At 60.0% G+C, this 57,671-nt stretch carries 48 protein-coding genes, 2 tRNA genes, 1 pseudogene and 1 riboswitch (2 of these 52 cut by a window edge); of the genes and pseudogenes, 34 read left to right on the top strand and 17 right to left on the bottom strand.

Going from position 1 to position 57,671, the window contains the following annotated elements:
* From AB4N84_RS07890 to AB4N84_RS07875, 4 genes are all read right to left on the bottom strand, one after another.
* A protein-coding gene (locus AB4N84_RS07890) for a metal ABC transporter ATPase (RefSeq protein WP_074751760.1) crosses the window boundary here: on the bottom strand, window positions 1-485 show its 5' end (the start). Its footprint begins 487 nt before the window's first position; 485 of the gene's 972 nt are visible here — the first part of the coding sequence; it begins with the start codon at window positions 483-485; its stop codon lies beyond the left edge, outside the window.
* A gap of 36 nt (window positions 486-521) precedes the next feature.
* Entirely contained in the window at window positions 522-1,331 is an 810-nt protein-coding gene (locus tag AB4N84_RS07885) for an aldo/keto reductase (protein ID WP_074751762.1), read from the bottom strand.
* Complete coding sequence (locus AB4N84_RS07880; protein ID WP_460045862.1) at window positions 1,328-2,503, bottom strand: NAD(P)/FAD-dependent oxidoreductase; 1,176 nt, start codon at window positions 2,501-2,503, stop codon at window positions 1,328-1,330. Before AB4N84_RS07880 ends, AB4N84_RS07885 begins: the two co-directional genes overlap by 4 nt.
* Window positions 2,504-2,568: 65 nt before the next feature.
* Window positions 2,569-2,901, bottom strand: coding sequence for a DMT family transporter (locus AB4N84_RS07875; RefSeq protein ID WP_460045860.1), 333 nt, complete (start codon window positions 2,899-2,901; stop codon window positions 2,569-2,571).
* 92 nt (window positions 2,902-2,993) lie between these two features.
* Here AB4N84_RS07875 and AB4N84_RS07870 point away from each other — a divergent pair, with 92 nt between their 5' ends.
* Together AB4N84_RS07870 and waaA are read left to right on the top strand one after the other, a co-directional pair.
* Window positions 2,994-3,878 carry a LysR family transcriptional regulator gene (locus AB4N84_RS07870; protein WP_167362040.1) on the top strand — a complete coding sequence of 295 codons (885 nt, stop codon included), beginning with the start codon at window positions 2,994-2,996 and terminating at the stop codon, window positions 3,876-3,878.
* 14 nt (window positions 3,879-3,892) lie between these two features.
* Entirely contained in the window at window positions 3,893-5,170 is a 1,278-nt protein-coding gene (gene waaA / locus AB4N84_RS07865; RefSeq protein WP_460045859.1) for a lipid IV(A) 3-deoxy-D-manno-octulosonic acid transferase, read from the top strand.
* Between the two features lie 147 nt (window positions 5,171-5,317).
* On the opposite strand, the gene AB4N84_RS07860 is transcribed toward waaA, so the two are convergent.
* Window positions 5,318-6,757 carry a TolC family outer membrane protein gene (locus tag AB4N84_RS07860; RefSeq protein ID WP_460045858.1) on the bottom strand — a complete coding sequence of 480 codons (1,440 nt, stop codon included), beginning with the start codon at window positions 6,755-6,757 and terminating at the stop codon, window positions 5,318-5,320.
* A gap of 166 nt (window positions 6,758-6,923) precedes the next feature.
* A riboswitch (TPP riboswitch) is annotated at window positions 6,924-7,028 on the top strand.
* A 170-nt stretch (window positions 7,029-7,198) separates the two neighbouring features.
* Here AB4N84_RS07860 and thiC point away from each other — a divergent pair.
* Window positions 7,199-9,100 (top strand): phosphomethylpyrimidine synthase ThiC, encoded by a 1,902-nt coding sequence (thiC, locus tag AB4N84_RS07855; protein ID WP_460045857.1) that lies wholly within the window; start codon window positions 7,199-7,201, stop codon window positions 9,098-9,100.
* Between the two features lie 167 nt (window positions 9,101-9,267).
* Window positions 9,268-10,557, top strand: coding sequence for a putative hydroxymethylpyrimidine transporter CytX (cytX, locus tag AB4N84_RS07850; protein ID WP_460045856.1), 1,290 nt, complete (start codon window positions 9,268-9,270; stop codon window positions 10,555-10,557).
* Here cytX and AB4N84_RS07845 read toward each other — a convergent pair.
* Window positions 10,526-11,272, bottom strand: a complete 747-nt coding sequence (locus AB4N84_RS07845; RefSeq protein WP_074751777.1) for an RsiV family protein — start codon at window positions 11,270-11,272, stop codon at window positions 10,526-10,528. The two genes, cytX and AB4N84_RS07845, sit on opposite strands and share 32 nt — an antisense overlap.
* A 220-nt stretch (window positions 11,273-11,492) precedes the next feature.
* Here AB4N84_RS07845 and AB4N84_RS07840 point away from each other — a divergent pair, with 220 nt between their 5' ends.
* The 10 genes from AB4N84_RS07840 (at window position 11,493) to AB4N84_RS07795 (ending at window position 21,756) form a co-directional block, all read left to right on the top strand.
* Window positions 11,493-12,110 carry an NUDIX domain-containing protein gene (locus AB4N84_RS07840; RefSeq protein ID WP_074751779.1) on the top strand — a complete coding sequence of 206 codons (618 nt, stop codon included), beginning with the start codon at window positions 11,493-11,495 and terminating at the stop codon, window positions 12,108-12,110.
* Window positions 12,101-12,553 carry a DUF1249 domain-containing protein gene (locus AB4N84_RS07835; protein ID WP_074751781.1) on the top strand — a complete coding sequence of 151 codons (453 nt, stop codon included), beginning with the start codon at window positions 12,101-12,103 and terminating at the stop codon, window positions 12,551-12,553. The genes AB4N84_RS07840 and AB4N84_RS07835 overlap by 10 nt, the downstream gene beginning before the upstream one ends.
* A gap of 548 nt (window positions 12,554-13,101) precedes the next feature.
* A complete protein-coding gene (locus AB4N84_RS07830; RefSeq protein WP_074751783.1) occupies window positions 13,102-13,488 on the top strand; it encodes a hypothetical protein in 387 nt (128 codons plus the stop codon).
* Window positions 13,489-13,568: 80 nt separating this feature from the next.
* Window positions 13,569-14,378 carry a 3',5'-cyclic-AMP phosphodiesterase gene (gene cpdA, locus AB4N84_RS07825; protein WP_460045855.1) on the top strand — a complete coding sequence of 270 codons (810 nt, stop codon included), beginning with the start codon at window positions 13,569-13,571 and terminating at the stop codon, window positions 14,376-14,378.
* 164 nt (window positions 14,379-14,542) lie between these two features.
* Window positions 14,543-15,109, top strand: coding sequence for a YqiA/YcfP family alpha/beta fold hydrolase (locus AB4N84_RS07820; RefSeq protein ID WP_074752168.1), 567 nt, complete (start codon window positions 14,543-14,545; stop codon window positions 15,107-15,109).
* Window positions 15,110-15,198: 89 nt separating this feature from the next.
* Window positions 15,199-17,103 carry a DNA topoisomerase IV subunit B gene (parE, locus tag AB4N84_RS07815; protein WP_074751787.1) on the top strand — a complete coding sequence of 635 codons (1,905 nt, stop codon included), beginning with the start codon at window positions 15,199-15,201 and terminating at the stop codon, window positions 17,101-17,103.
* A complete protein-coding gene (locus AB4N84_RS07810; RefSeq protein ID WP_460045854.1) occupies window positions 17,103-18,080 on the top strand; it encodes an esterase-like activity of phytase family protein in 978 nt (325 codons plus the stop codon). The genes parE and AB4N84_RS07810 overlap by 1 nt, the downstream gene beginning before the upstream one ends.
* Window positions 18,081-18,115: 35 nt before the next feature.
* Window positions 18,116-18,598, top strand: coding sequence for a retropepsin-like aspartic protease family protein (locus tag AB4N84_RS07805; protein WP_460046959.1), 483 nt, complete (start codon window positions 18,116-18,118; stop codon window positions 18,596-18,598).
* Between the two features lie 10 nt (window positions 18,599-18,608).
* The gene (parC, locus tag AB4N84_RS07800; protein ID WP_074751793.1) at window positions 18,609-20,867 is read left to right on the top strand and encodes a DNA topoisomerase IV subunit A; all 2,259 of its coding nucleotides are present in this window, start codon (window positions 18,609-18,611) and stop codon (window positions 20,865-20,867) included.
* A 181-nt stretch (window positions 20,868-21,048) separates the two neighbouring features.
* On the top strand, window positions 21,049-21,756 hold the full coding sequence (locus AB4N84_RS07795) for a PqiC family protein (protein ID WP_074751795.1): 708 nt from the start codon (window positions 21,049-21,051) through the stop codon (window positions 21,754-21,756).
* 131 nt (window positions 21,757-21,887) lie between these two features.
* On the opposite strand, the gene AB4N84_RS07790 is transcribed toward AB4N84_RS07795, so the two are convergent.
* Window positions 21,888-23,417: a histidine kinase gene (locus AB4N84_RS07790; RefSeq protein WP_460045853.1), complete on the bottom strand. Its 1,530-nt coding sequence runs from the start codon at window positions 23,415-23,417 to the stop codon at window positions 21,888-21,890.
* A gap of 131 nt (window positions 23,418-23,548) precedes the next feature.
* Between AB4N84_RS07790 and serB the strand changes: the two genes are divergently transcribed.
* Window positions 23,549-24,766 (top strand): phosphoserine phosphatase SerB, encoded by a 1,218-nt coding sequence (gene serB / locus AB4N84_RS07785; RefSeq protein ID WP_460045852.1) that lies wholly within the window; start codon window positions 23,549-23,551, stop codon window positions 24,764-24,766.
* Between the two features lie 134 nt (window positions 24,767-24,900).
* Here serB and AB4N84_RS07780 read toward each other — a convergent pair whose 3' ends face one another.
* The 4 genes from AB4N84_RS07780 to AB4N84_RS07765 form a co-directional block, all read right to left on the bottom strand.
* The gene (locus AB4N84_RS07780) at window positions 24,901-26,685 is read right to left on the bottom strand and encodes a molecular chaperone (protein ID WP_460045851.1); all 1,785 of its coding nucleotides are present in this window, start codon (window positions 26,683-26,685) and stop codon (window positions 24,901-24,903) included.
* Window positions 26,686-26,966: 281 nt separating this feature from the next.
* Window positions 26,967-27,836, bottom strand: coding sequence for an archaetidylserine decarboxylase (gene asd, locus AB4N84_RS07775; RefSeq protein WP_167362045.1), 870 nt, complete (start codon window positions 27,834-27,836; stop codon window positions 26,967-26,969).
* Window positions 27,837-27,900: 64 nt separating this feature from the next.
* Window positions 27,901-28,716, bottom strand: coding sequence for a thiosulfate sulfurtransferase (rhdA, locus tag AB4N84_RS07770; protein ID WP_460045850.1), 816 nt, complete (start codon window positions 28,714-28,716; stop codon window positions 27,901-27,903).
* A 45-nt stretch (window positions 28,717-28,761) separates the two neighbouring features.
* Window positions 28,762-30,297, bottom strand: a complete 1,536-nt coding sequence (locus AB4N84_RS07765) for an HDOD domain-containing protein (protein ID WP_074751809.1) — start codon at window positions 30,295-30,297, stop codon at window positions 28,762-28,764.
* Window positions 30,298-30,508: 211 nt separating this feature from the next.
* On the opposite strand from AB4N84_RS07765, the gene motA reads away from it, so the two are divergent.
* Both motA and motB read left to right on the top strand, forming a co-directional pair.
* Window positions 30,509-31,360 carry a flagellar motor stator protein MotA gene (gene motA / locus AB4N84_RS07760; RefSeq protein ID WP_062379054.1) on the top strand — a complete coding sequence of 284 codons (852 nt, stop codon included), beginning with the start codon at window positions 30,509-30,511 and terminating at the stop codon, window positions 31,358-31,360.
* A gap of 3 nt (window positions 31,361-31,363) precedes the next feature.
* Window positions 31,364-32,401, top strand: a complete 1,038-nt coding sequence (motB, locus tag AB4N84_RS07755; protein ID WP_460045849.1) for a flagellar motor protein MotB — start codon at window positions 31,364-31,366, stop codon at window positions 32,399-32,401.
* A 772-nt stretch (window positions 32,402-33,173) separates the two neighbouring features.
* Here the strand turns inward: motB and AB4N84_RS07750 are convergent.
* The 3 genes from AB4N84_RS07750 to rsgA all read right to left on the bottom strand — a co-directional run bounded on the left by AB4N84_RS07750 (window position 33,174) and on the right by rsgA (window position 36,203).
* Window positions 33,174-34,022, bottom strand: coding sequence for a hypothetical protein (locus tag AB4N84_RS07750; protein ID WP_460045847.1), 849 nt, complete (start codon window positions 34,020-34,022; stop codon window positions 33,174-33,176).
* 3 nt (window positions 34,023-34,025) lie between these two features.
* Window positions 34,026-34,529 (bottom strand): PAAR domain-containing protein, encoded by a 504-nt coding sequence (locus AB4N84_RS07745; RefSeq protein ID WP_460045845.1) that lies wholly within the window; start codon window positions 34,527-34,529, stop codon window positions 34,026-34,028.
* Between the two features lie 642 nt (window positions 34,530-35,171).
* Window positions 35,172-36,203, bottom strand: a complete 1,032-nt coding sequence (gene rsgA / locus AB4N84_RS07740) for a small ribosomal subunit biogenesis GTPase RsgA (RefSeq protein ID WP_460045844.1) — start codon at window positions 36,201-36,203, stop codon at window positions 35,172-35,174.
* A 104-nt stretch (window positions 36,204-36,307) separates the two neighbouring features.
* On the opposite strand from rsgA, the gene orn reads away from it, so the two are divergent.
* Entirely contained in the window at window positions 36,308-36,844 is a 537-nt protein-coding gene (gene orn / locus AB4N84_RS07735; protein ID WP_074751815.1) for an oligoribonuclease, read from the top strand.
* Between the two features lie 92 nt (window positions 36,845-36,936).
* Complete coding sequence (locus AB4N84_RS07730; protein ID WP_074751817.1) at window positions 36,937-37,548, top strand: trimeric intracellular cation channel family protein; 612 nt, start codon at window positions 36,937-36,939, stop codon at window positions 37,546-37,548.
* Between the two features lie 32 nt (window positions 37,549-37,580).
* On the opposite strand, the gene queG is transcribed toward AB4N84_RS07730, so the two are convergent.
* Window positions 37,581-38,651, bottom strand: coding sequence for a tRNA epoxyqueuosine(34) reductase QueG (gene queG, locus AB4N84_RS07725; RefSeq protein WP_460046958.1), 1,071 nt, complete (start codon window positions 38,649-38,651; stop codon window positions 37,581-37,583).
* A 105-nt stretch (window positions 38,652-38,756) separates the two neighbouring features.
* Here queG and AB4N84_RS07720 point away from each other — a divergent pair, with 105 nt between their 5' ends.
* The 13 genes and pseudogenes from AB4N84_RS07720 to AB4N84_RS07660 all read left to right on the top strand — a co-directional run bounded on the left by AB4N84_RS07720 (window position 38,757) and on the right by AB4N84_RS07660 (window position 53,833).
* Window positions 38,757-40,253, top strand: a complete 1,497-nt coding sequence (locus AB4N84_RS07720; protein WP_460045842.1) for an NAD(P)H-hydrate dehydratase — start codon at window positions 38,757-38,759, stop codon at window positions 40,251-40,253.
* Window positions 40,241-40,711: a tRNA (adenosine(37)-N6)-threonylcarbamoyltransferase complex ATPase subunit type 1 TsaE gene (gene tsaE, locus AB4N84_RS07715; protein WP_074751824.1), complete on the top strand. Its 471-nt coding sequence runs from the start codon at window positions 40,241-40,243 to the stop codon at window positions 40,709-40,711. The genes AB4N84_RS07720 and tsaE overlap by 13 nt, the downstream gene beginning before the upstream one ends.
* A 2-nt stretch (window positions 40,712-40,713) precedes the next feature.
* On the top strand, window positions 40,714-42,153 hold the full coding sequence (locus tag AB4N84_RS07710; protein WP_460045841.1) for an N-acetylmuramoyl-L-alanine amidase: 1,440 nt from the start codon (window positions 40,714-40,716) through the stop codon (window positions 42,151-42,153).
* On the top strand, window positions 42,150-44,135 hold the full coding sequence (gene mutL, locus AB4N84_RS07705; protein WP_460045840.1) for a DNA mismatch repair endonuclease MutL: 1,986 nt from the start codon (window positions 42,150-42,152) through the stop codon (window positions 44,133-44,135). Before AB4N84_RS07710 ends, mutL begins: the two co-directional genes overlap by 4 nt.
* Window positions 44,135-45,106, top strand: a complete 972-nt coding sequence (gene miaA, locus AB4N84_RS07700; protein WP_460045838.1) for a tRNA (adenosine(37)-N6)-dimethylallyltransferase MiaA — start codon at window positions 44,135-44,137, stop codon at window positions 45,104-45,106. Before mutL ends, miaA begins: the two co-directional genes overlap by 1 nt.
* Window positions 45,107-45,196: 90 nt before the next feature.
* Entirely contained in the window at window positions 45,197-45,457 is a 261-nt protein-coding gene (gene hfq, locus AB4N84_RS07695; RefSeq protein WP_062379035.1) for an RNA chaperone Hfq, read from the top strand.
* Window positions 45,458-45,469: 12 nt separating this feature from the next.
* Window positions 45,470-46,771, top strand: a complete 1,302-nt coding sequence (hflX, locus tag AB4N84_RS07690; protein WP_074751831.1) for a ribosome rescue GTPase HflX — start codon at window positions 45,470-45,472, stop codon at window positions 46,769-46,771.
* 96 nt (window positions 46,772-46,867) lie between these two features.
* Window positions 46,868-48,046 carry an FtsH protease activity modulator HflK gene (gene hflK / locus AB4N84_RS07685; protein ID WP_460045837.1) on the top strand — a complete coding sequence of 393 codons (1,179 nt, stop codon included), beginning with the start codon at window positions 46,868-46,870 and terminating at the stop codon, window positions 48,044-48,046.
* The gene (gene hflC / locus AB4N84_RS07680; protein ID WP_346828856.1) at window positions 48,046-48,915 is read left to right on the top strand and encodes a protease modulator HflC; all 870 of its coding nucleotides are present in this window, start codon (window positions 48,046-48,048) and stop codon (window positions 48,913-48,915) included. The genes hflK and hflC overlap by 1 nt, the downstream gene beginning before the upstream one ends.
* A 298-nt stretch (window positions 48,916-49,213) precedes the next feature.
* A complete protein-coding gene (locus AB4N84_RS07675) occupies window positions 49,214-50,401 on the top strand; it encodes an ATP phosphoribosyltransferase regulatory subunit (protein ID WP_074751837.1) in 1,188 nt (395 codons plus the stop codon).
* A gap of 54 nt (window positions 50,402-50,455) precedes the next feature.
* Entirely contained in the window at window positions 50,456-51,748 is a 1,293-nt protein-coding gene (locus AB4N84_RS07670; protein ID WP_460045835.1) for an adenylosuccinate synthase, read from the top strand.
* A gap of 123 nt (window positions 51,749-51,871) precedes the next feature.
* Window positions 51,872-52,927 (top strand): annotated as a pseudogene (locus AB4N84_RS07665) (methyl-accepting chemotaxis protein); the annotation flags it as partial.
* Between the two features lie 21 nt (window positions 52,928-52,948).
* A complete protein-coding gene (locus tag AB4N84_RS07660; RefSeq protein WP_460046957.1) occupies window positions 52,949-53,833 on the top strand; it encodes a methyl-accepting chemotaxis protein in 885 nt (294 codons plus the stop codon).
* A gap of 186 nt (window positions 53,834-54,019) precedes the next feature.
* On the opposite strand, the gene AB4N84_RS07655 is transcribed toward AB4N84_RS07660, so the two are convergent.
* Both AB4N84_RS07655 and AB4N84_RS07650 read right to left on the bottom strand, forming a co-directional pair.
* Window positions 54,020-54,106: transfer RNA gene (locus AB4N84_RS07655), tRNA-Leu, on the bottom strand.
* Between the two features lie 209 nt (window positions 54,107-54,315).
* Window positions 54,316-54,402: transfer RNA gene (locus AB4N84_RS07650), tRNA-Leu, on the bottom strand.
* A 226-nt stretch (window positions 54,403-54,628) separates the two neighbouring features.
* On the opposite strand from AB4N84_RS07650, the gene rnr reads away from it, so the two are divergent.
* Together rnr and rlmB are read left to right on the top strand one after the other, a co-directional pair.
* Window positions 54,629-57,262, top strand: coding sequence for a ribonuclease R (rnr, locus tag AB4N84_RS07645; RefSeq protein WP_460045834.1), 2,634 nt, complete (start codon window positions 54,629-54,631; stop codon window positions 57,260-57,262).
* Window positions 57,259-57,671: the 5' portion of a 23S rRNA (guanosine(2251)-2'-O)-methyltransferase RlmB gene (rlmB, locus tag AB4N84_RS07640; protein ID WP_460045832.1), read on the top strand. The gene runs 346 nt beyond the window's last position; the window shows 413 of its 759 coding nt (coding positions 1-413); it begins with the start codon at window positions 57,259-57,261; the stop codon falls past the right edge of the window. Before rnr ends, rlmB begins: the two co-directional genes overlap by 4 nt.

Here is a 57,671-nt window from a genome sequence, read left to right as displayed (position 1 = left end):
CCCGACAGCGGGCTCAAACGAAAGGGCATGGCTTCGCGATAATGAAGCGCTGCGGCATACGGCGCAGGCAGCCATGTATCGTTGAAACGCCCGCCGAGCCAGCCTTGCGGTGTTTCGATCAGGCATTCCTCGGCCACCTCCTGAATGGCCGTGTGCAGCGGCAGGTTCAGTTCATGCGCCGGGACGTACCCGGAGATCAATTTCAACACGACGTCGCCACGGTCCTGGCGACGCTGACGCACCAACACCCAGTAATCGCGATTCTGCCAGTTGAGGGTCAGCCGTACCGACACTCCGAGGTTGGCCAGTTCGGTGGAAAAACGCTCGCTGTTCTCCACCTCGATCTTGCGCCGACGCAGCAGGGTCTGGGAGAAATTCAGCGGCATCCCGACGCTCTGGTAGCTCAGGCTCTCGGGAGTGGCTTCGACGAATAACGGCAGGGTTTTGAAGTTGCTGGGGTTTTTCCGAATCAGGGTTCTCGGCATATCGGCTCCTTCTTGCGTTGGGGTCGGCCGCCCGGATCAGGCTCGACGGCGAATCACTTCAGCGGCAGTTGCCACGTTATGGGCCAGATGCAGTGGATTGATGGTCCCGACGATAGCACCGGTGACGCCAGGATGCTCAAACAGCAGCTCGAAACTGGCCTGCACTGGATCGACACCGGGACTGAGGCAAACGTGCCCGCTGGCCAACGCTTTTTTGATCAAAATCCCTTTATGGTGTGCAGCAGCGTAGTCGAGGACCGGTTTTTCGGCGTGTTCATTGAGGTTGTAGGTGACCATTGCGCAATCGCCGTCCTGCAACGCCAGCAGACCGCCCTCGACGGTTTTGCCTGAAAAACCGAAGCCACGAATTTTGCCTTCGCGTTTCAAGTCCGCCAGCGTTAGATAGACATCGCATTGATTCAGGACATGCAGGTCGTTGCCGTCGGAATGCACCAGCACCAGATCGATGAAGTCAGTCTCCAGGCGCTTGAGGCTGCGTTCCACCGAGAGGCGCGTGTGGGCGGCGGTGAAGTCGTGGCGCGACTGCCCCGCTTCGAACTCCTCGCCGACTTTGCTGACAATGACCCAGTCCTGACGCTGGCCGCGCAACAGCGGACCGAGGCGCTCTTCGCTGCGGCCGTAGGCGGGCGCGGTGTCGATCAGGTTGATGCCCAGATCCCGCGCCAGCTTGAGCAGCATCTGCGCTTCATGGTCGTCCGGGATCGTGAAGCCGTTGGGGTATTTGACGCCCTGATCGCGACCCAGCTTGACCGTCCCCAGCCCGATGGGGGAGACGTTGATGCCGAGGCTGCCCAACGGTCGATGCAGATCGTGCAAAGTTTTCATGGCAGCAGGACATCCCACACAGGTTTGGCGAGCGGCGGTCTTGGCAGATCCTTGTAAGGCGGTTGCGGGATCGGATGAATGTCGTCCCGCGACAGCGAGGCCAGCACACGATCAGCAAAGTCGGGCGCCAGCGCCAGCTTGGTCGGCCATCCCACCATCAGCCGACCCTGAGCATCCAGAAACGCATTGTCCGGGCGCACCAGGCCGGTTTGTTGAGGCTCGGCACGGTCCACGCGCAGCGTGGCGAACTGCGCCTGGCTGAGGTCGACCCAAGGCAGCAGATGGGCGAGTTCTTTTCTGGCCGCGGCGATTTGTTCGGCTGGATTTCGGGCAACGCCTTCCGCTTCGGAAATATCGCCGCCCAGGTACCAGACCCACTCGCCATTGGCCGCCGGGTGCGTGGTCACCGTGATCCTCGGCTTCGGGCCACCGCCCAGGCAGTGCGCGTACAGCGGTTTGAGCGTCGGGCCTTTGACCATGACCATGTGCAGCGGACGACGCTGCATGGCGGGATGATTAATGTTCAGCGCTTTGAGCAGGTCGGCGGTGCCTTCCCCTGCGCTCAGCACCACACGCTGCGCATGAATGTCGCGACCGTCGACGCGCAGGCCGACCAGTTCACCTTCGTGCAGCAGCGGCTCGATCTTTTCGCCAGCCAGCAAGCTGTCTCCGGCCAGTTCTGCAAGTCGTTCGATCAGGCTCGGGACATCGATCACCAGCTCCGCAAGGCGATAGACCTTGCCCTTGAAACGTGGGTCCTGAAGGGCGGGAGGCAAGTCGGTGCCTTTGACCTGATCGACACGGCCACGCACCGCCTTGCTGGCGAAGAAGCTGGTGAGGTTGCCGGCGATGGTGCCTGGCGACCAGAGATAGTGGGCTTCGGAAAGCAGTCGTACACCCGATAGGTTCAACTCACCCTTGCCGGACAAGGCTTCACGCCAGCGACGCGGCATGTCGGCGATGGCTTCGGAAGCGCCCGACAATGCCCCATGCAGTGCATATTTGGCGCCGCCGTGAATGATCCCCTGGGATTTGACCGTCTGCCCGCCGCCGAGGCTGGCGCTTTCCACCACGACGGTCGAGAAACCCTGACGACGCAGGCGGGCATTGAGCCAGAGACCGGCTACGCCTGCGCCGACAATCAGAACGTCAGTGGAAATGGCGGATGGCATGAGCACCTCAAATGGCGAAACGAATCGCGCCATTATAGGGGAAGCCGCTTTTCAATGACCTCCCTTTAATGGCCTGCTGTTTTTGAGAACAGCTGAATGACCACAACTCCCGCCACGATCAGCCCCATGCCGGCGATGGCGGGCAGGTCGAGTTTCTGGCCATAAATGAACAGTGCAGCGATGCTCACCATGACGATGCCCATGCCGGCCCAGACCGCGTAGGCCACGCCCACCGGAATGCTGCGCACCACTAGCGTGAGCATCCAGAACGCCACTGCGTAGCCGAGGATCACCAGCAGCAGCGGCAGCGGCGTGCTCAGACCTTTGACGGCTTTCATGGAAACGGTGGCGATGACTTCGGCGCAGATGGCGATGGCGAGCAGGTAGTAGGCGGACATGATGAAACTCCTCTTCAATGCTGCGGATTCTAGCGATTGCCCAGATGGGGTAAAGTCATTACCCATCTCTCTGGAAGATAGGTTGCGTGGCCATGCAATGGAACCTCGAACAGATCAGGCTATTTGTCAGTGTCGCCGATCAGCGCTCGTTTTCAGCGGTGGCGCGGGACTCCCGGCGTGCGCAATCCGCCGTGAGCAATGCGATTGCCCTGCTCGAGACCGACCTCGGGGTGAGCCTGTTCGATCGCAGCAGCGGGCGTCAGCCGCGTCTGACGGAAGCGGGCGGTGCGTTGCTCGAAGAGGCGCGAGAGCTGTTGCGCCAGTGCGAGCGCCTCGACGGCCGGGCGCTGGCGTTGATGCGCGGGCAGGAGGCGCGGCTGCGGCTCGCACACGACGAGGCCATGCCTTACCAGCCTGTACTCGACAGTCTGGAGGCTCTCGATGAGCGCTTCCCCAGTGTCGAAGTGCAACTGGCCAGCGGCGCTCAGGGTGATGTTGCGCGCAAGCTGCTGGAGCGGCGTGCCGACCTTGGTCTGCTTTTTCATCACGAACAGATGCCTGAAGCCCTCGAACGGCGGGTGCTGGGCAGTGTGGAGATGGTGACTGTTTGCGCAGTCGATCATCCGCTGGCCAGCGAACCGCTGATTACCCGTCAGCAACTGGCGCGGCATCGGCAATTGCTTATCGCACCGCAGCAAAGTGGTTATCCCGGCGGCGAACAGTTGAGCCCGCAGGTGTGGCGGGCCGACAGCTTCTACGTCATGGCCGAGCTGTTGATGCGAGGTCTGGGCTGGGCCTGGCTGCCTCGGCACGTGGTGCAATACCCGACCTACCAGAACCAGATGATCGAGTTGAGCAGCGAGTGGACGCCCCCGGCGCTGGTGGTTGAAATGGTCTGGCGCCGTGACGAACCATTGGGGCCGGCAGCACGTTGGTTGGCCGAGTGTTTCACTCATCATTTGAAGGCCATTGGCTGATAAACTCCGCGCCCATGAATAGAACCCTCTATACCGTCCTGTTTCACCTTGGCCTGCCTCTGATTGCACTGCGTCTGTGGCTTCGCGCTCGTAAGGCGCCTGCTTACGCGCAACGTATCGGTGAGCGTTTTGCCCGTGGACTGCCGCCGATGCAGCGTGGCGGCATCTGGGTTCACGCGGTTTCGGTGGGGGAGAGCATCGCCGCCGCGCCGATGATTCGGGCCTTGCTGGCACGCTATCCACAGCTGCCGATCACCATCACTTGCATGACGCCCACCGGTTCGGAGCGCATCCAGTCGATGTTCGCCAACGAGCCGCGCGTTCAGCACTGCTATCTGCCGTATGACTTTCCGTGGGCAGCCGGGCGTTTTCTCGATCACATCCAGCCCAAAATCGGAGTGATCATGGAAACGGAGCTGTGGCCCAATCACATTCATCAGTGTGCGAAACGTGGCATCGCGACGGTTCTTGCGAATGCGCGACTGTCAGAGCGTTCCGCACGGGGTTACGGACGCTTCGCCGGGCTCACCCGACCGATGCTGGCTGAAATGAGCCTGATCGCGGTGCAAACCGAAACCGAAGCACAGCGTTTTCGTGACTTGGGCGCCCGCCCGGCGTGCGTGACCGTGACGGGTTCGATCAAGTTTGACCTCACCATTGACCCGCAATTGCTGGCGCGCGCAGCGCAGCAACGCGAAGCGTGGCAGACCGCGCAACGTCCGGTGTGGATTGCTGCGAGCACTCACGCGGGCGAAGACGAGGTCGTGTTGTCTGCTCACCGCGAGCTGTTGACCAGCCATCCTGATGCGCTGTTGATTCTGGTGCCGCGTCATCCCGAACGCTTCGACAGCGTGTTCGAATTGAGCCGGCAGCAAGGATTCAACAGCGTTCGCCGTTCGAGGGCGGAACCCGTGGTCAGCGAAACGTCCGTCCTGGTCGGCGACACCATGGGTGAGCTGCTGTACCTCTACGCTCTGGCCGATATCGCGTTCGTCGGCGGCAGCCTGGTGCCCAACGGCGGGCACAACCTGCTGGAGCCGGCCGCGCTGGACAAGCCGGTGCTGAGCGGCCCGCACCTGTTTAACTTTCTGGAAATCGCCGCGATGCTGCGCAGTGCCGGGGCGTTGGAAGAGGTCAGTGATTCGGCAGGATTGGCGGCTGCGGTGCAGCGGCTTATCGAGCAGCCAGAGCAAGCGCAGGCCATGGCTGATGCTGGGCTGGCGGTCATGAAGGCCAATCAGGGCGCGTTGCAGAAGTTGCTGGACGGGATTGGTCGGTTGATTGATGCCTGACCCGGTCGTCCGAATGTAGGAATAACCTGTGGGAGCGAATTTATTCGCGATGCGGTTGTACAGCCAATAGACATCTATCGCCTGTACGGCCCCCTCGCGAATGAATTCGCTCCCACAGGGCGCTGCGTGTTTTCCAGCAGTATCGTCTTACCGCTCAGTCGGCCGCTCGAAATTCTTCGCCGCTTCCTTCGCCAAGTCCGGCGGCAAGAAATCTTTGTCCGGGTTGTAGTCGGGTTTGAGGTAACGCGAAAGGTCCTGCAGATCCCCAGGACTCAACGTCCCGGCGGCTTGCTTCAAGCGCAGGTTGTCGAGGATGTAGTCGTACCGGGTGTTGTTGTAATCACGCACCGACGCATACAGCTGGCGCTGAGCATCCAGTACATCGACGATGTTGCGAGTCCCCACCTGGTAACCGATTTCCGTGGCTTCCAGCGCACTCTGGTTCGAGATGATCGACTGTTTGCGCGCCTGGACCTGTTCGACGTCGGTGTTCACCGCGCGATGCAGGTTTCGCGTGTTTTCCACCACCTGGCGACGCAGGCCTTCGCGCTGTTGCTCGGTCTGGCCCAGGCGGGCGTAGGCTTCGCGCACTTGCGAGCTGGTCAGGCCGCCGCTGTAGATCGGAATGTTCACCTGCAAGCCAATGGTGCGTTGCTCGACGCTGCCGTGGAAACTCTGCCCGGTGTAGTTCGGGTTGGTGAAGCCCAACGGGTCGTTGTCGCCTTTTTCGTATTGAGCCACCGCATCGACCGTGGGCGCATGCCCGGCCTTGCGCTGGCGCAGGGTTTCTTCGGCGGCGCTGACGGCGTAATTGCTGGCCAGCAGATTCAGGTTCTGCTGAGCGGCCGTGTCGACCCACGACTTGGCGTCATTGGGCGAGGGCGCGAGTACGGGCAGCGTGTGCACGATGCCTTCAATGGAGTTGTACTCGCGGTTGGTCAGGGTCACCAGGGCCTGAAAGGCGTCGTCAACCTGACGCTTGGCGACAATCCGCGCGGCGCGCGCCGTGTCGTAGCTGGCCTGCGCCTGAAGCACGTCGGTCTTGTCCGAGAGGCCGACGTCGAAGCGTTCGTTGGCCTGATCCAGCTGACGCTTGAACGCGGCTTCTTCGGCTTTGGTCGAGGCCAGGTTGTCCTGCGCGCGCAGGACCGAAAAGTAATCCTCGGCACTCTGCAAAATCAGATTCTGTTCCGTGGCCGAGAGCTGCAGCATGGCCTGCTCGTTCACGTCCTTGGCGGCCTTGAGCTGGAACCAGCGGTCGGCGCGGAAGATCGGCTGGCTCAACGTTGCGCGATACACCGTGCCACTGCGATTGATGACCGCAGACGGCTCGTCGATTTTGGTGCGCGTATTGTTCACATCAGCGCCGCCAGAGATGTTCGGCAGCAGGCCGGCGCGGGCCTGGGGAACGATTTCCTTCTGGGCGTCATAGCTGGCGCGGGCCGCGGCCAGATCTGCGTTGTTGTTTACCGCTTCCTGATAGACGCTGACCAGCCCGGTTTTGGTCGGCAGCGGCATGTCGGCTGCTCCGGCCATTGCACTCGAAGCACACGATACGGCAATGGCCAGTGAAAGTTTGCGCAGCATAGACATTCCCTAGTAATAGTTGTCGCCAGAACAAGTCCAGACGCCTTTGGCGCCGCGTAGCGAGTGTAGTTCCAGAAGATTGCCGCAACAATCGGGTAAAGCGGCCATTTAACGCGCGTTTGAATTCCGCGCTTGGCGTTTGCCCTGCCGCGCGACTAGACTGACGCCGTTCTTGTCGGGGTGCCTTGATATGAGGCTGAGATCGGATAATCCGGATCCCGTTGAACCTGATCAGGTTAGCGCCTGCGTAGGGAACAAGATTTCTCGTCTCCCGGCGAGTCCTCTTGAGTGTCGTCCGGGGTCGTCATTGTTCATTTTCTGAACAGCCCTCGTTATTCGATTCTCAGCATCCGTGTCGTCTCAGGGTGCCTCCGTCCGTTCGAATCAGGCTCAAGCTCCGACAATCCATTGCGCCGCAATATGATGTCTGGAGAGCCCGTGATGAGCACAAGACTAAAAAACGCCAATCTGAGTGAGTCCGCCCAGGTCGATTCGGGGTCGGTTCAGCCGTTCACCCGCTCGCAGAAAATCTACGTTCAGGGCTCCCGTCCTGACATCCGCGTGCCCATGCGAGAGATCAGTCTGGACGTCACGCCTACCGGTTTCTCAGGAGCAAATAGCGACGGCGAGATTAATGCGCCGGTTTGCGTGTACGACACCTCAGGGCCCTACACCGATCCCAACGTCGTCATCGATGTGCGCAAAGGCTTGGGCGATGTCCGCTCGGCATGGATCGAATCTCGTGGCGATACCGAGCGTCTCGACGGTCTGAGTTCCAACTTTGGTCAGCAGCGCCTGGCCGATGCCGAACTGACCAAGCTGCGTTTCGCCCATGTGCGCAACCCGCGTCGGGCCAAGGCCGGTGCGAACGTCAGCCAGATGCACTATGCGCGTCAGGGCATCATCACCGCCGAGATGGAATACGTCGCCATCCGCGAGAACATGAAGCTGCAAGAGGCCCGCGCCGCCGGCCTGTTGACGCAGCAGCACGGCGGTCACAGCTTCGGCGCGAGCATTCCGAAAGAGATCACCCCTGAGTTCGTGCGCGAGGAAATTGCCCGCGGCCGCGCGATCATTCCAGCCAACATCAACCACGTTGAGCTGGAGCCGATGATCATCGGCCGTAACTTCCTGGTGAAGATCAATGGCAACATCGGCAACAGTGCGCTGGGTTCGTCCATCGAAGAAGAAGTGGCCAAGCTGACGTGGGGCATTCGCTGGGGTTCTGACACCGTGATGGACTTGTCCACCGGCAAACACATTCACGAAACCCGCGAGTGGATCATCCGCAACTCGCCGGTGCCGATCGGCACCGTGCCGATTTATCAGGCGCTGGAGAAGGTCGGCGGTGTGGCCGAGGACCTGACGTGGGAGCTGTTCCGCGACACGCTGATCGAGCAAGCGGAGCAGGGCGTCGACTACTTCACCATTCACGCTGGCGTGCTGCTGCGCTACGTGCCGCTGACCGCCAAGCGCGTCACCGGGATCGTCAGCCGGGGCGGCTCGATCATGGCCAAGTGGTGCCTGGCGCACCACAAGGAAAACTTCCTCTACACGCACTTCGACGAAATCTGCGAAATCATGAAGGCCTACGACGTCAGTTTCTCGCTGGGTGACGGCTTGCGTCCGGGCTCGATTGCCGACGCCAACGACGAAGCGCAATTCGGCGAGCTGGAAACCCTTGGCGAACTGACCAAGATCGCCTGGAAGCACGACGTGCAATGCATGATCGAAGGCCCCGGCCATGTGCCGATGCAGTTGATCAAAGAGAATATGGACAAGCAGCTGGAGTGCTGTGACGAGGCGCCGTTCTACACCCTCGGCCCGCTGACCACCGACATCGCACCGGGTTACGACCACATCACCTCGGGCATCGGGGCGGCCATGATCGGCTGGTTCGGGTGCGCGATGCTGTGCTACGTGACGCCGAAGGAACACTTGGGTCTGCCCAATAAGGATGACGTGAAGACCGGGATCATTACGTACAAGATCGCGGCCCACGCCGCTGACCTGGCGAAAGGGCATCCGGGCGCGCAGATTCGCGACAATGCCTTGAGCAAGGCGCGCTTCGAGTTCCGCTGGGAAGACCAGTTCAACCTTGGTCTGGACCCGGACACGGCACGTGCCTACCACGACGAAACCCTGCCGAAGGACTCGGCCAAGGTCGCGCATTTCTGCTCGATGTGCGGGCCGAAATTCTGCTCGATGAAGATTACCCAGGAAGTCCGCGACTACGCGGCCAACCAGAAGATCGAGGCGGTGGACCTGTCTGTGGCCGAGGGCATGCGTGAGCAGGCCGAGCGGTTCAAGCAGGAAGGCAGTCAGCTTTACAAGAAGGTTTAAGGCCTGACGATTGATCGTTCCCACGCTCTGCGGGGTAATGCCTTTGGTGACGCTCCGCGTCACAGGGGACGCGGAGCGTCCGGGCATGCATTCCAACGCGGAGCGTGGGAACGATCATCAGGCGGATTCCCCGTAAATAACTAAAAATGTTCCTCCGAGATAACAACGTGAACACACCCGGCACTTACTCACCTGATATCCCCGTCCCCGCCAGCAAGCGGGTCTTTGGCGGGCGCGATCTGTTTTCCCTGTGGTTCTCCCTCGGCATCGGCCTGATGGTCCTGCAGACCGGCGCGCTGCTGGCGCAGGGGCTGGGCATGTCCGGCTCGATGCTGGCGATCTTCCTCGGCACGCTGGTGGGCGTTCTGCTGCTCGCGGCGGTTGGCGTGATCGGCAGCGACACGGGCCTTTCGTCCATGGCCGCGCTCAAACTCAGCCTGGGCAGCAAGGGCGCGGCGCTGCCTGCGATTCTCAACCTGCTGCAACTGGTGGGCTGGGGTTCATTCGAAATCATCGTCATGCGTGACGCGGCCAGTCTGCTCGGCGCGGGTGCGTTTTCAGCCTCCAGCCTATGGGCCAACCCGCTGCTCTGGACGTTGATCTTCGGCGCGCTCGCCACCCTGCTCGCCGTCAGCGGACCGCTCACCTTCGTGCGGCAGATTTTGCGCAAGTGGGGCATCTGGTTGTTGCTCGCCGCGTGCGTCTGGCTGACCTGGAACCTGTTCGCCAAAGCCGACCTGTCGGCGTTGTGGGCGCGCGCCGGAGACGGTTCGCTGCCGTTCGCCGTCGGTTTCGACATCGCCATCGCCATGCCGCTCTCCTGGTTGCCGCTGATTGCCGACTATTCCCGATTCGGCAAGCGCGCAACCGGCGTCTTCGGTGGCACCGTGCTGGGCTTTTTCCTGGGCAACTTCTGGTTGATGACACTGGGCGTCGCCTACACCCTGGCGTTCGCGCCAAGCGGTGAGGCGAATGCGTTGTTGCTGGCGCTGGCCGGCGCGGGCATGGGCATTCCGTTGCTATTGATCCTGCTCGACGAATCGGAAAACGCATTCGCCGACATTCACTCGGCAGCGGTCTCCAGCGGGATTCTGTTGAAAGCCAAGGTCGAGCATCTGGCGTTGGCCATCGGCATTCTCTGCACGCTGATCGCCTGTTTCGCGCCATTGGCGCAATACCAGAATTTCCTGCTGCTGATCGGTTCGGTGTTTGCGCCGCTGTTCGGCGTGGTGCTGGTGGATCACTTCATCCTGCGTCGTCGCAGCCATGGCGCCGCGACAGTGGGATTACGCTGGATGACCTTGCTGGCCTGGGTGGGCGGCATCGCCACCTACCACGTGCTTGCGAATCTGTACCCGAACGTCGGTGCAACACTGCCGGCCCTCATCGTGGCCGGCGTGTTGCAACTGGTGTTGAGTAAAGCGATCAGCTCCGGCCGGGGAACAGTTCCGGCTTGATGATGCCGTTGAGCTGAGGGTAAGGAATCTTCAGCTCGATGTGGCCCATGGCGTAGGGGGCGATCGTGGTGACCGGGTATTTCAGGATCACTGCACCGTACGTCAGGGCGACGTTGGAAGTTCGCTTGAATGGCCACATCTTCTGAAACTCGGTGTCCTTGTCCAGCTTGGTGCTGATCTGCCAGGCCTGATGCGCGAGTTCGGCTTTGTCCCAGAACGCCGCTTCCTGGCCCGGCACCAGCATGTCGCTCAGTGTCAGGACGCGTTGTTGCTGGCGGGAGTAGTTGATGAAGGCGCGGCCCGGATTGCCGTGGGCACCGCCGGTGTCCAGATAGCTCGACAGCTCGACCACCACGATACCGTCATGCTGCTCGCGTACTTTTGCCTGCAGATAGCTGCTGTTGCGTGGCTGGGCGCGGCTCAGGAATTGCTCTTGATAATCCTTGAGCGTCGGCGGTACCGGGCCGTCGGTATCGCTGCGCGTCAGTTGCAGCAGGGTCCGCTGGGTGATGGCGTCCAGTTTCGGCTCGTCCGGGAAGTGCACGGTGTCGATGTTCACCAGCGGGCAGTCGTCGGTGCTGCAGCCGGGTTTGACCAATTCGGATGCGTCGCGCTGAACGGTCAGCGGACTGCGATAATTGGGCTGGAAAAGGCTCTGGCAGGCGCCCAGTATCAGGGCCAGGCAGGCCAGTGAAATGATCTTCAGAAACGACATGTTGATCCTTGGCGTTGGCATAAAGGGCCATCACTGAGCAGTAACGGCAACCAGCTTCGACTACGTGTGGCGCAATCAGTTCGCCACTGGACGGATTAGAGTGCCTTTCGCTTGCCCTCGTCTACCCTGAGTGCCTGTTTTGCCCGAACGAGGGGCTGCATCCCGCGTGTTGGCACGTTAGGATGGCGCGAAGACTCAAGTGCTCAGCAGTGAGAAATGTATGACCGACACGACTAAATCGACGCCGACGAAGCACGAGATCACCCACCGTGAAACCTGCTTCAAGGGGTTCTATCAGCTGGACCGTCTGCACCTGCGCCACGAGCTGTTCGACGGCGGCATGAGCCCGGAAATCAAGCGCGAACTGTTCGTGCGTCACGACGCTGTCTGCGTTCTGCCCTACGACGCCCGGCGAGACGAAGTGGTGTTGATCGAGCAGTTCCGTGTTGGCGTGATCGGCAAGCATTCCAACCCGTGGCTGATCGAAATGGTCGCCGGCCTGATCGACAAAAAAGAGGAGCCTGAAGAGGTTGCTCACCGCGAAGGAGAGGAGGAAGCTGGGCTTGTCTTCAGCGCGTTGTGGCCGATTACCAAATACTTTCCGTCGCCCGGTGGCAGTAACGAATTCGTTCATTTGTACCTGGGTAAATGTGAAAGCGAGGGGGCTGGTGGGTTGCACGGGCTGGAGGAAGAGGCCGAGGACATCCGTGTGTCGGTCTGGTCATTCGATGACGCGATGCAAGCCGTGAAAGACGGACGCATTGTCAACGCGGCAGCTATCATCGCAATACAGTGGCTGGCGCTTAATCGCGCCGAAATCAGGGGGCTGTGGTCGTGAATCTTCTGCGCGAGCGCTACCGTGTCGACCTTGCCGGGCTGCAAGCAGCCTGTGAGGCGAACTACGCGCGCTTGATGCGTTTGTTGCCTGACATGCGCAATGAACAACGTTCCCGCCGGGTGGCCGTCACCCAAGGCGATCAGATGCTGGGCGTGCTGGCGGTCGAAGTGATTCTCGACTGTCCGTACACCACCACGCTGCAAGTGCGCCAGGAACACAGCCTGCCATGGCTGCCGGTGCCCGTGCTGGAAGTACAGGTTTATCATGACGCTCGCATGGCGGAAGTCATCGGCGCCGAACACGCTCGGCGTTTCCGCGGCATCTACCCGTACCCCAATGCCGATATGCATCAACCGGATGAAAAGGCCCAGCTCAATCTCTTCCTGGGGGAATGGTTGAGTCACTGCCTGGCGTGCGGGCATGAGTTTGAGTCGGTGCGCTGAAGTTGTAGGGCTTTTCCAGTTAGCTTGACTCTCAAGTCTTCCCGCCTTGTAGGCTGTTTCTGAAAGTTGTGTTGCGATGTTTTTTGGCTTTATTTTTTAGCTTTCCTAAAGCTAGGTTTGCACGATCTTTTCTTTGAGGTCGTGCTCATGGCTTATCTTGGAACTCATCTTTATTCCTGTCATGCAATTCCGTTTGACTGGAATGACACTTGGCTAGTGGTTGTGAGTGGTGACGGGATGAATTTTTGTGGCCATGCTTTACTAAAGGCTGGTTATCACTACTTTCATGTTCATGGTTGGAATCGGCCCTTTCACCTCACTGAAGCGGGTTACCAACGATATTCGAAAGAGGGAGGGAAGACTGAACTTTTCAGGCGCAGGGTCCACATTCCCAATCCCGAAGGTGCTCAAAGAAAAATTGAATCGCTAAGTGCCAATATATGGTATTGGCTTGCTATTCCCAGTAATTGCGTGAGTTATGTAGAAGATATTTTCCTGGCGGGTGGGGCGGAGGATTCGATCTTTAGTAACTGCCCCGCGAGGTGGGAATGAAACTAATAAAACTAATCGTCTATGGTGTCGTTATAGGCGCGGTCGTCAATTTTTTCTTCGAGATTTTCTTTGTTCCGCCCGGTGAGCCAGCGTCGGCGCTCGCTACCGGATCTGTATTCTTGACGGGCTTTCTTTTGGGCGCATCAATATCGCGTTACGTCTCATGGGGCTGGTCATTGGGAGGCGTAGGCGGGATGTCGGCAGGGTTGATTGGTCCTACACCCCTGATGTTCTTTTTTCCTGATACCAGCTATGAAAAAGTCTTACCTTGGCTTTTTCTAAGTGGAGCAATCGGCTTTCCCCTTGGTGGTTACTACGCCGACAAAATGTTCCGGAGGATAAGCAATTATTGGCGTGCTCGAAGTCCCGGGCGTGATAACTGAGAGCTGCCGCTCACTTCGGCATTTGCCCGTCGGCGCTCCAGCCACCATAATCCGGCCAGACCTGCTCAAGGAGATGGCCATTGCCGAGCACACCTCTGAATTCGTCCTCCGTCCTGGTGGTGCAACTGTCGGACAGTCACCTGTTTGCTGAAGCGGACGGCAAGCTCTTGGGCATGGCCACGCGCGACAGCCTGAACGCCGTCGTTGATCGGGTGCTGGCCGAGCAGCCGGACATCGACCTGGTGCTCGCCACCGGCGATTTGTCCCAGGATGGCTCCATCGAGTCGTATCAGGCGTTTCGTGAGTCGAGTGAACGCCTGTCCGCGCCCAAACGCTGGCTGCCTGGCAACCATGACGAACTTCGGGAAATGGCGATTGCCGCTCAGCAGAGTGACTTTCTTGAGCCTGTCGTGGACGTCGGAAACTGGCGTATCACGATGCTGGACTCTGCCGTTTCAGGCTCGGTGCCGGGTTATCTCGAAGACAAACAACTGCAACTGCTTGCCCAGGCATTGAGCGAAGCCCCGCAACGTCATCATTTGGTTTGCCTGCATCATCATCCGGTCCCCATTGGCGCGGCATGGATGGAGCCGATCGGGCTGCGTAACCCCGAGGCGCTGTTCTCGGTGCTGGAACGTTTTCCACACGCCCGGGCGCTGCTCTGGGGCCATGTGCATCAGGAATACGACCAGCAACGTGACGGCTTGAGGTTGATGGCGTCGCCGTCCACCTGCATTCAGTTCGCGCCCAATAGTGAGGATTTCAGGCTCGACGCGCTGGCGCCGGGTTATCGCTGGTTGCGGCTGCACGATGACGGCCGTGTCGAAACGGGCGTCTCGCGGATTGACCCCAGTCTGTTCGAGGTCGACCTCAGCGGTGCCGGTTATTAATGGAAATGCTTCGAGCCCCCAGCGGTTGATCAACAAACGAGTTTTCCCCCGGTTGTCCCTGTAAACTGCGTGGCTTTGCGTGTTGATGCGCTGCTTCTGGAGATAACCGCGTGAACCAGGATCACCCGACGCTTCTTTATATACACGGTTTGAACAGCTCGGCGATGTCGAAAAAAGCCACACAGCTGGCTGAACTGATGAAAACCCTGGGGTTGAGCGAGCAGTTGCGAGTGCCAGAGCTGCACCATCATCCGCGTCAGGCGTTGGCGCAACTGGAGAGCGCCATCGAGGAACTGGGCGGTCGGCCACTGCTGGTCGGCAGCTCGCTCGGCGGCTACTATGCGACTCACCTGGCTGAGCGGCATGGCCTGAAGGCGGTGCTGATCAATCCTGCAGTCAATCCGCATCAGTTGTTCGACGGTTTTCTGGGCACCCAACAAAACCTGTATACCGGCGAACGCTGGGAGCTGACGCATGATCACGTAGACGCGCTGGCTGAGCTTGAAGTGCCCGCCCCACAGGATCCGCAGCGCATCCAGGTGTGGTTGCAGACCGGTGACGAGACGCTGGATTACCGGCGCGCCCAAGCGTTTTACCGGGCCTGCGCCCTGCGCATCGAAGGTGGCGGTGATCACAGCTTTCAGGGTTTTATCTCGAAGCTGCCTGCCTTGCTGAGCTTTGCCGGTTTCGCCCCGGCGCTTTTGCAGGCGATCGACGTGTCGGCGCTGTGAATAACGCGTCCGGACCGAGCTTTTGCTGAAACAAACATGTAGAACAGTGTCACTCCGAAATTTCATGAACGACTTGATGACGAGACCCCATGGCCAATCCCAGCGCTAGCTCTTATAACGCAGACGCCATCGAAGTCCTCTCGGGCCTCGACCCGGTCCGCAAGCGGCCGGGCATGTACACCGACACCACGCGGCCGAACCACCTCGCCCAGGAAGTCATCGACAACAGCGTCGACGAAGCCCTGGCCGGCCACGCCAGATCGGTTCAGGTAATCCTCCACGCCGACAACTCCCTGGAAGTGGCCGATGACGGCCGCGGCATGCCGGTGGACATTCACCCGGAAGAGGGCGTGTCGGGCGTCGAGCTGATCCTCACCAAGCTTCACGCGGGCGGTAAGTTTTCCAACAAGAACTACCAGTTTTCCGGCGGTCTGCACGGCGTGGGGATTTCCGTGGTCAACGCGCTCTCGACCCAGGTGCGGGTGCGGGTCAAGCGTGATGGCAACGAATACGAAATGACCTTTGCCGACGGCTTCAAGGCCAGCGAACTGGCGGTCGTCGGCACGGTAGGCAAGCGCAACACCGGCACCAGCGTGTATTTCGCGCCGGACCCCAAGTACTTCGACAGCCCGAAGTTTTCCGTCAGTCGCCTCAAGCACGTCCTGAAAGCCAAAGCCGTTTTGTGTCCCGGGTTGCTGGTCAGCTTCGAAGACAAAAGCACCGGCGAGAAAGTCGAGTGGCATTACGAAGACGGCCTGCGCTCGTACCTGCAGGATTCGGTCACTGACTTCCTTCGCCTGCCGGACGAGCCCTTCTGTGGCGCATTCGCGGGCAACAAAGAAGCGGTTGACTGGGCGTTGCTATGGCTGCCGGAAGGCGGCGACAGCGTTCAGGAAAGCTACGTCAACCTGATCCCGACCGCGCAGGGCGGCACGCACGTCAACGGCTTGCGTCAGGGCCTGCTCGATGCAATGCGCGAATTCTGCGAGTTCCGCAACCTGCTGCCGCGCGGCGTCAAGCTGGCGCCGGAAGACGTCTGGGAGCGCATCGCGTTCGTGCTGTCGATGAAGATGCAGGAGCCGCAGTTCTCCGGCCAGACCAAGGAGCGACTGTCATCCCGCGAAGCGGCGGCGTTCGTCTCCGGCGTGGTCAAAGACGCTTTCAGCCTGTGGCTCAACGCGCACCCGGAAATGGGCATGCAGCTGGCCGAACTGGCAATCAACAACGCCGGTCGTCGTCTCAAGGCGAGCAAGAAGGTCGAACGCAAGCGCATCACCCAGGGCCCTGCATTGCCGGGCAAACTGGCGGATTGCGCGGGGCAGGACCCGATGCGCGCCGAACTGTTTCTGGTCGAGGGTGATTCCGCAGGCGGTTCCGCCAAACAGGCGCGAGACAAAGAATTCCAGGCCATCCTGCCGCTGCGCGGGAAGATTCTGAACACCTGGGAAGTCGACGGCGGCGAAGTGCTCGCCAGTCAGGAAGTGCACAACATCGCGGTCGCAATCGGTGTCGATCCGGGCGCAGCGGATATGAGCCAGCTGCGTTACGGCAAGATCTGCATCCTCGCCGACGCCGACTCCGACGGCCTGCACATCGCGACGCTGTTGTGCGCTTTGTTCGTCCAGCATTTCCGCCCTCTGGTCGATGCTGGCCACGTTTACGTCGCAATGCCGCCGCTGTATCGCATCGACTTGGGCAAAGAGATCTATTACGCCCTCGACGAGGCCGAGCGTGATGGCATTCTTGATCGCCTGGTCGCCGAGAAGAAGCGCGGCAAGCCACAGGTCACCCGATTCAAAGGCCTGGGTGAAATGAACCCGCCGCAGTTGCGTGAAACCACCATGGACCCGAACACCCGTCGTCTGGTCCAGCTGACGCTGGATGATTTCGAAGCGACCTCGGAGATGATGGACATGCTGCTGGCCAAAAAGCGCGCGGGCGACCGCAAGACCTGGCTTGAGTCCAAGGGCAACCTCGCCGAGGTGCTGGTTTGATGCGAGGCGGATTGGCCGCGTTGTTGCTGGTCGCCACTCCCGTCTTCGCTGCGCCGCTGCCGGAGCTCAAGCTGCTTTCCGAGCACCCGGTCGACGACATGATTGGCGGAAACCTGTCCGGTCTGGCGTCGTGTAACGGTGTGCTGTGGACGGTGTCGGACCGCGACGACACGTTGCTGTACAGCCTCGATACCTCAGCGACCGTCTGGAAGGCCCGGGCGCAGGTCCTCGATATTCCGCCGATTCCCGACAGCGGCTTATCACCGACGCTGCGCGCCATGGCCAAGGCGTCCGCACTGGTTCGTGGTGGCGATCTGGATTTCGAAGGGGTGAGCTGTGATGCGGCCGGTAATCGCTATCTGGTGAGCGAGGCCTACGCGACGGTGCTGAAGGTCCCGGTCAATGGCGCGCCAAGCTGGCTGGAGCTGCCGAAAAAGGTGGTTCAGGAGGCGCAATCCGCCGGCATGCTGCAGCACTTCAATGCGATTTTCGAAGGCATTGCCGTCAGTCCTGTAGGGGACCGGTTGTGGCTGGCCGCAGAGCGTGAGAAACGCGGGCTGTTGACCGCGCATCTGGGCAAGGACGGTTGGGCCTGCGATGCCAGTTGCATTCTGCGGGTGGAGTCGGGCACTGACGTCTTGCCTCCGCAGTTGGGGGGCAAGTCGGTCGCCAAGGATTTTTCCGACATCTCGCTGTACAAGGGCAAGCTGTTCACCCTTGAACGCGCGGCGTATCGCATCTGTCGGCGCACCCTGGAAACCGGTCAGTTGGAAACCTGCTGGTCGTTTGCCAAGGAAGCACTGCAACCCAACCGGCTTTACGATCAGAAATACGGCCTGACCGAAGCCCTGATCGTGGACGACAAGGGCGCCTGGGTCGGAACCGACAACAATTTCGGTGTCCGCGCCGATGGTGAAAAGCGGCCCATTGTGTGGCGCTTTGCCGCGCCTGAAGGTGGCTGGAGTGCGAAGCCTTGACTCAGGCGCTTCCCGGCAAGCGCGCCGGGCGTCTGATGCTGATCATTGCCTGGGCCGCGGCGCTGTTTCTGGCGACGCGGTTTTTTGGTGAGTGGGAGCAACGTCAGGAAAATCCGAACACCCACGTCACCTCTGAACACGGTGACGGATACGTCGAAGTGCAACTGGCGAGCAATCGCCAAGGGCATTTCGTCATGACGGGGCAGATCAATGCGCGTCCCGTGCAGTTCATGCTCGATACGGGCGCGACCAACGTCGCGATTCCGGAGGCCGTTGCAGACACACTGCGGCTTGAGCGCGGTGTCAGGGTCGAGGTCAGCACGGCCAACGGTCGTACGGAAGCCTTTCGGACCACGCTGCAGCGATTGCAGATCGGCGATATCGTCCTGAATAACGTGCGCGCCCTGGTGGTGCCCGGTCTGGACGGAGACGAGGTGCTGCTGGGTATGAGCGCCGTTAAACAACTCGAATTCACACAGCGCGGTGGCAAATTGCTGCTGCGTCAGACGACAAAATGATGAGGCCCGCATGAGCGACTCCCTTGACCTCAGCCTGGACGGCGTAGAACGCCGGTCACTGGCTGACTTCACCGAACAGGCCTATCTCAACTACTCGATGTACGTGATCATGGACCGCGCCCTGCCGCACATCGGCGACGGCTTGAAGCCCGTACAGCGGCGCATTATCTACGCCATGAGCGAGTTGGGTCTGGACGCCGACGCCAAGCATAAGAAATCGGCGCGTACCGTCGGTGATGTGCTCGGTAAGTTTCACCCGCACGGCGATTCGGCCTGCTACGAAGCCATGGTGCTGATGGCGCAGTCTTTCAGCTATCGCTACACGCTGGTGGACGGCCAGGGCAACTGGGGTGCGCCGGATGATCCCAAGTCCTTCGCGGCCATGCGTTACACCGAAGCCCGTCTGTCGCGCTACTCCGAAGTGCTGCTCACCGAGCTGGGCCAAGGCACGGCGGACTGGGTGCCGAACTTCGACGGCACGCTGGATGAACCTGCCGTTTTGCCGGCGCGTTTGCCGAACATCCTGCTCAACGGCACCACCGGCATCGCCGTGGGCATGGCGACCGACGTTCCGCCGCACAACCTGCGCGAGGTCGCTTCCGCTTGCGTGCGCCTGCTGGACGAGCCAAAAGCCACCATCGAGGAGCTGTGCGAGCACGTTCAAGGCCCGGATTATCCGACCGAAGCGGAAATCATCACGCCGCGCGCTGACCTGCTGAAAATTTACGAAACCGGCCGTGGCTCGGTGCGCATGCGCGCCGTGTATCGCGTCGAAGATGGCGACATCGTGGTCACGGCGCTGCCGCACCAGGTGTCCGGCGCCAAGGTGCTGGAGCAGATCGCCGGGCAGATGCAGGCCAAGAAACTGCCGATGGTCGCCGACCTGCGTGACGAATCCGACCACGAGCATCCGTGCCGGATCGTGATCATTCCGCGTTCCAACCGCGTCGATCCTGAAGAGTTGATGCAGCACCTGTTCGCGACCACGGAGCTTGAATCCAGCTACCGCGTGAACATCAACATCATCGGTCTGGACGGCAAGCCGCAGCTCAAGAACCTGAAAGCGCTGCTGTCTGAGTGGTTGCAGTTCCGGATCACCACGGTGCGTCGTCGTCTGCAGTTCCGTCTGGACAAGGTCGAACGCCGCCTGCACCTGTTGGAAGGTTTGCTCACCGCCTACCTGAATCTGGACGAAGTGATCCACATCATCCGGACCGCCGAGCACCCGAAAGCCGAGCTGATCGCGCGTTTCGACCTGTCGGAAATCCAGGCGGACTACATCCTCGACACCCGTCTGCGTCAATTGGCGCGTCTGGAAGAGATGAAGCTGCGCAGCGAGCAGGATGAACTGCTCAAGGAGCAAGCCAAGCTGCTGGCCCTGCTGGGCAGCGAGACCAAGCTGCGCAAGCTGGTCCGTACCGAATTGCTCGCCGATGCCCAAACCTATGGCGACGACCGCCGCTCGCCGATTGTCGCGCGCGCTGAAGCCAAAGCGCTGTCTGAAAACGAACTGATGCCGACTGAGCCTGTGACTGTCGTTCTGTCGGAAAAAGGCTGGGTGCGTTGCGCCAAGGGCCACGACATCGACGCAACAGGGCTTTCATACAAAGCGGGGGATGGCTTCAAAGCGGCGGCGGCTGGACGTTCCAACCAGTTCGCCGTGTTCATCGACTCCACCGGGCGCAGCTACTCGCTGGCGGCGCACACGCTGCCATCGGCACGGGGCCAGGGTGACCCGTTGACCGGCCGTCTGACACCGCCACCTGCGGCGACCTTCGAGTGCGTGTTACTGCCGGATGATGAGGCGCTGTACGTCATCGCCTCCGATGCGGGCTACGGCTTCGTGGTCAAAGGCGAAGACTTGCAGGCCAAGAACAAGGCGGGCAAGGCGTTGTTGAGCCTCCCGAACGGCGCAAAAGTCATCCTGCCGCGGCCTGTTCCTGATCGTGAGCAGAACTGGCTGGCCGCTGTCACGACGGAAGGTCGTCTGCTGGTGTTCAAGATCAGCGACCTGCCGCAACTGGGCAAAGGCAAGGGCAACAAGATCATCGGGATTCCGGGCGAGCGCGTGGCGAGCCGTGAGGAATACGTGACCGATCTGGCCGTCATTCCCGAGGGCGCGACCCTGGTGCTGCAAGCGGGCAAGCGTACGCTGTCTCTGAAGCCGGACGACCTCGAGCACTACAAAGGTGAGCGTGGGCGACGTGGCAATAAGCTACCGCGAGGCTTCCAGCGTGTAGACGCGTTGTTGGTGGAAAGCGCTACGTAAACAGCAGATTTCAGTGCTCGATCTTCGTTTCGTCACGAAGATCGACGCAGAATCGCTGGAGTCATCGCGCATATTCACGGATGATATGTCGTCTTGAGGTGCGGGCGTGGCTGTGTGCCTTCATGTTTTCTTGAGTCTTTGACAGTGTGGCGCGCCGTGCGGCGTCCACTTGGACGGAATGATGAATTTTCTACGCGTTCCATTTGTTCTGTTGTTGACCGGCGTTCTGGGTTTGGCCGGGTGCAGCGTTCATCAACCTACATCGCTCTACCAACTGGACAGTGGCGATCCCGGGCAACCTAAACAAAGTGCCGGGGTTGCGGTTTTGCTGGGCCCGGTCTCCGTTGCTGACTATCTGCAACGTGAAACATTACTGCAGCGTCAAGCTGACGGTAGCCTGACCGCCTCGACAGACGGTCGTTGGGCGGGCAGTTTGTCTGCTGATATCGATCAACTGCTCCTGCGCCAATTGGCGTGGAAGCTCGACAGCCAGCGTGTGGTTATGGCGCCAGCGGCCGCCAACTTCACACCAGACGTTCAAGTCGTGCTGTCGATCACGCGTCTGGATTCGGGTGAGAATCAGCCAGCGGTCCTGGACGCACAATGGCGCCTGTTGGACCGTCGTGGCACTGTCCGCGACAGCAAGCTGATTCATTTGGAAGAGCCGCATGCCGGTACTTCTGCAGCACAGGTCAAGGCTCAGGGCGTGTTGCTGCAACGTCTGGCCGAACAACTGAGCGCTGCCGTCAAACCGGTCGCGAGTCAGCCATTGGTCGCTGAAGAGCCAAAGAAAGCCGCTCAGCCTGCCAAGACCCGTACCGATCAGGACAAGCCAAAGATTCCGATGGCTTCTCCGATCCGCACTGATCTGGAAGTGTTCCGCTTCTAAATCAAGCGCAAACAAAAAGCCCGCAGCGATGCGGGCTTTTTTGTGGGTGTTGCCTGGGTTGGGATCGCTACCTTGATGGCCCGCAGGCCATCAAGGTAGGTATTCAAGCCACGCCCTGTCCTTCCAGACAATCAGGCCTTACGCGCCTCGTGCATGCGTGCAAGCTGGCGTTCGAGCATCGACGGGTAGGGCTCCATCAGGCGCTCTACGCAGCTGGCGCCTTCCGGACTTGCGATCGGGCGGATGCGGGCACGCTGACGGATAGTGTGGTCTTCGCTGATCTTGCGCTCGACCAGCAGCAGGTTGCGGCTATGCTGCGACAAGGCCAGTGCGTCCTGTGCGGTTTCGGTCAGCAGCAGGTCGATCTGGTTCATGCCGTGCAGGCCTTCACCGAGGGTCAGGCCCAGCTGCAATTGCAGCGTGATGCCGCTGTCCGCGACTTCGATCTGCAGCGCGTGGCTGAGGGCGCGCAACAACTCGCCGCAGCAAATCGCGTTGGTCAGGTAGTCGTCACCGCTGTCCTGCGTACTGAAGACCATCAGAGAGCTGCCGTCGTTCAGGGTGTGCAGTTCGCTGTCGTAGAGCGAGGCGGCCTGATCGATGCAGTCGCGATAACGTTCCAGCAACTCGGTCAGCCGGGCGCGGGGCAGGCGACGGAGTTGCTCTTGCGAGCCCAGCTGGACGGCCAGCACGGCGCTGTATTGCGGCTGGGACGGCACGACAGGCAGCACAGGGCGTGGAGCAGGCTTCTGGACGGCAGGCGAGTGGTCACGCAGGTCGGCGAACGGATCTTCTTCGTCGTCCTCGTCTTCCTCGGCCACGATACGGCGGGCAGGGATAGCGGTGGCGCGCGGCTTGGGCGCGTCGTCGAATTCCGGGTCGTTCAGGTCGCTGGTATCGAACTCGGGCGAAGCGTCTTCCTCCTCGTCGACGTGCTCAGGCTCCGGAACAGGGGCGGGTTCCGGCTCAGGCGGCGCATAGGACGCCTTGAGCTGGCGCGCCAGGTCGCCGATCTCGTCCTGACGGTCAGTCGCCGGGGTGTACGGGTCGATGTAGCGCAACCACATGCGCAGTTGCAGCATGGGGGTCGAAATATGCCGCCCCAGTCGCAGGCTCAAGGCGAGTGCGAGCGCGAGCAGAATCCCGGCAAGAATGCCCATGCTTTGAAGGCTGATGGTCAAGGGTTGCTGGAACTGGCTCATGTCCAGGCTGATGCGAAGCGTGCCTGCGACGACGTCCTGGAACGTGACCTTGATCTCGTAAAGGCCTTCGGCCTCACCCAGAAGCCCGTTTTTCGGACGCTGGCCGGCCTCCGCGAGAATGCGGTTGTCGACGCTGTAGATGGCGGCGTGAGCGACCAGCGGATTCTTCACCAGGTTACCCAGCAACACGTTGAGGCTGAGGATGTCGTTGGACACCAGCAGCTCCGTGGCGGAGGTCGCGGTTTGCGTGGTCAGGGCCTGCCCCAGTGCGTCGGCCTGTTCGTGCATGGCTTGCTTGAACTGCAAACCCATGACGCAGGCGTAAATCACCAGCGCCAGCGCGACGAGGATCACGTTGTGGCTGGCGATACGCAAAGCAATCGGAACACGTCGGTGACGCAATGCCCGGAAGATCAGCAAGAAGAAGTTATCGGTTTTTACTGGCGTGGGCCGGTTCACTGAGCACGGCTCTCTTGGAAGAAGTTGGGGCGCAGTATAGCGAGCGACCCAGTAGCGGCAAAGCGCTCACTGTGCCCGGCGGTCACTGAAAGTGAGTAGAATGCGGTTTTTTTCCACTGCGGGGGTGCGCCTTGCGCGAAATTGTCCTGATAAACATCACCGGTGAAGACCGCCCGGGTCTCACGGCTGCCATTACAGGTGTGCTGGCCGACGGTGGCGTCGATGTTCTGGATATTGGTCAGGCCGTGATCCACGACACGCTGTCGTTCGGCATTCTGGTCGAGATTCCGGACACCGAAAGCGGTGCGACTGTGCTGGATCGGGTCCAGGTAAAGGCAGACGAGCTGGGGCAGCAGGTGTTGTTTACCCACGTCAGCGAAGACGACTACCAGCATTGGGTCGACGATCAGGGCAAGGACCGGCACATCGTCACGCTGCTGACCCGCAAGGTCACGGCCGAACAATTGCAGACGGTCAGCGCGATCACCGCCAAATACGGGCTGAACATCGACCGTATCGATCGTCTCTCCGGGCGTATGCCGCTGGATATGCCGAGCGGCAAGGGCAAGGGTTGCATCGAGTTTTCCGTGCGCGGCGAGCCTGCCGACGCTCAGCAGATGCGCGCCGAATTTCTGCACGTGGCTCAGGAATTGAACGTCGATATCGCGTTTCAGCAGGACTCACTGTTTCGTCGAAATCGCCGCCTGGCGGTGTTCGACATGGACTCGACGCTGATCGAGGCCGAGGTGATCGACGAACTGGCCAAGGCCCATGGGGTTGGCGACCGTGTGTCGGAGATCACCGAGCGCGCCATGCGCGGTGAGCTGGATTTCCGCGCCAGCTTCAAAGAGCGGCTGGCGTTGCTCAAGGGCCTGGACATCAAGGTTCTGGACGAAATCGGCGCGTCGTTGCGGCTGACTGAAGGTGCCGAGACCCTGTTTGCCGAGCTCAAGCGTCTGGGTTACAAAACCGCGATTCTGTCTGGCGGCTTTACCTACTTCGCACGTCAGCTGCAGGCCAAGCTGGGTATCGACTACATCTTCGCTAACGAGCTGGAAGTGGTCGATGGCAAATGCACGGGCGTCGCGGTCGAGCCCATCGTCGATGCACAGCGCAAAGCCGATCTGCTGCGCGAACTGGCCAGCAAGGAAGGTTTGAGCCTGGAGCAGACGATTGCAGTCGGCGACGGCGCGAACGACCTGCCGATGCTGGCGATAGCCGGACTGGGCGTCGCGTTTCGTGCCAAGCCGCTGGTCAAGCAGTCAGCCAAGCAGGCGATTTCGACGCTGGGGCTGGATGGCGTGCTGTATCTGCTGGGGTTTCGGGATCGGGAAGGGCGTGACCGTTAAGTAGACGGATGACGTGTAAGCCGGCTTGCTGGCGAACGGGATGTGCCAGACACAGAAAGTGGCGCTGACGTGCCGCTTTCGCCAGTAAGCCGGCTTCTACCCGGTGTTCCACGTCATTGGTTCGGGCGGCAGGACTACAGCACCGTCCACAACGAATCGAATTCCTGCTCCGGACCCGCTTGCGGCGCGTTCTTCTTCGGCCCTTCCAACACTTCATACTCGAATTGGTTGTAGCTGCCTGTCGTCGCCCGGCGATTGCTCAGGCTGGCGCGACGCTCATCGCCACTGGTGTTGATCATCACCTTGCTGCCGTCTTCGAACGGCAGGCGAGGGGCGATCACGGTGGCCGGCACGTCAATTGCGCGGACCTCGGGCAGCAACAGCGCACGCAAGTATTGACTGCTTTGCTCGGCGCGCAGCAATTGCAGGCCGCAGGCCTGTGCAAACGGGGCAATCAATTCGACGCCCATCTGTGTTCCGCCGCTTCGCACCTGACGCACCCAGCGCACCACGGCAATACTCCAGCCGTGGCCGTGGTCCTGAATTCCGATCATTTCTCCGGCCTGCAACTGGTCCGGTACGTCTTTCGGCCAGGCCAGGCAGTAGCCGCCGGGGCTGTGATTGACGATGTGCAGTGCGTAAGTGGGAAAGCTGTTCTGGGCGTCAGACGCCGCCGTTGCCTCGGACTCGCTGCCCTGATACTCGATTTCTTCGAACGGCAGCATGTTGCTGGAGCTGCCGCTGCGTTGAACGTCCATGGCTTGCGCCCATGGGTCATGACGCGTCGGTTCCAGGGGCTGCAGCGTGTATTCGGCGACCTTGCTCACCGTCACAGCGGGCACCAGCAGCAAATCACTGAAGCATTTCTGTCCGCCGACAAAATAGTGCAGGGCGCTCATGCCGACGCAGACGGTCAGCGTGCCCTGGCCGGGCGTGCGTTGAAAGGCGCGCTCCGACACGTCACCCCACGCCGCCGCGAGGTGTTGCAGCACATCAATCGACAGCCCGGGCGGCACATGCAGGTAGGACTGTGAGCGCTGTTCGATTGGCAGTTCGATATAGCGATGCAGCGCGGCAGACAGCGCGCGCGGGTTGATGCCGAGCAGGTTGGCGCGTTGGTCCTCGGCATACAGCGAGGTGTAGCGCGGCGCGGTGTCAGTGCTGGGGGCTATGGCGTACAGGCTGGTGTCGTCGAGCGGTTGCTGCAACGTCACCATCGCGCTCCAGGCGTCCAGCGCATCGGCCAGTTTGCCGATGTTGTGCTGGCGCATCTGATTGCAGCGTGAGCAACCCATCAGCAGCGCAACGAGGTATGTCTGTTCTACCGTCAAGGTGCGCGTGTGATGCGCCTGGCTATCGGCCACCGGGATGTTATGCAGCTGATGTTGGCGGGCGATCTGGTAGATCTGGTGAAGCTCCAGCCACAAACCGTCCTGCACCGGGCAATAAAGCTGGTTGGCGCGAATCAACGGGCCGTTGAGGCAATGCAGCGCCCGTTGCAGGGCAGTGGTCAACAGGGTCGTGCGATCCCTGGTGAGCCGTGGCGCCACCCGAGCGATGATTTGCTTGTAGCCAATGGCAAGATGGTTTTGCAGGGCCTGGCACAGGTTGGCGACTTTGCGCGGGCGCTCTTCCAGTACCACCGACTGATTGAGGAAATGCCGCTCCAGGTGCTTGCACACGAAAGACACTTCCGGGCGCAGCAGCTCTAGCAGTTGCAGCCGGTTTTCACTGGGCGTGAGCAGTTGATTCAGTTCACCCAGGCCCTGATAAAGCTGGCGGGCCATTTCACCGAGGTTGGCTTTGGGAAGGGTAGAGATCCAGCGCTTGAGGTCTTTTGGCGTCGCGTCACAGAACGACAGGCTCGACTGCGTCGGCACAGGTGCGCGCAACAACAGTGGGAGACTTAAATTACTCATGTGACAGGCAAACCCCAACAACTACTGGCTCGTACGGCTTCGTGAAAACTGCGGTGCATTGGCACGCGGTCAAGCGAAACGAGCGAGTGTACGTCAATTGAAAGCGAAGTTTCCTACAACACCGATGGACGACTTTAGCAGCATCAGTTCTTGATCGCAGCCTTTAATATCAAAGTGACACCGTATCAGTCTTGATACATCAGGGATGAGGCGACCCATGGCGGCCTGCAAGGGCATTGCAGGCGCGCCAGAAAACCGTTTCAGAAATTAACAGGCAATAATCAGGCCTGAGCAGGTGCTGCCAGCAATTGGCCCATTTGCACGGGCGACCCTGCCGCCAGATGCTCTGCCCATTTCACCTGATGGGGGCCGAACAGCACGATGGCAGTCGAGCCCAGCTTGAAGCGACCCAGCTCTGCGCCTTTTTCCAGATGGATCGGAGCACGCGCGGCTTCGTCGTAGCTGAAGGTTTTCAGCTCGCGTTTGGGTGGTGTAACAAGGCCGGCCCACACGGTTTCGATGGACGCAACGATCATCGCGCCGACCAGAACCACCGCCATCGGGCCACGCTCGGTGTCGAACAGGCAGACCACGCGCTCATTGCGGGCGAACAGTTCAGGAACGTTTTCGGCGGTCGTCTGGTTCACCGAGAACAGGCGACCCGGGACGTACACCATCTCGCGCAGCGTCCCTGCCAGCGGCATGTGAACGCGGTGGTAATCCTTCGGTGATAGATAAACCGTCGCGAATTCGCCACCCATGAACGGGGCTGACAGGCGGGCGTCGCCACCCAGCAGTTCCAGCGCGCTGTAACTGTGGCCTTTGGCCTGGAAGATACGGCCGTGATCAATCGGGCCCAACTGGCTGACCGCGCCGTCGGCAGGGCAGAGGATGGCGCCCGGCGTTTCGTCCAGCGGACGCGCACCCGGTTTCAAGGCGCGGGTGAAGAAGTCGTTGAAATGAGGGTAGGCGGTAAAGTCTTCGACCAATGCCTGGGACATGTCGACCTGATAACGGCGCACGAACCACTGCGTGAACGCGTTCTTGAACCAGCGCACGCGGCATTCGGCAACGCAGCCGGCCAGGCGTGACAGCAGATGGTGGGGAAGCAGGTATTGGAAAAGAATAAACAGACGCTGTTTCATCAAGATTCCTAAAACGTTTCAAAAAGGGCTTTTGACAGGTGAAGCCAGTGCGGGCAGCAGGGGCGCCCGGTTATTTCTCGATCGGTGTGTCCGGGTGGTTGCCCCATTCGCCCCACGAGCCGGCATAACCTTTGACTCGCGGGTAACCCAGGGCCTTGGCCACCAGATAGGTGAAGCCGGAACGGTGGTGGGTCTGGCAATGGGTGATGACTTCTTTGTCCGGCGTGATGCCCAGGCTTTCCAGAATCTGTGGCATGTCTTTGCGGATGCGCAGATGGCGCCCCGGATCCATGCCCGCGGTCCATTCAAAGTTGACGGCGCCGGGAATGTGTCCACCTTTGGCGGCTACCACTTTCTCCCCTGAATACTCCGTTGGACCGCGCGCATCCCAGATCGCCAGATCAGCGGCGCCCAGGCGGCTTTGCAGGTATTCACGGGTGGCGGTGGGTTCGTCATGGAGCGTCAGCGGGACAGGACCGCCAACCGGTGCCGGCACGTCAGTGGACAATGGCAGGCCTTCGGCTTGCCAGGACAGCAGGCCGCCGTCCAGATAGTGATATTTCGAATGCCCGATTACGTCCAGTAGCCAGATGAAGCGGCCCGCCCAACCGCCGCCTTCGTCGTCGTAGACCACGTAGACCGCATCAGGGTTGTGGCCCAGCTCACCGAACAGGGCTTCCAGCTGTGTCTTCGTCGGCAGCAGGCCGGGAGCAGGAGGTTGACCCAGTTGTGTACGCTTGGGGTCAACGAACCGTGCGCCCGGGATGTGACCGGCCTCATAACGAGGTGCGCTGGTCAGATCCACCAGGATCAGGTCTGAAGCGCCGAGGCGTGCCTGCAGTTCTGCGGGCTCGATCACCAGCGGCAAGCTTGAGAAGGCAGACATGTGGGTCTCCAGATCACGAAAAAGAGGCGAATTGTAGCTCAGCCGTCAGGCATTGCGATGGCTAAAGGTCGTCAGCGCTTTCTCGATGCACTGTCCTGTTTTACCAAAGGCCTGGACCGTGACTTCCGAGAACGGACCGCCGCCCTGGTCGGCAACGATCAGCATCACCACGCGGCCATTGCTCGCCAGTGAGCGAATCAGCAGGTTTTCCCCCGTGAACAGGTTGCGCAGTTGAGGTGGCAGCAGCGCCGAGAATTGAGCGTTGTTGGCAGGTGTCAGGCGCAATTGCGTGGCTTGGGCGAGTAATCGCTGCAGCACGGTGCTGTCTTTATAAGGAATCATCAGGGCCGCTGCGGATTTATCCACACCCGCGATCTGGTGCACGCGCAAGCTGTCGCTTTTGCGGTCGATCATCAGCAGCAGTGCGCGCTGCATCCCGGACGCCAGCAAGGCATCCCGTGCGCAGGTGGTCAGGTGCATCGCGTTGGTGAACGCGCTGGGCTCCCTGAGCAGGTCGCCGCAGTGCTTACGCCAGACCTGCAAGGCCTCGGCGGAAGGGGGCGGCGCCGGTAGCAATCCTTTATGCACGCGCCGCGCGTCCCATGGCCAGAGCAAGGCTTCGGCCGGATGCCAGACGCCCGGTGCGGCATGTTGCCGAGCACTGGCGGCGGCGTTCTGGTGCACCTGCTGCTGCAGCTCCATCAAGGGTTGTTGCCGGTACAGGCTCGTCAGCAATTGCCAGCGCAGGTTGTGCGGCGTGTCCCAGGCCTGTTGTGCCGATAACGCCAGACCGTTGGCCAGCAGGATGGTGTTGGCAGGCTGATTGAGCCAGCGCTGCAACGGCAAGTCGGCATCCAGGCTCTGTTGCTGTTTGAGGGGGTCTTCGTTTTCGTGAGCGATGCGCAACACGTTCACCAGGTTGCGCTGTTCGTGGATCAGCAACTGATAGCCCTGCGTCACCCAGATCGGCAGCCGCCAGTGCTCGGCCAGCGCCTGGCACAGGCACAGCAACCGAACGCCAAACAAAGACTTCTCGACAGTCCGCGCCGACTCTCCTTTATGAATGACCCGCAGCTCCCACTCTTCCAGCAGCTTGGGGTGGGCCAGCGCCATCGGCCACAACGGCGCGAGAAACAGCAGGCTGCCCAGGTGAATGTCCTGCCAGAGGCGCGCCAACTGGTTGGCGAACAAGCCATGAGCCTGTTGCGTGGCGTGCTGGCTGATCATTTGAAGCTGGCGCAGTGCGACAGGGATGTCCTGTAATTCGACGCTGGGCAGACGAGTGAGCAGGGTGGCCGTTCTGGCCAGTCCCAGTCGGTTCAGTGCGACCTCAAGGCTTTCGGCCGGCTCAGCCAGGCCGCTGCCGTGGACATTGGCCTCGCGCAGCACGCTCAGCACCAGCGCAGGGCTGTCTTGCATCAATTCGGCGATGTCCCGAAGCGAGCGGCGGCTGTCATTCAGCGCTGCGTTGACCTTCGCATGCGCGATCGCCGGGACAGGCAAAGCAATGCTGTCCAGTTGTTTGACCCAGGTGTCGAGTGTCTGCGGAACGGGGAGCGATGAGGCTTTATCTGATTGCATTCACAAGGCCCATACGGCTGGGAGGTTTTGATCGGCGTCGAATGATGGCATCATGCTGGCCTTCGAGCGGGTATGCCCGAGCCAGACGCCAGACAGGTTTTTCACGTGATTTGACTATAGTCTGGCGCACTCATGCCGATAAGTAGAACAAGAGTTTTGAACGCTTCTCGCACAATGACCATGAACCCGACTCAGTAAGTATTTTTTATCTATGGCAAAAATTATCGGCATCATCGTCGTTTTCGCGAGCGTCCTCGGCGGCTACGTACTTTCCCACGGTCAGATCGCTGCGTTGATCCAGCCTTTCGAGGTCCTGATCATCGGCGGTGCTGCGTTCGGCGCATTTTTGCAGGCGAACCCGGGCTACATGACCATGCACGTCATCAAGAAATCCTTGAAGATGTTCAGCTCGCGTTTCACCCACGCCTTCTACCTTGAGGTGCTGGGCCTGATCTACGAGATCCTCAACAAGAGCCGTCGTGAAGGCATGATGGCGATTGAAGGCGATATCGAAGAGCCGGAGAACAGCCCGATCTTCGCCAAGTACCCGAGCATCCTCAAAGACACCAGGATGATCGCCTTCATTTGCGACTACTTGCGCATCATGTCGTCCGGCAACATGGCCCCTCACGAGCTCGAAGGCCTGTTCGACATGGAACTGTTGAGCATGAAGGAAGAGCTGGAGCACCCGTCCCACGCGGTGACCGGCGTGGCAGACGGTATGCCCGGTTTCGGTATCGTCGCGGCAGTACTCGGTATCGTGGTGACCATGGCCTCCCTGGGCTCCGGCGACAAGGCTGCAATCGGTATGCACGTCGGTGCAGCGCTCGTGGGTACCTTCTTCGGTATTCTCGCGGCGTACGGTTTCTTCGGCCCGCTGGCCACCTCCCTGGCGCACGACGCCAAGGAAGAAATGAACGTGTTCGAAGCTATCAAGGCCTCCCTCGTGGCGTCGGCTTCGGGCGTGCCGCCTTCACTGGCGGTCGAGTTCGGTCGCAAGGTTCTGTATCCGGCGCACCGCCCCAGCTTCAGCGAGCTGGAACAAGCTGTCCGCGGTCGTTGATCCATGGAAAATAATCAGCCAATCATAGTCAAGCGCGTCAAGCGCTTTGGCGGAGGGCACCACGGCGGCGCCTGGAAAATCGCTTTTGCCGACTTCGCGACGGCAATGATGGCGTTCTTCCTGGTGCTGTGGCTGATGTCCTCGGCCACGCCCGAACAATTGATCGCCATCGCCGGTTACTTCAAGGACCCGGTCGGTTTCTCCGACAGTGGCTCGCCTTACGTGATCGACCTCGGCGGTTCGCCCGAGATGTCGCCTGACCAGACGCTCAACCCTGAAGTGAAGAGCACGCCTGCGCCGGACAAAGTGCCTGTCGATGCCGACAAGCAGGATGCCGCCGCCGAGCAGGTCGAGCAGGAGCGCCTGGAAATGCTGTTGCAGGAGCTTCAGACCAAGATCAACGAGAACCCGCAACTGGCCAAGTTCAAGGACCAGATCCTGTTCGAGATCACTCAGGACGGCCTGCGTATTCAGATCATGGACGCCGAGAACCGCCCAATGTTCGACATCGGAAGCGCGCGTCTGAAGCCTTATTTCGAAGACATCCTGCTGGCCATGGCTGACACCATCAAGGCCGTGCCGAACAAAGTCAGCATCAGCGGTCATACCGACGCGACACCGTATGTAGGCAACAACGGATTCGGTAACTGGGAGCTGTCGGCCAGCCGCGCCAACGCCGCTCGCCGGGCGCTGATTGCCGGTGGGTATCCCGATCCGCAGGTTGCTCGTGTCGTGGGTTATGCCTCGTCTTCGCTGTACGACAAGGAACACCCTGAAAACCCGATCAACCGCCGTATCGACATCGTCGTGCTGACCAAAAAGGCTCAGGCGCGCATCGAAGGCGATCAGAACGCTGGCGAGGCGCCCAAGACCGACGCTGCCCCGGCTCCGACCTCGCCAACTGCGCCGGGCGGCAAGCCAGGCGCATCGACCGCCGCACCAGCGGTCGATCCCCAGGCTTATGCCCAGCCCCACGAGATCCGACAGAAGCTGAACATCTTCGATCAAGGGCAACTGAAGATCGATGAGACCAAGAACTGACGGTTAGATCGTGGTCGTCCGGGCGGGCCTCTCGCGAATGAATCTCCCACAGCAGGCATGCATTTTTCATATGGGAGGAATTCATTCGCGATGGCCGCACTTCGGCGATAACCCTCGCACACAAAAACGCCGCGATCATCGCGGCGTTTTTTTGTCTCTGAACGTCCAGCTGTCGCTGTCAGGCTTGCCGGCGGTGGCGATATTGAAGGTATCGCCACCTACGAGCCACCCTCCCGTAGGAGCGCGCTTGCCCGCGATTGAGGTGTGTCAGGCACCATCAATGTTGAATATGCGAACGCCATCGCGGGCAAGCGCGCTCCTACTATGTGGTGGCGATCAGTAACTGCTACCCGTCAAGCTCGCAATGATCGAGCGGTAGCTGTTCATTCGTTCGAACTTGCCGAGGTCCCATACCGAAAAAACAACCGGTCAACCCCTGCGCGGGCGGCGAGAGCAAAAACGCTGATACCTGCGTTAAAGCAGCTATATCCCAAGGCTCGAATGGGGTAGTGGGGGAGCAGAATCCAAAGCAAAAGTGCTGTCATCACCGCCATGGCTAATAGTTTGGCATACAGCCTAGGTAGCGAAAACATTAAGATATTCATAACGATCAATACGTACGCGGCTAGGTGCTTGGCACCCCCGGATACCGCATCCTTCGCTGTGATTTCGCCAAAGTACGTTTGATAAAGATCGACACTATAGTCATGGATCTTTACGGAGGCTAGGGCGACCAGAAGATAGATCGCGACGCCTGCTAGATATCTCAACATTACGGTGTCCAAGCTTTATACTTTTCGAGACTGTCTTCCGTTATCCAGCTTTTAAGGTGGAGCGGTGAGGTCGGTTGATAAAAGGTGTCAACTTTCTGTTTGCTGCTCAATCCCCTCAGTCCACCATATATTTCAGAAGTTGAGAATTCTCTAATGAAGTTTTTTGAGGCCCATAATGCAGCTCTGATGATAATAAAGTTATCGTAAACGTTTTGACTGCCTTGTTCTTTTTCCAATCTGCCCGTCGCCCAGGCAAGTCCAACCTCTCCGGTTTTTCTAATGGCCATGTCGGTACTGTCTGTCCTTTGCCACTGCAATCGGAATGTGTCTACGGCAAACGGAATCTGACCTAATCCATCGGTCCAGTAGGGTTCACCCTCCACCAGGCATAACAAATATCCATCGCCACCAGACGTTTGATTTTTCCAGTCTCCAGGAAGTCCGGCGTAATACATCAATGCCCCACGGTCAATGATGGCGAACTCAATGATCGATTGCCACGTATGATGCTTGAATGCGTCATGTGCTGCTGAACCTTCAATGCTGTTGATGGGGTTTGTCCATAGAATTTTTCGGTAATCGTCCGCCAATGGTTCAAACCACTGAATCTTCTCTCCATACAGTTGGTTTGCCGTCATTATGCGAAAAGGCCTATCGCAGAGAACCGGTTCGAGAGCAAACAATGGAACGCCATTTGAGCGAGTGATCACCCATATCTCTGGGATAACCAACGTTTCGATAGCTGTGTCTTCGCTGGCTGTAGTCTGGCTATCGAGGCGCAAGCGAGTGTCGCCGTTCTCTGTGACGAAAGTGTAGGGCACGCCGGAGATCTCAATGATCGTCTCCATGGGCTACTCCGACGCTAGAAAGATGGTGACAATTTCCGGTTTCTGGCGCGTCGAAAAGCATTTCGCCCTGCCATGGGTCACCGTGCCAGCCTCTTCAATTCCGCTCTCCGAGATGACTTTATACGGGAGCCCTTCCACCAGTTTTCCGCTGGTTGTCTTGAACGCAAAGAGCCGATTGAACGTGCCGGGAATGACGGGTGGAGATGGCGGCTCGAAAGGGGCAGGTGTATATGTGTTCCCGATAATTACGGTCCCCGACCCTCCGATGATCACATTACCGTGGCTCGCCACCGAACCTACGATGGCAGCAGGTTTCCCATTAATCAGAACAGAACTGGAGAGTCCATTGATTAATCTTCCACCGCACTCCGTGGTATCACCCTCACGAGCGGCAGGTAGACCGTCAAAGAAAACATTGCTTGAACCTGAAGTTATAGGGCTGGTGCCATGACCTGGGAGTGAACACTCGGTGGGGTCTGTAACACGGGCTGCGGGTTTTCCGGGCATGATAGGCATCCTTGATGCTTCGGGCGTAGCGTTAAGACTTGCTCCAACCGAGACCCGGTCCTCGGCTTAGGTTACCGAGTCGAAGAAATACACCGGCATGAAATGCCATCAGTTGAAGAAAAGGCGGTGCGCAGGATTTACTCACCCGTCGTTGCGTTCAGAAATAAGAAATTTCAGAAGGGGAAGTAGGACGCTTCCGAAGTGCTCAATGTCGCTGTCCCAGCGCCTCTGCCCAGCCCCACGAGATCCGACAGAAGCTGAACATCTTCGATCAAGGGCAACTGAAGATCGATGAGACCAAGAACTGACGGTTAGATCGTGGTCGTCCGGGCGGGCCTCTCGCGAATGAATCTCCCACAGCAGGCATGCATTTTTCATATGGGAGGAATTCATTCGCGATGGCCGCACTTCGGCGATAACCCTCGCACACAAAAACGCCGCGATCATCGCGGCGTTTTTTTCTCTGAACATCCAGCTGTCGCTGCCAGGCTTGCCGGCGGTGGCGATATTGAAGGTATCACCGCCTACGAGCCATCCTCCTGTAGGAGCGCGCTTGCCCGCGATTGAGGTGCGTCAGGCACCATCAATGTTGGATATGCGAACGCCATCGCGGGCAAGCGCGCTCCTACTATGTGGTGGCGATCAGTAACTGTTACCCGTCAAGCTCGCAATGATCGACCGGTAGCTGTTCATCCGTTGCTGCTGCACGCGGCCGTCTTCAAGGCCCTGGAGCAACGCACAACCCGGTTCGCGGTCATGTTTGCAGTCGCGGAAGCGGCATCGGCCGAGCAGGTCGTTGAATTCGATGAAGCCCGCTTCGACGTCGGCGCGGCTCACGTGGCCAAGGCCGAATTCGCGAATCCCCGGTGAGTCGATCAGATCGCCGCCGCGCGGGAAGTGGAACAGACGTGCGGTGGTCGTGGTGTGCGTGCCCTGACCGGAATACTCCGACAGCGGTCCGACACGGGTGCCGACTTCGGGCAGCAGACTGTTCACCAGCGAGGATTTACCCACGCCCGATTGCCCGACGAACACGCTGATGTGGCCGTCCAGCTGGTCCTGCAGGTTTTGCATGCCGTTGCCGTGATGGGCCGAGACTTCCAGCACCGGATAACCAAGCGTGCGATAGACCTCCAGCAAAGCGTTCAGCGCCGGGGCGTTCTGATCGTCGATGAGGTCGAACTTGTTCAGCAGCAACAGCGGACGAATGCCGGCGTGTTCAGCGGCCACCAGATAACGGTCGATCAGGTTGGCGTGAGGCTCGGGCATGGGCGCGAACACGATGACGATCAGGTCCACGTTCGACGCGACCGGCTTGAGCTGGCCACGGGAGTCTGGACGGCACAGTTCGGTCGTGCGGGGCAGTTGCGCGACGATCACGCCGATGCCTTGGTTGCCCGCTCGCCAGACGACCTTGTCGCCTGTCACCAGTGCGGGCAGGTTGGCGCGCAAATGGCAACGGAACACCTGGCCGCTCAGTTCTCCTTCCTGCGCCTCGACTTCCACCTGTACGCCGAAATGCGCGATCACCAGCCCCGTTTGCTCCGGGCCCAGATCGCCGCCTTCCAGGGTTTCCAAGGCTTGCGATTCTCGTTTGGCGGCACGCGCTGCGCGCTCGCCCTGAATCTTTTCGATGCGCCAGTTCTGGCGGCGGTTGAGTTGGCGTTTGGCCATGGGTGCTCAGTGTTCCATTGGATAAAGCAGCTGAAGGTTAAAGCGGGGGGAGTCTAGCATGCCCGCCTGAGCTAAACTGCGCGCCTACGCTGAGGAGCCGACATATGCAGAGCAAGCAGAACCTGATCTGGATCGACCTGGAAATGACCGGTCTGGATCCCGATAACGACGTCATCATCGAAATGGCGACCATCATCACCGACAGCGAGCTCAATACGCTGGCCGAGGGACCGGTCATCGCCGTGCATCAGAGCGATGAGCTGTTGGCCGGGATGGACGAGTGGAACACCCGTCAACACGGCGGTTCGGGCCTGACCCAGCGCGTGCGCGAGAGCAAGATCTCCACGGCTGAAGCCGAAGCTATGACCCTGGAGTTCATCAAGCAGTGGGTGCCGGAGCGCAGCTCGCCCATCTGTGGCAACAGCATCTGCCAGGATCGCCGCTTCCTGTACAAGCGCATGCCGACGCTGGAAAACTACTTCCACTACCGCAATCTGGACGTTTCGACGCTCAAGGAACTGGCCGCGCGCTGGTCACCTGAGCTGAAATTCAAGAAAGGCAGCACGCACCTGGCGCTGGACGACATTCGCGAATCCATCGCCGAGCTGCGTTTCTACCGCGAGCATTTCATCAAGGTCTAAATCGTTAAGCGAAGAGGGCTTGATGATGCGCCCTCTTTTGGTGCTTCGGCACAGTGGTTAGACTGCGCCCCTTTCTCGCAGGGACTGCCGCCATGTTGTTGATGCTCTATCTGATCGCCATCACCGCCGAGGCCATGACAGGCGCGTTGTCGGCTGGTCGCCGGGGCATGGACTGGTTTGGCGTGGTGCTGATTGCCTGCATCACGGCGCTCGGTGGCGGCTCGGTACGCGACGTCCTGCTGGGGCATTACCCGCTGACGTGGGTCAAACACCCTGAATACCTGATCCTCACCAGCGTCGCGGCGTTGGTGACGATCTTTATCGCCCCGCTGATGCGGCACTTGCGCTCGCTGTTTCTGGTGCTCGACGCACTCGGGCTGGTCGCTTTCACGGTCATTGGCTGCATGACGGCGCTGGACATGGGCCTGAGCATGACGGTCGCAGCCGTCAGCGGCGTGATCACGGGGGTGTTCGGCGGGATCTTGCGGGACATCTTCTGCAACGACATCCCGCTGATTTTCCGGCGCGAGCTTTACGCCAGCGTGTCATTTGCCGCGGCGTGGTGTTTTCTGCTCTGTCAGTGGGCGGGATTGCCCATCGAGCAGGGCACATTGATCACGCTGTTTGGAGGGTTGCTGCTGCGCTTGCTGGCGATCAAATATCGCTGGGAAATGCCCAAGTTCGTTTACAAGGATGGGCATTGAGGCTCGCTGGTTTTTTAAATGGTTGGCGCTAATCAGATAATCGCGCCTCTCCTCTCATGCTGGAGCAACGCCCATTCCACATGCTCGCGCACCATCTCCGAGGGATGATCGAGTCGCGCCTTCAAGGCCTCGATCACCGGAATGCTCGACGGCGCATTGCCCAGACCCACCGCCAGATTCCTCAACCAGCGCTCATACCCGGCACGTCGCAGCGGTGAGCCTTCGGTGTTGCTCAAGAAGGTCGTTTCATCCCACAAAAACAACGTCGCCAGCTCGGCGTTATCAAGGCCGTGACGGGGCTTGAAGTCGTTCTGGTCAGTCGGGCGAGCGAATCGGTTCCAGGGGCAGACGATCTGACAATCGTCGCAGCCGAACACCCGATTGCCGATCATCGAACGCAGCGCTTCGGGAATGGATGTCTTCAGTTCGATGGTCAGGTAAGAGATGCATTTGCGCGCATCCAGCACATAGGGGCCTGCGAACGCGTTGGTCGGACAGATCTCCAGGCACGCGGTGCAGCGCCCGCAATGCTCGGTCGCGTGAGGTTCGTCTACCGGCAAGGGCAGGTCGACGAACAGTTCGCTGAGGAAAAAGTAGCTGCCTGCCTTGCGGTTGAGCACCAGCGTGTTCTTGCCGATCCAGCCCAATCCGGCTTGCTCGGCAATGGCTTTCTCCAGGACCGGCGCGCTGTCGACAAAGGCTCGGAAACCGAACGGCCCGATGGCTTGCTGGATGCGCTCTGCCAATTGCTGCACGCGTTTGCGGATCAGCTTGTGATAGTCGCGGCCCAGCGCATAACGCGACACGTAGGCTTTCTCTGGTTCTGCCAGACGTTGGGCCATGTGCGTGTCGCCGGGAAGATAGTCCATGCGCAGCGACACAACCCGTAACGTTCCCGGCACCAATTCGTCCGGATGCGAACGTTTGCTGCCATGGGCTGCCATATAGTCCATCTCGCCGTGATAACCGGCTTCGAGCCAGCGCTCCAGATGCTGCTCATGCTCCGCCAGATCCAGCCCCGAGATGCCGACCTGCTGGAACCCGAGCTCACGCCCCCAGTCCTTGATCGATTGGGCAAGTTCGTTCAACCCCGCAGCCGTCATGGGCACAGAGTGTTGGGATGGATCTACTGTAATCGCGGACATTGCAAAGAGGACACCGGGGCGCAGGTGCGTATAATTCTGCCAGACATCGGAGCTCAAAGACGCATGTTGCACAGCAAACCCCCATTACCCGACGCGCTGTATAGCGCCGCGCAAGTGCGTGACCTCGACGCACGCCTGATTGCTGCGGGCACGCCTGGCTTCGATTTGATGCAGCGCGCGGCTCATGCTGCGTGGCGAGCGTTGCGTCGGCGCTGGCCTGAAGCACGGCAACTGACCGTGCTGGCGGGGCGCGGCAATAACGCAGGCGACGGTTATTTGATCGCTGCGTTGGCGCAGCGTGCGGGGTGGCAAGTCTCGGCACTTGCGGTGGGCGACGTTTCTGCCCTGGCCGGCGATGCGGCGTCTGCCTATCAAGAAGCACTCGGGGCGGGCGTGAATGTGCTGCCTTGGGGGCAGCAACCGCTGGTCGGCATTCTCGTCGATGCGTTGCTCGGCACAGGCCTCAACGGCGATGTCCGTGAGCCGTATGCCAGCGCGATTGAGTGCATCAACGACAGCGGCCTGCCGGTGATGGCCGTCGATATCCCTTCGGGCCTGTGCGCGAACACCGGACGCACCCTGGGTATGGCCGTTCACGCCGACCTCACCGTGACTTTCATCGGCCTCAAAATCGGCCTGTTCACGGGCGATGCTCCCGAGCTTGTGGGCGAACTGGTTTTCGACGACCTGCAAGCCGATGCCGCGATCGTGGCGCAGACGCCGGTCAGCATTAAACGTCTGGATACATTCAACCTGCCCAGGCTGGCACCTCGCTCACGCACGACCCACAAAGGCATGTTTGGCCGAGTGCTGGTCGTCGGCGGCGATCTGGGGTTTGGGGGCGCAGCGCTTTTGGCCACCGAGAGCACGCTGCGCTGCGGCGCGGGTATGGTGACGCTGGCGACACGTCCCGAGCACGTTTCAGCGGCGCTCACGCGTTTTCCCGAAGTCATGACCGCAGGCATTCAATCGGCTAACCAGTTGATGGCGTTAATCGAACCCGCCAGCGTTCTGGTGGTGGGACCGGGTCTCGGGCAGCACAGTTGGGGGCGCAGTTTGCTGTCCGCGGTCGCCAGCGCTCCTCGCCCGCAAGTCTGGGACGCCGATGCATTGAATCAACTGGCGGCCGGGTCGGTCAGTTTGCCGAGCGGTTGCGTGATCACGCCGCATCCCGGTGAGGCTGCCCGTTTGCTGGGTGTCGGCACGCAGGCGATTCAGGCCGACCGTCCGGCGTCTGCCATGGCTCTCGCTAAAAAATACAACGCCGTCTGTGTACTCAAGGGCAGCGGCAGTCTGATTGCCAGTCCCGAAGGTGATCTGGCGTTAGCCGACCATGGCCATCCAGCGATGGCGACTGGCGGGTTGGGCGATGTGCTGTCCGGTGTGATCGGTGCCTTGATGGCGCAAAAGATGCCTGCGTTCGACGCAGCCTGCCTTGCGGTGTGGTTGCACGCGCTGGCCGGAGAAAAATGTGGAGCAAGCGGGCGGGGGATGGCTGCCGCTGATCTGATTCCTGTTATTCGTGAGCTTCTGGAGGAGCAACAACCGTGTCTGAGTTAACCCTGCATCTGGTGGGTGAAGAAGCCATGACGAGCTTTGGCGCACGGATTGCCCAAGTCACTGAAAGCAATGGGATTATTTTTCTCGAGGGCGATCTGGGCGCGGGCAAGACGACGCTGTCACGCGGGATCATCCGTGGCCTGGGTCACGTCGGCGCGGTCAAAAGCCCGACATTTACCCTCGTAGAACCTTACGAAATCGGGAGGAATCGCGCGTATCACTTTGATCTCTACCGACTTGTTGATCCAGAAGAGCTAGAATTCCTCGGCATACGCGATTACTTCGAAGGGGACGCGCTTTGCCTGATCGAGTGGCCCAATCTTGGTGCAGGCTTTTTGCCAAAGCCTGACCTGATCATTACCATTAGGCCCCACGCGGAAGGTCGAGTGCTGACTTTGAGCCCGAAAAGCTCGCGCGGCGAGCAGTGGTGTGCCGCTTTGGCTTTGGAATTCAAATAGATATGGGGTTAGGTATGCGCATGCGCGCGCTGGTTACTGTGGTAGGACTTCTGCTGGCGACATTGGCTGTCGACGCGTTGGCCGCTACACAGGTACGAAGTGTCCGCTTATGGCGTGCTCCGGATAACACCCGACTGGTCTTCGACCTGTCCGGCCCGGTACAGCACAGCGTCTTCACCCTGCAGTCTCCGGATCGTCTGGTCATCGACATCAACGGTGCGACGCTGGGCGGTTCGTTGAACATTCCCACGGCCAATACGCCGATCACCAGCATGCGTTCTGCACAGCGCACGCCGGATGACCTGCGGGTGGTCATCGACCTGAAAAAAGCGGTTACGCCGAAAAGTTTTACCCTGGCGCCGAACCAGCAATACGGCAACCGCTTGGTGGTTGACCTTTACGACAACGCTGCCGACGCCAATCCACCTCCGAGCGTCGCTGATACGCCTGCAACCGTTGCACCGGCCACGCCTGCAGTCCCGGTGAGCCCGTCGAAGCCTGAAATCAAACTGCCTCCTGTGCCTAACGGCAAACGAGACATCGTCGTCGTGGTCGATGCCGGGCACGGCGGTGAGGACCCGGGCGCCTCGGGCGGTCGCGGGCAGAAAGAAAAGAACGTGGTGCTGTCGATCGCAAAAGAACTGCAGCGTCAGATCAACGCCGAAAAGGGCTACCGCGCCGAGCTGACACGTACTGGCGACTACTTCATTCCATTGCGTAAACGTACCGAGATTGCCCGCGCCAAAGGTGCGGACCTCTTCGTGTCCATTCACGCTGACGCTGCGCCTTCGTCGGCAGCCTTTGGTGCTTCGGTGTTTGCCCTGTCGGATCGAGGCGCCACCTCGGAAACCGCCCGTTGGCTGGCAGACAGTGAAAACCGTTCCGACTTGATTGGTGGTGCGGGCGCTGTGAGCCTGGATGACAAGGACCGCATGCTGGCCGGTGTGCTGCTCGATCTGTCGATGACTGCCTCGCTGACCTCGAGTCTCAACGTGGGCCAGAAGGTGCTGACCAACATCGGGCGGGTGACTTCGCTGCACAAGTCGCGCGTCGAGCAGGCGGGCTTCATGGTGCTCAAGTCGCCGGATATTCCGTCGATTCTGGTTGAAACCGGCTTTATCTCTAATGCCGCCGAAGCCAACAAGCTAGAAGGCTCGAGCCATCAGCAGGCGTTGGCGCGTTCCATCACTGCAGGTGTGAAACAGTTCTTCCAGCAAAACCCGCCACAGGGCACTTACATTGCCTGGCTGCGTGACAACGGCAAGCTGGCCATGGGTGCTCGCGAGCACACGGTTCGCCCTGGCGAGTCCCTGAGCATGATTGCCGTGCGTTACGACATGAGCATGGAGGCACTGCGCTCGGCCAACAGGCTCAGCTCCGATGAGCTGAAGATTGGCCAGCAACTCAAGATCCCGAGCGCGGAACTGGCGGGTGAGCCATGACCGATCTGCTGCTTGATGAGCAGGGCTTTGACGCAGGTATAAACGCCGACAGTCCGGCCGCTCAAGCGGCGCGCATCCAGTTGCTCAGCCCGCGCCTGGCCAACCAGATTGCAGCAGGCGAGGTGGTTGAGCGTCCTGCGTCGGTGATCAAGGAACTGCTGGAAAACAGCCTCGACTCCGGTGCGCGCCGCATCGATGTGGATGTCGAACAGGCGGGCATCAAGCTTTTGCGGGTCCGCGACGACGGCGGTGGCATCTCCCCCGATGATCTGCCGCTGGCGTTGGCGCGACACGCCACCAGCAAGATTCGTGAGCTCGAAGATCTTGAGCGGGTCATGAGCCTGGGCTTCCGTGGCGAAGCGCTGGCGTCGATCAGCTCGGTCGCACGCCTGACGCTGACGTCTCGCACCCGTGATGCCGACCAGGCCTGGCAGGTTGAAACCGAGGGCCGCGACATGGCGTCCCGCGTTCAGCCTGCTGCGCATCCGGTCGGCACCTCGGTGGAAGTGCGCGATCTGTTTTTCAACACGCCTGCACGGCGCAAGTTTCTCAAGGCCGAAAAAACCGAATTCGATCATCTGCAGGAAGTGATCAAGCGCATGGCGCTGGCGCGTTTCGACGTTGCTTTCCACCTGCGGCATAACGGCAAGACGATCCTCAGCCTGCACGAGGCTCGCGATGACGTCGCGCGCGCGCGTCGGGTGTCCGCGGTCTGCGGCCCGGGCTTCCTTGAGCAGGCGCTGCCCATCGAGGTAGAGCGCAACGGCCTGAAACTGTGGGGCTGGGTGGGCTTGCCGACGTTCTCGCGCAGTCAGGCCGATCTTCAGTATTTCTTCGTCAACGGCCGCGCCGTTCGCGACAAGCTGGTCGCGCACGCCGTGCGTCAGGCCTATCGCGATGTGCTGTTCAATGGGCGTCATCCGACGTTCGTGCTGTTTTTTGAAGTGGATCCGGCCGTCGTCGACGTCAACGTGCACCCCACCAAGCACGAAGTGCGCTTTCGTGACGGGCGCATGGTCCACGACTTCCTGTATGGCACGCTGCACCGCGCGCTGGGTGACGTGCGCCCCGAAGATCAACTGGCCGGCACAACATCGGTTACGGCGCTGGTGCGTCCCACCGGGCCGGAAGCGGGCGAGTTCGGGCCGCAGGGCGAGATGCGTCTGGCGAACAATCTGCTGGAAACCCCGCAAGGTTCGGCCTGGAATCCGTCGTCCGAGGCGGGCGCCGGAACCGGGAGCGGGGCAGGATATCAGTATCAGTACACGCCCCGTCCTAGCGCGATGCTGCCAATCGCCGAGGCGCAGGCTGCGTATCGTGAGTTCTTCGCACCACTGCCCGGCGCCCAGGCGAATCCGGTCGCGACGGGTGTTGCCCTGCCCGAGTCTCAGGGCGATGTCCCGCCGTTGGGCTACGCGCTGGCGCAACTCAAAGGCATTTATATCCTTGCGGAAAACGCACACGGCTTGGTGCTGGTGGACATGCACGCCGCTCACGAGCGAATCATGTACGAGCGCCTGAAGGTCGCCATGGCCAGCGAAGGCCTCAGCGGTCAGCCGTTGTTGGTGCCTGAGTCGATCGCGGTCAGTCAGCGTGAAGCTGATTGCGCTGAAGAGCATATGGCAACGTTCCAGCAGTTGGGTTTCGAGCTGCAGCGCCTTGGCCCGGAGAGCTTGGCGATCCGACAGATTCCCGCGTTGCTCAAACAGGCTGAAGCCAACCGCCTGGTACACGACGTGCTGGCCGATTTGATGGAGTACGGCACCAGCGACCGCGTGCAGGCGCACATGAACGAACTGCTTGGCACGATGGCCTGTCATGGGGCGATCCGCGCGAACCGGCGTCTGGCAATCCCGGAAATGAATGGCCTTCTGCGCGATATGGAAAACACCGAGCGCAGCGGTCAATGCAACCACGGAAGGCCGACCTGGACCCAGCTGGGCCTGGACGATCTCGACAAACTATTCCTGCGCGGTCGCTGATGAGTGCTCTTCCTCCGGCCATCTTCCTGATGGGGCCGACCGCCGCTGGCAAGACCGATCTGGCTATCGAGCTGACCAAAGTCTTGCCTTGCGAACTGATCAGCGTCGATTCGGCGCTGGTTTATCGGGGCATGGACATCGGCACCGCCAAGCCTTCAAAGGCGCTTTTGGACACCTATCCGCACCGCCTGATCGATATCCTCGATCCCTCGCAGAGCTATTCCGCTGCTGATTTTCGTACCGACGCGTTGCAGGCCATGGCTGAAATCACCGCCCGGGGAAAAATTCCCCTGCTGGTGGGCGGCACCATGTTGTATTTCAAGGCTCTATTGGAAGGCCTGGCAGACATGCCGGCCGCTGATGCCGAGGTTCGTGCGCAACTGGAGGCTGAAGCGGCCAGTCGTGGCTGGCAGGCGTTGCACGATGAGTTGGCGAGTATCGACCCGGTGTCGGCGGCCAGGATTCATCCCAATGATCCTCAGCGGCTGGTTCGTGCGCTGGAAGTCTATCGGGTCAGCGGGATGAGCATGACCGCACATCGCGAGCAACAAAGTGCGCAAAGTGCTCAAGCTGGCGGTTCGGGGCGGCATCAATTGCCCTATACTGTCGCAAATCTCGCGATCGCACCGACGGATCGCAAGGTACTGCATGACCGGATCGCACTGCGTTTCAGGCAAATGCTTGATGAAGGATTCGTTGAAGAAGTTGTGGCGTTACGTTCGAGGGGTGACCTGCACTCGAATTTACCGTCTATAAGAGCTGTAGGGTATCGCCAGGTCTGGGACTATCTGGATGGCAAACTGACTCGGGACGAGATGCAGGAACGCGGCATCATTGCCACGCGTCAATTGGCCAAGAGACAGTTCACCTGGTTGCGAAGCTGGGAAGATTTACACTGGTTGGACAGCCTGGCTTGCGACAATCTGCCACGCACCTTGAAATACCTGGGATCGGCCTCCATATTGAGCTGAGTCCTTGCAATAGCCGTCTATCCTTGGGGGGTAACGGCCCAAGCCAATGTTTTCGAATTTATTCTATTGATCCTTAAAGGAGTGCGGCACATGTCAAAAGGGCATTCGCTACAAGACCCTTACCTGAACACTTTGCGTAAAGAAAAGGTTGGGGTTTCGATCTATCTGGTAAACGGTATCAAGCTGCAAGGCACGATCGAGTCCTTTGACCAGTTCGTTATTTTGCTGAAGAACACTGTCAGCCAAATGGTTTACAAGCACGCCATCTCCACCGTCGTTCCGGTTCGTCCTATTCGTCTGCCTAGCGCAACCGAATCCGACCAGGCTGACGCAGAGCCAGGTAACGCTTGATAGGAGTCTGCTTTGTTCTTTGAGCGCCACGGTGGTGGTGAGCGGGCAATCCTCGTTCATTTGGATGGTCAGGACCCTGAGGCGCGCGAAGATCCGCAGGAGTTCCGGGAGCTGGCTCTTTCGGCTGGTGCCGATATCGTCGCGTTTATCAACGTGCCACGGCATCGGCCAACGGCCAAATATCTGGTAGGCAGCGGCAAGGTCGAAGAGCTACGGGACCTGGTCAAAGCCGAGAAATCGGATATCGTCATTTTCAATCACGTCCTTACACCCAGTCAGGAACGCAACCTTGAAAGAGTTTTCGAGTGTCGCGTGCTTGACCGTACGGGCTTGATTCTCGACATTTTCGCCCAGCGGGCGCGCACTCATGAAGGCAAGTTGCAGGTCGAGCTGGCCCAGCTCGAGCACATGAGCACGCGTCTGGTTCGTGGCTGGACTCACCTTGAGCGTCAGGGCGGTGGTATCGGCCTGCGTGGTCCGGGTGAAACCCAGCTGGAAACGGACCGTCGTCTGTTGCGGGTCCGCCTGCGCCAGATCAAGGGCCGTCTCGAAAAAGTCCGCAGTCAGCGCGACCAGGCTCGTCGCGGTCGTTCACGCGCCGACATCCCCACGGTGTCCATCGTGGGCTACACCAACGCCGGTAAATCGACACTCTTCAATGCGGTGACCGATTCCGACGTCTACGCTGCTGACCAGTTGTTCGCAACGCTCGACCCGACGTTGCGCCGTCTTGAGCTCAACGACCTGGGGCCGATCGTCCTGGCCGACACCGTGGGCTTCATTCGTCACCTTCCGCACAAGCTGGTCGAGGCCTTTCGGGCTACGCTCGAAGAATCGAGCAACTCGGACCTGCTGCTGCATGTCATCGACGCTCACGAGCCCGATCGCATGGAGCAGATCGAGCAAGTGATGGTGGTGCTGGGCGAGATCGGTGCCCAGGACTTGCCGATGCTGGAGGTCTATAACAAACTCGATTTGCTCGAGGGGGTTGAGCCTCAGATTCAACGCGATGCCGATGGCAAGCCGCAGCGGGTCTGGGTATCTGCTCGTGATGGTCGCGGTCTGGACTTGCTCAAGCAAGCCATTGCCGAGCTGTTGGGGAATGATCTGTTTGTTGGCACTTTGTGTCTGTCACAACGCTTCGCCCGGCTGCGCGCCCAGTTTTTCCAATTGGGTGCGGTGCAGAGCGAAGAGCATGACGACGAAGGTCAAAGCCTGTTGGCTGTACGTTTACCCCGAGTTGAATTCAATCGCCTGGTGAGTCGCGAAGGACTGCAGCCGCTGGAATTCATCGAGCAACACACTTTGCAATAAAAGCCTGAAAAAGCGGTTGTGCTGCTTTGACAGGCATTCTGTAGCATTGGTCGGCGCGCCGCGGGCGCGTCTTTGCTTTATCAGATGGAGAGCGCTATGGCTTGGAATGAGCCGGGTGGCAACTCGAATAATCAGGATCCTTGGGGTGGTAAGCGCAAGGGCGGCGACCGCAAGGGGCCACCAGATCTCGACGAGGCCTTCCGAAAGCTGCAGGAAAGCCTGAATGGGTTGTTCGGTGGTGGTAAGAAACGCAGTGGTGATGGCGGCGGCAGTGGCGGCGGTTCGGGCAAGGGCGGCGGTCTTGGCCTGCTCGGCATCGGCCTGGTCGTGCTGCTCGCAATCTGGCTCTACAACGCGATCTACGTGGTAGACGAGCAAGAGCAAGCCGTGGTGCTGCGTTTTGGTAAGTACTATGAAACGGTCGGGCCGGGTCTGAATATCTATTTCCCGCCCTTTGACCGCAAGTACCTCGAGAACGTGACGCGTGAACGTGCGTACAGCAAGCAAGGGCAAATGCTCACCGAAGACGAAAACATCGTCGAGGTGCCGTTGACCGTGCAGTACAAGATCACCAACCTGCAGGATTTCGTGCTCAGCGTCGATCAGCCTGAAGTCAGTCTGCAACACGCTACCGAAAGCGCATTGCGCCATGTGGTCGGTTCGACTGCCATGGACCAGGTGCTGACCGAAGGTCGCGAGTTGATGGCGAGCGAGATCAAGGAGCGCCTTCAGCGTTTCCTCGACACCTATCGCACCGGCATCACCGTGACCCAGGTGAACGTACAGAGCGCTGCTGCGCCGCGTGAAGTTCAGGAAGCGTTTGATGACGTGATCCGTGCCCGTGAAGACGAGCAGCGTTCGCGCAACCAGGCCGAAACCTATGCTAACGGTGTGATTCCGGAAGCCCGTGGTCAGGCCCAGCGTATCGTCGAAGATGCCAACGGTTACCGTGACGAAGTGGTTTCTCGTGCCAAGGGTGAGGCGGATCGCTTTACCAAGCTGGTCGCCGAGTACCGCAAGGCACCCGAGGTTACCCGCGAGCGTCTGTACCTGGACACCATGCAAGAAGTCTTCAGCAACACCAGCAAGGTACTCGTGACCGGCGACAAGGGTCAGAACAACTTGCTCTATCTACCATTGGACAAAATGATCGAAGGCAGCCGTAGCGGTTCGGCATCGTCTGCAAGCGGCGCGGCGACCACTGTCGTCGATCCGGGCTCTCGGGCTGCGGACATGCAACAGCAACGCGACACGCGCACTAGGGAGACTCGCTGATGAGCAATAAATCTCTGGTTGCCCTGATTGTCTGTGTCGTTCTGGCTGTTGTGGCGTGGAACAGCTTCTACATCGTTGCTCAGACCGAGCGTGCCGTGCTCTTGCAATTCGGTCGCGTGGTTCAGGCTGATGTTCCACCGGGTCTGCACGTCAAGGTTCCGTACGTGAACCAGGTGCGCAAGTTCGACGGTCGCCTGTTGACCCTGGATGCGCCGACTCAGCGTTTCCTGACGCTGGAAAAGAAAGCCGTCATGGTCGATGCCTACGCCAAGTGGCGCGTGAAGGACGCTGAGCGTTTCTACACCGCGACATCGGGTCTGAAGCAGATCGCCGACGAACGTCTGTCGCGTCGTCTTGAATCGGGTCTGCGTGACCAGTTCGGTAAGCGCACCCTGCACGAAGCCGTGTCGGGTGAGCGTGATGCGCTGATGGCTGACATCACGGCGTCGCTGAACAAGATGGCCGAGAAAGAACTGGGCATCGAAGTCATCGACGTTCGCGTCAAGGCGATCGACCTGCCGAAGGAAGTGAACCGCAGCGTGTTCGAGCGTATGAGCACCGAGCGTGAACGTGAGGCACGCGAGCATCGCGCCAAGGGTAACGAGCTGGCAGAAGGCATTCGTGCCGATGCTGATCGTCAACGCCGCGTGCTGCTGGCTGAGGCGTATCGTGAGTCCGAGGAAGCGCGTGGTGACGGTGATGCACAAGCCGCCGCGATCTATTCCAAGGCCTACGGCCAGGACCAGGAGTTCTATGCGTTCTATCGCAGCCTGCGCGCCTACCGTGAAAGCTTCGCCAACAAAAGTGACGTGATGGTGCTGGATCCAGGCAGCGAATTCTTCCGCTATCTGAATAAAGCCAAACCGTGATCGTCAACCGCAATTGAGACCTCCGCCGGGCGGCAAAACTGTCCGGCGGGGTGATCGCACGCGAAAACGTGTGTATGATGCGGCAGCCGGGAAATTCCCGGCTTTTTTGCGTCTACACGATTGATTGGCCGTGGCGTGTTTCGTGCGCGGCAGTTTTTTCGAGGACAGTGTTGGCAAATCTGCGGCGCGTCTCGTTCTGGAATTAACGTTCCTGGACACGTTCGTCGGGCTCAACGCTGTCTGCTTCACTCAAGGCTTGCCCAAGGGTTGGCCGCCCGGATCATAGGGGAAAGGCGTAATGGCAACGGTTGACCGCTGGCTGCTGCCGGATGGCATCGAAGAAGTACTGCCGCCGGAAGCTGCGCGCATAGAAGTGGCGCGTCGTCAGGTGTTGGATCTGTTTCAGAGCTGGGGCTATGAGTTCGTCGTCACCCCACACATCGAATACCTTGAATCACTGCTCACAGGCGCTGGCCAGGATCTGGATCTGCGCACCTTCAAAGTGGTCGATCCGCAATCAGGTCGGCAGATGGGTTTCCGCGCGGACATCACGCCGCAGGTCGCCCGCATCGACGCGCATACCCTGCGCCGCGAAGGCCCGAGCCGTCTGTGCTACGCCGGCAGCGTCCTGCACGCTCAGCCACGCGCACTGTCCTCCTCGCGCAGCCCGATTCAGCTCGGTGCCGAGTTGTACGGCGATGCCAGTCCAAGCAGCGATGTCGAAGTCATCAGCCTGATGCTGGCTATGCTGAAACTGGCAGATGTGCCTGACGTCCATATGGATCTGGGGCATGTCGGCATTTACCGTGGCCTGGCCCGTGCGGCCGGTTTGTCCGGTGAGGTCGAGCAACAACTGTTTGATGCATTGCAGCGCAAGGCAATCGACGAAGTCATCGCTTTGACCGAAAACCTGCCGGCGGACCTGGCAGCCATGCTGCGTGCGCTGGTCGATCTGTGTGGTGGCCGCGAAGTATTGACCGCGGCCCGTGATCGTCTCGCCAAGGCGCCAGCACCGGTTATCGAGGCGCTGGATGACTTGCTGGAAATCGCCGAGCGGCTGTCGGCGCGTTTCCCTGATCTACCGTTGTATTTCGACCTCGGTGAGTTGCGCGGCTATCACTACCATACGGGTGTGGTGTTCGCGGTGTTCGTGCCGGGTGTCGGCCAATCGATCGCCCAGGGTGGTCGCTACGATGACATCGGTGCTGACTTTGGTCGCGCACGTCCGGCAACGGGCTTCTCCACCGATTTGAAAACCCTGGTCACGCTGGGGCAGGCGCAGATCGAGCTACCGTCTGGCGGTATCTGGATGCCTGACAGCACCGATGCGGCACTCTGGCAGAAAGTCTGCCAGCTGCGCAGCGAAGGTGAGCGCGTGGTTCAGGCGTTGCCAGGCCAGTCGGTCTCGGCGGCGAAAGAAGCCGATTGCGATCGGCAATTGATTCAGCATGGCGAGCTTTGGCAGGTACTGCCGCTGGCCTCTTGAGTTTTCCAGTCGGCTGCAGCCGGCACCCAGTTTGCGTGAATGAGGACAAGTGTTATGGGTAAGAATGTCGTAGTCCTGGGCACCCAGTGGGGTGATGAGGGCAAAGGCAAGATCGTTGATCTGCTGACCGAACATGCTACCGCGGTAGTTCGCTATCAAGGCGGCCACAACGCCGGTCACACCCTGGTGATCGATGGCGAGAAAACCGTTCTGCACCTGATTCCGTCCGGCGTACTGCGCGAAGGCGTTCAGTGCCTGATCGGCAACGGCGTGGTCGTGGCGCCTGACGCACTCATGCGTGAAATCACCAAGCTGGAAGAGAAGGGTATTCCGGTGCGCGAGCGTCTGCGCATCAGCCCGTCCTGCCCGCTGATCCTGTCGTACCACGTTGCGCTGGACCAGGCGCGTGAAAAAGCCCGTGGCGAGCACAAGATCGGTACAACCGGTCGTGGCATCGGCCCGGCTTACGAAGACAAGGTTGCGCGTCGTGGCCTGCGCATCGGTGACCTGTTCCACCGTGAGCGTTTCGCCGCCAAGCTGGGCGAGTTGCTGGATTACCACAACTTCGTTCTGGTGAATTACTACAAAGAGCCGGCAATCGACTTCCAGAAAACACTCGACGAGTGCATGGAATACGCTGAGCTGCTCAAGCCAATGATGCTCGACGTCACCGCTGCGCTGCACGAAATGCGTCGCGCTGGCAAAGACATCATGTTCGAAGGCGCACAGGGTTCGCTGCTGGACATCGACCACGGGACCTACCCTTACGTCACCAGCTCCAACACGACCGCTGGCGGCATTGCCACCGGTTCGGGTGTCGGCCCGATGTTCCTGGACTACATCCTGGGTATCACCAAGGCCTACACCACGCGTGTGGGTTCGGGTCCGTTCCCGACCGAGCTGTTCGACGACGTGGGTGCATTCCTGGCCAAGCGCGGTCATGAGTTCGGCGCGACGACCGGCCGTGCCCGTCGTTGCGGCTGGTTCGATGCTGTCATCCTGCGTCGCGCCATCGACGTCAACAGCATCTCGGGCATTTGCCTGACCAAGCTGGACGTGCTTGACGGTCTTGAAACCATCAACATCTGCGTAGGCTACAAGAACGCAGACGGCGCAGTCATCGACGCGCCGACCGATGCTGACAGCTACATCGGCCTTGAGCCTGTTTACGAGCAAATGCCTGGCTGGACCGAGTCGACCTTGGGCGCCAAGACCCTTGAAGAGCTGCCAGCAAACGCGCGCGCATATATCGCTCGTCTGGAAAAGCTGGTCGGTGCGCCGATCGACATTATTTCGACGGGCCCTGATCGCAACGAGACCATCGTTCTGCGTCACCCGTTCGCTTGATAAGTCGTTGAAATAAAAACAAAGGGTCGCTCAGGCGGCCCTTTGTTTTGCCTGCTTGATCGTCCTCGCAATGTCGGCACAACACTTGCTGTAAATACCGCCAGAAAAGATGCCATCATTTTAATGGCGTTTGTTGTGGGGGAATCTCCTGTGTCAGCCGTCCTTTCGCTTCTTCGCAGCCGCTTGCTGCGCCCCGTATTCATTGCGCTTGGCATTGCCCTTTTGGTGCAGGTCCTGGTGGCGGTCGCCCTTACCCGGAGCACCGTGACTGCGCTGGAAGCTGACCTCGCCGCACGGCTGGGTGTAGATTCGCAACACTTGTCGGGAGAACTGGAGCAGGCGAGCCGTGACGTAACGTCCAGCCTCGACAGCCTTTCTCAACATACCCGTCAACGTCTGAGCGCCGGTTTGTCCGCCCGTCTGAAGGATGAACAAAAGCAACTGCGCGCCACGCTGGAAAAAGACCTGAAGGACTCGGCTACCGATATGGCTGAGCTTCTCGCGGCAGTTGCCCCGCGCGCCATGTGGGACGGCGACACCCCGACGCTGTCGGAATTCGCGCGCCGTGCGCAGCGCAATCCCAATGTGTTGTTCGTGGTTTACGACGATGCGCAGGGTGAGCATCTGACCCGTTATCTGAATCGTGACAACGAGTCGATTAAGTCGCTGCTCGCCAAGGGCGAGGGTGAGCGGGCAATGGACAAGGTCCTCAATGCCGCGCAGAAAGACCCTTCGGTTTATTACGTCGAAGCGTCGATCAGCCCTAACGGTGTGGAAATCGGCAAGGTGCGCATGGGCGTGTCGACCGCCACCGTCGAAGAAAATCTGATGGCGCTGGACAAGCGTTTCACTGCACTGATTGGCAGCGGCGAGCAGCTTGTCTCAGAGAGTCTGGGCGGCGCGGCCGCTGAGAGTTCCAGTGCTCTGCGTTCCCGTCTGACGACGGCGCAGACAGCAGCGTCGGCGATGGCCACCAATACCAGCACCACTGTTCAGGATGCTGCGGCCACGCTGCGTTGGAGAATCGGCGTAGGCCTGGCGTTGGTGGGTCTTGCCGTATTGCTGGTGCTGGCCGTGGTGCTGGGTCGTCGCGTGGTTCTGCGCTTGCAATTGCTCAATCGCGCGCTGGACGATCTGGCAGCGGGCGAGGGTGACCTGACCAAGCGCGTCAAACTCAACAGTAACGACGAAATCGGCGATATGGCCGCGGCGGTGAACCGGTTCGTGGACAAGCTGCAGCCGATCGTTCGTGAGGCGGGAGACGTTGCGCAGCAGACCGGTGTCGAGATCGGCGCCATGAGCAAGCGCAATGCCGGTGCCGATGCGGCCGCAGAATTGCAGCGCGATGAGGTGGCCGCCAGTCTTCAGGCGTTGGCGCAAATGGCTGACGAAGCGCAGGCCGAGAGCCATGCTATGCAAGCAGCGCTGCAGCAGGTGGTCGATATTCGTCAGGCGACCGATGAAAACACCCGTACTTCGAATCAGGTCGGTGGTTTGATCGAGGCGTTGGCCGGACAGGTTGAGGCCGGCTCGCAGGTTATCGAGCGTTTGGCGCAGCAGAGCCAGCAGATTGAGGTGGTGCTGGAGGTGATTCACGGCATCGCCGAGCAGACCAACCTCTTGGCGCTCAACGCCGCCATTGAGGCGGCGCGCGCAGGCGAGACCGGCCGTGGTTTTGCGGTGGTCGCTGATGAGGTGCGGGCGCTGGCGAGCAAGACGCAAAGTTCCACAGGTGATATTCAGGAGCACATCGCCAAGTTGCAGTCCGGGGCGAAGGAGGCAGTCGCGACGATCGGTCTGGCAGGGCGTCAGGCCAAGGAGGGGCTTGCGGTCTTGCGTGACAGCGCGCGCCTTCAGCAAACCGTGCAGGTGTCGGTTGAGCAGGTTCATGCAGCCATTGGATTGGCGACACGCGCGGCTGAGCATCAAGCCAAGGGTGCGCAGGCTGTGAGAGGGCGTGTGGAGAATATCCATGCACAAGCCGAAAAGGCTGCGCAGGCGGTCGTTGAAACGACGGCAAGTGGCAAGACACTGGACAAGCTTGCGGCGCAGTTGAAGGCAAGCCTGGGGCAGTTCCGGGCTTGATACGCTTTGATTGACCCTTTGCAGGGGTGAGCTTGCTCGCGATCACAACGCATCAGGCAATGCTGCGCGCACTGATGTAGGGCTGTCGCGAGCAAGCCTGCTCTGCAGGTGAGGCGGGCTTCGGGTCCGAAAATTCCAATCCCCGAAAAGCACAAAACCGAGCACTTGGCTCGGTTTTGTTTTGTTTGGTGCCCAGGAGAAGACTCGAACTTCCACGACCGTAAGGTCACCAGCACCTGAAGCTGGCGTGTCTACCAATTTCACCACCTGGGCATGGCGCTGATTTAATTAGATTTTTCATTTCAATGCAACACAAATTTGCGATTTTGTGAGGGGCGTGAGAAATCTTCAGCGGGATGCAGACGCAGTGGGCGTTCGATAGGGAGAAGGAAGTGATCTACGCTCAGATCTGTTTTGTGGGGTGGTTGATTTTCAAACCCCAGAAAGCACAAAACCGAGCACGTGGCTCGGTTTCGTTGAATTGGTGCCCAGAAGAAGACTCGAACTTCCACGACCGTAAGGTCACCAGCACCTGAAGCTGGCGTGTCTACCAATTTCACCATCTGGGCAATTCGTTGATTTCGTTGGACTAATTTTTCAAAAAGCCGTTTGATTTCAACTACAACGTGGCAGTGCCGTCGTTGTGGGGCGCATCTTACGGATGACATTCGAGGCTGTAAACCCCTGTTGAGAAATTTTTTTTGAAATAGCGAAAAGCGACAGCAAACGCTGTCTTCGCGTTTCAATCTGGTATATGCCAAACTAATTGCATACAGATAAGGTGAACTCATTCCAATGGCCGATTGGCAGTCCCTCGATCCCGAGGCCGCTCGTGAAGCGGAAAAATACGAAAACCCCATCCCTAGCCGTGAGCTGATTCTGGCGCACCTCTCCGACCGTGGCTCGCCCGCTGCCCGCGAGGAGCTGGTGGAAGAGTTCGGTCTGACGACTGAAGATCAGATCGAAGCCCTTCGCCGCCGCTTGCGCGCGATGGAGCGTGATGCTCAGCTGATCTACACCCGCCGGGGCACCTATGCGCCGGTGGACAAGCTCGATCTGATCCTCGGGCGCATCAGCGGCCATCGCGACGGTTTTGGCTTTCTGGTGCCGGACGACGGCTCGGACGACTTGTTCATGAGCCCTGCGCAGATGCGTCTGGTGTTCGATGGCGACCGCGCACTGGCTCGTGTTTCCGGTCTGGACCGTCGCGGTCGTCGTGAAGGAGTCATCGTCGAAGTCGTTTCCCGCGCCCATGAAACGGTCGTCGGACGCTATTTCGAAGAAAGTGGCATCGGCTTCGTAGTGCCGGACAATCCAAAGATCCAGCAGGAAGTGCTGGTCACGCCAGGTCGCAACGCGAGCGCCAAGGTCGGCCAGTTCGTCGAGGTGAAAATCACCCACTGGCCGACGCCGCGCTTCCAGCCGCAAGGTGACGTGGTCGAGGTCGTAGGCAACTACATGGCGCCGGGCATGGAAATCGATGTCGCGCTGCGCACCTACGATATTCCTCACGTCTGGCCTGAGGCAGTGCTCAAAGAAGCCGCCAAGCTCAAGCCGGAAGTGGAAGAGAAAGACAAGGAGCATCGCGTCGATTTACGCCATCTGCCGTTCGTCACGATCGACGGCGAAGATGCGCGCGACTTCGATGACGCGGTTTTCTGCGAAGCCAAGCCCGGTAAGCTGCGCTTGTTCTCCGGTGGCTGGAAGCTTTACGTGGCCATTGCCGACGTCTCCAGCTATGTGAAGATCGGTTCGGCGCTGGACGCCGAGTCTCAGGTGCGAGGCAACTCGGTGTATTTCCCTGAGCGTGTCGTGCCGATGCTGCCTGAGCAGTTGTCCAACGGCCTGTGTTCGCTGAATCCGCTCGTCGACCGTCTGGCGATGGTGTGCGAGATGACCATCTCCAAAACCGGCGAGATGACCGACTACGTATTCTACGAAGCCGTCATCCATTCCCACGCCCGCTTGACCTACAACAAGGTCAGCTCGATTCTGGAGCACCCGAAAACCGCAGAAGCCAAACAGCTTCGCGGCGAATATGGCGATGTGGTCCCGCACCTCAAGCAGCTGTACGCGCTGTACAAGGTATTGCTGGGCGCCCGTCATGTGCGCGGTGCGATCGATTTCGAAACCCAGGAAACGCGGATCATCTTCGGCTCTGAGCGCAAAATCGCGGAAATCCGCCCGACGACGCGTAACGATGCTCACAAATTGATCGAAGAGTGCATGCTGGCTGCCAACGTGGCCACCGCTGAATTCCTCAAGAAACACGAGATTCCTGCGCTGTACCGTGTTCACGACGGTCCGCCGCCGGAGCGTCTGGAAAAGCTGCGCGCCTTCCTGGGTGAGTTGGGGCTTTCCCTGCACAAGGGTAAAGACGGTCCGACGCCGAAGGATTATCAGGCGCTGCTGGAAACCATCAAGGATCGTCCGGATTACCACCTGATCCAGACCGTCATGCTGCGTTCTCTGAGCCAGGCGGTATACAGCTCTGACAACAACGGCCACTTCGGTCTGAACTACGAGGCGTATACGCATTTCACCTCGCCGATCCGCCGTTACCCGGACTTGCTGACCCACCGCGCCATTCGCAGCGTGATCCGCTCCAAGCAGGACACGCCGCATGTTCGCCGTGCTGGCGCTGCGTCGATTCCGAAGGCGCGTATTTATCCGTACGACGAAGCCGTGCTGGAGCAACTGGGCGAGCAGTGCTCCATGAGCGAGCGCCGTGCCGATGAGGCAACCCGCGACGTCACGAACTGGCTCAAGTGCGAGTTCATGAAAGACCGCGTAGGCGAATCGTTCCCTGGTGTGATTACCGCCGTGACCGGTTTTGGCCTGTTCGTCGAGCTGACCGATATTTACGTCGAAGGTCTGGTTCACGTCACCGCGCTGCCGGGCGATTACTACCATTTCGATCCGGTCCATCACCGTCTGGCGGGCGAGCGCACCGGGCGCAGCTTCCGTCTGGGTGACACCGTGGAAGTGCGGGTCATGCGCGTCGATCTGGACGAGCGCAAGATCGACTTCGAGATGTCTGAAAAAACCACCAGCGCGCCGATCGGTCGTAAGCGCAAGGCCGCCGAGCCTGCTCCTGCCGGGAAAGAGAAAGAGAAAGAGAAAGAAAAGGCGTCGGCCGCACGACCAAGCCGTCGCAGCGCGTCGAAAGAGCCTGTCGTGGAGGCGTATCGCCCAAGCGACGCGGCCGCCAAGAACGCCGAAGTCCGCAAAAGTCGCGAGATGAAGAAAGCCTTGTTGGCGGAAGCGAAGGGCGGTAGCAAGGCGACGTCGGGAACGTCGTCTCGCAGTGATACGGCGCCTGAAAGCAAATCCGGCAAAACAAGTAAACACCGTAAGGGCCCGTCGAAGTCGGGCTCGGCTCCAGCTGCCAAGAGCGGCGGAGTGCGTAAACCTAAGGCGAAGTCATGAGTTCGTTGGAAAAAATCTACGGCGTTCACGCCGTAGAAGCGCTGTTGCGGCATCACCCGAAACGGGTCAAGCAGATCTGGTTGGCAGAAGGGCGTAGCGATCCGCGCGTTCAGGTGTTGATCGATCTGGCTGCACAGAATCGCGTATCGGTCGGTCAGGCCGAGCGTCGTGAAATGGACGCGTGGGTAGAGGGCGTGCATCAGGGCGTGGTGGCGGACGTCAGTCCGAGCCAGGTCTGGGGCGAGGCGATGCTCGACGAGTTGCTCGACCGTACCGAAGGCGCGCCCTTGATTCTCGTGCTCGACGGTGTGACGGATCCGCATAACCTTGGTGCCTGCCTGCGTACCGCCGATGCAGCGGGTGCGCTCGCCGTGATTGTGCCGAAGGACAAATCCGCAACGCTGACCCC

This window comes from Pseudomonas sp. S2_H01, assembly GCF_054668305.1.
Note: the sequence above shows the minus strand (reverse complement) of the source record. Positions and strands in the feature narration are given on the sequence as shown.

Bases quoted from the DNA above. Each gene is read 5' to 3' on its own strand.
- AB4N84_RS07845 (WP_074751777.1), bottom strand. From the start codon at position 11,272: ATGTCGTTTCTGAAGATCATTTCACTGGCCTGCCTGGCCCTGATACTG.
- mutL (WP_460045840.1), top strand. From the start codon at position 42,150: ATGACCGATCTGCTGCTTGATGAGCAGGGCTTTGACGCAGGTATAAAC.
- parE (WP_074751787.1), top strand. From the start codon at position 15,199: ATGGCCAATCCCAGCGCTAGCTCTTATAACGCAGACGCCATCGAAGTC.
- thiC (WP_460045857.1), top strand. From the start codon at position 7,199: ATGAGCACAAGACTAAAAAACGCCAATCTGAGTGAGTCCGCCCAGGTC.
- hflK (WP_460045837.1), top strand. From the start codon at position 46,868: ATGGCTTGGAATGAGCCGGGTGGCAACTCGAATAATCAGGATCCTTGG.
- AB4N84_RS07780 (WP_460045851.1), bottom strand. From the start codon at position 26,685: ATGAGTAATTTAAGTCTCCCACTGTTGTTGCGCGCACCTGTGCCGACG.
- rsgA (WP_460045844.1), bottom strand. From the start codon at position 36,203: ATGGCCAAACGCCAACTCAACCGCCGCCAGAACTGGCGCATCGAAAAG.
- AB4N84_RS07750 (WP_460045847.1), bottom strand. From the start codon at position 34,022: ATGGAGACGATCATTGAGATCTCCGGCGTGCCCTACACTTTCGTCACA.
- AB4N84_RS07830 (WP_074751783.1), top strand. From the start codon at position 13,102: ATGAAACTAATAAAACTAATCGTCTATGGTGTCGTTATAGGCGCGGTC.
- AB4N84_RS07885 (WP_074751762.1), bottom strand. From the start codon at position 1,331: ATGAAAACTTTGCACGATCTGCATCGACCGTTGGGCAGCCTCGGCATC.
- hfq (WP_062379035.1), top strand. From the start codon at position 45,197: ATGTCAAAAGGGCATTCGCTACAAGACCCTTACCTGAACACTTTGCGT.
- rhdA (WP_460045850.1), bottom strand. From the start codon at position 28,716: ATGTCTGCCTTCTCAAGCTTGCCGCTGGTGATCGAGCCCGCAGAACTG.
- AB4N84_RS07805 (WP_460046959.1), top strand. From the start codon at position 18,116: ATGCTGATCATTGCCTGGGCCGCGGCGCTGTTTCTGGCGACGCGGTTT.
- hflC (WP_346828856.1), top strand. From the start codon at position 48,046: ATGAGCAATAAATCTCTGGTTGCCCTGATTGTCTGTGTCGTTCTGGCT.
- motA (WP_062379054.1), top strand. From the start codon at position 30,509: ATGGCAAAAATTATCGGCATCATCGTCGTTTTCGCGAGCGTCCTCGGC.
- AB4N84_RS07880 (WP_460045862.1), bottom strand. From the start codon at position 2,503: ATGCCATCCGCCATTTCCACTGACGTTCTGATTGTCGGCGCAGGCGTA.
- AB4N84_RS07745 (WP_460045845.1), bottom strand. From the start codon at position 34,529: ATGCCCGGAAAACCCGCAGCCCGTGTTACAGACCCCACCGAGTGTTCA.
- AB4N84_RS07820 (WP_074752168.1), top strand. From the start codon at position 14,543: ATGTCGAAAAAAGCCACACAGCTGGCTGAACTGATGAAAACCCTGGGG.
- AB4N84_RS07875 (WP_460045860.1), bottom strand. From the start codon at position 2,901: ATGTCCGCCTACTACCTGCTCGCCATCGCCATCTGCGCCGAAGTCATC.
- AB4N84_RS07795 (WP_074751795.1), top strand. From the start codon at position 21,049: ATGAATTTTCTACGCGTTCCATTTGTTCTGTTGTTGACCGGCGTTCTG.
- AB4N84_RS07730 (WP_074751817.1), top strand. From the start codon at position 36,937: ATGTTGTTGATGCTCTATCTGATCGCCATCACCGCCGAGGCCATGACA.
- miaA (WP_460045838.1), top strand. From the start codon at position 44,135: ATGAGTGCTCTTCCTCCGGCCATCTTCCTGATGGGGCCGACCGCCGCT.
- orn (WP_074751815.1), top strand. From the start codon at position 36,308: ATGCAGAGCAAGCAGAACCTGATCTGGATCGACCTGGAAATGACCGGT.
- AB4N84_RS07670 (WP_460045835.1), top strand. From the start codon at position 50,456: ATGGGTAAGAATGTCGTAGTCCTGGGCACCCAGTGGGGTGATGAGGGC.
- waaA (WP_460045859.1), top strand. From the start codon at position 3,893: ATGAATAGAACCCTCTATACCGTCCTGTTTCACCTTGGCCTGCCTCTG.
- AB4N84_RS07810 (WP_460045854.1), top strand. From the start codon at position 17,103: ATGCGAGGCGGATTGGCCGCGTTGTTGCTGGTCGCCACTCCCGTCTTC.
- AB4N84_RS07660 (WP_460046957.1), top strand. From the start codon at position 52,949: ATGGCCGCGGCGGTGAACCGGTTCGTGGACAAGCTGCAGCCGATCGTT.
- parC (WP_074751793.1), top strand. From the start codon at position 18,609: ATGAGCGACTCCCTTGACCTCAGCCTGGACGGCGTAGAACGCCGGTCA.
- queG (WP_460046958.1), bottom strand. From the start codon at position 38,651: ATGACGGCTGCGGGGTTGAACGAACTTGCCCAATCGATCAAGGACTGG.
- AB4N84_RS07720 (WP_460045842.1), top strand. From the start codon at position 38,757: ATGTTGCACAGCAAACCCCCATTACCCGACGCGCTGTATAGCGCCGCG.
- AB4N84_RS07860 (WP_460045858.1), bottom strand. From the start codon at position 6,757: ATGCTGCGCAAACTTTCACTGGCCATTGCCGTATCGTGTGCTTCGAGT.
- AB4N84_RS07765 (WP_074751809.1), bottom strand. From the start codon at position 30,297: ATGCAATCAGATAAAGCCTCATCGCTCCCCGTTCCGCAGACACTCGAC.
- AB4N84_RS07710 (WP_460045841.1), top strand. From the start codon at position 40,714: ATGGGGTTAGGTATGCGCATGCGCGCGCTGGTTACTGTGGTAGGACTT.
- AB4N84_RS07675 (WP_074751837.1), top strand. From the start codon at position 49,214: ATGGCAACGGTTGACCGCTGGCTGCTGCCGGATGGCATCGAAGAAGTA.
- motB (WP_460045849.1), top strand. From the start codon at position 31,364: ATGGAAAATAATCAGCCAATCATAGTCAAGCGCGTCAAGCGCTTTGGC.
- rnr (WP_460045834.1), top strand. From the start codon at position 54,629: ATGGCCGATTGGCAGTCCCTCGATCCCGAGGCCGCTCGTGAAGCGGAA.
- AB4N84_RS07870 (WP_167362040.1), top strand. From the start codon at position 2,994: ATGCAATGGAACCTCGAACAGATCAGGCTATTTGTCAGTGTCGCCGAT.
- AB4N84_RS07840 (WP_074751779.1), top strand. From the start codon at position 11,493: ATGACCGACACGACTAAATCGACGCCGACGAAGCACGAGATCACCCAC.